At 34.3% G+C, this 41,763-nt stretch carries 45 protein-coding genes and 2 pseudogenes; 17 read left to right on the top strand and 30 right to left on the bottom strand.

Annotated features, from left to right (window positions below):
- Window positions 1–88, top strand: an 88-nt coding sequence (locus ACE38V_RS21995) for an IS3 family transposase (RefSeq protein WP_375839666.1), incomplete at its 5' end; no start/stop codon positions are given.
- Between the two features lie 60 nt (window positions 89–148).
- Here the strand turns inward: ACE38V_RS21995 and pdxR are convergent.
- Window positions 149–1,591 (bottom strand): MocR-like pyridoxine biosynthesis transcription factor PdxR, encoded by a 1,443-nt coding sequence (gene pdxR, locus ACE38V_RS22000; RefSeq protein ID WP_375844761.1) that lies wholly within the window; start codon window positions 1,589–1,591, stop codon window positions 149–151.
- Between the two features lie 120 nt (window positions 1,592–1,711).
- Between pdxR and ACE38V_RS22005 the strand changes: the two genes are divergently transcribed.
- The gene (locus ACE38V_RS22005) at window positions 1,712–2,332 is read left to right on the top strand and encodes a LysE/ArgO family amino acid transporter (protein WP_375844762.1); all 621 of its coding nucleotides are present in this window, start codon (window positions 1,712–1,714) and stop codon (window positions 2,330–2,332) included.
- 853 nt (window positions 2,333–3,185) lie between these two features.
- Here the strand turns inward: ACE38V_RS22005 and ACE38V_RS22010 are convergent.
- The 3 genes from ACE38V_RS22010 to ACE38V_RS22020 form a co-directional block, all read right to left on the bottom strand.
- A complete protein-coding gene (locus ACE38V_RS22010) occupies window positions 3,186–4,073 on the bottom strand; it encodes a hypothetical protein (protein ID WP_375844764.1) in 888 nt (295 codons plus the stop codon).
- Complete coding sequence (locus ACE38V_RS22015) at window positions 4,066–4,266, bottom strand: hypothetical protein (protein ID WP_375844765.1); 201 nt, start codon at window positions 4,264–4,266, stop codon at window positions 4,066–4,068. Before ACE38V_RS22015 ends, ACE38V_RS22010 begins: the two co-directional genes overlap by 8 nt.
- A 412-nt stretch (window positions 4,267–4,678) precedes the next feature.
- Entirely contained in the window at window positions 4,679–4,858 is a 180-nt protein-coding gene (locus tag ACE38V_RS22020; RefSeq protein ID WP_375844767.1) for a hypothetical protein, read from the bottom strand.
- 270 nt (window positions 4,859–5,128) lie between these two features.
- Between ACE38V_RS22020 and ACE38V_RS22025 the strand changes: the two genes are divergently transcribed.
- From ACE38V_RS22025 to ACE38V_RS22055, 7 genes are all read left to right on the top strand, one after another.
- The gene (locus ACE38V_RS22025) at window positions 5,129–6,319 is read left to right on the top strand and encodes a chromate transporter (RefSeq protein WP_375844768.1); all 1,191 of its coding nucleotides are present in this window, start codon (window positions 5,129–5,131) and stop codon (window positions 6,317–6,319) included.
- Between the two features lie 430 nt (window positions 6,320–6,749).
- Entirely contained in the window at window positions 6,750–7,070 is a 321-nt protein-coding gene (locus ACE38V_RS22030) for a PadR family transcriptional regulator (protein ID WP_375844770.1), read from the top strand.
- A 71-nt stretch (window positions 7,071–7,141) separates the two neighbouring features.
- Window positions 7,142–7,483 (top strand): DUF1048 domain-containing protein, encoded by a 342-nt coding sequence (locus ACE38V_RS22035; RefSeq protein WP_375844771.1) that lies wholly within the window; start codon window positions 7,142–7,144, stop codon window positions 7,481–7,483.
- Between the two features lie 320 nt (window positions 7,484–7,803).
- On the top strand, window positions 7,804–8,565 hold the full coding sequence (locus tag ACE38V_RS22040; protein WP_375844772.1) for an ABC transporter ATP-binding protein: 762 nt from the start codon (window positions 7,804–7,806) through the stop codon (window positions 8,563–8,565).
- On the top strand, window positions 8,566–9,315 hold the full coding sequence (locus ACE38V_RS22045; RefSeq protein ID WP_375844774.1) for an ABC transporter permease: 750 nt from the start codon (window positions 8,566–8,568) through the stop codon (window positions 9,313–9,315). It abuts the gene before it with no gap.
- 1,007 nt (window positions 9,316–10,322) lie between these two features.
- Window positions 10,323–11,690, top strand: coding sequence for a sensor histidine kinase (locus tag ACE38V_RS22050; RefSeq protein ID WP_375844776.1), 1,368 nt, complete (start codon window positions 10,323–10,325; stop codon window positions 11,688–11,690).
- A 2-nt stretch (window positions 11,691–11,692) separates the two neighbouring features.
- On the top strand, window positions 11,693–12,373 hold the full coding sequence (locus ACE38V_RS22055) for a response regulator transcription factor (protein WP_375844778.1): 681 nt from the start codon (window positions 11,693–11,695) through the stop codon (window positions 12,371–12,373).
- Between the two features lie 148 nt (window positions 12,374–12,521).
- Here the strand turns inward: ACE38V_RS22055 and ACE38V_RS22060 are convergent, their stop codons facing one another.
- The 5 genes from ACE38V_RS22060 to ACE38V_RS22080 form a co-directional block, all read right to left on the bottom strand.
- Window positions 12,522–13,226: a DUF421 domain-containing protein gene (locus ACE38V_RS22060; protein ID WP_375844780.1), complete on the bottom strand. Its 705-nt coding sequence runs from the start codon at window positions 13,224–13,226 to the stop codon at window positions 12,522–12,524.
- 296 nt (window positions 13,227–13,522) lie between these two features.
- Entirely contained in the window at window positions 13,523–14,524 is a 1,002-nt protein-coding gene (locus tag ACE38V_RS22065) for a multicopper oxidase domain-containing protein (RefSeq protein ID WP_375844782.1), read from the bottom strand.
- Between the two features lie 19 nt (window positions 14,525–14,543).
- Window positions 14,544–14,948: a hypothetical protein gene (locus ACE38V_RS22070; protein WP_375844784.1), complete on the bottom strand. Its 405-nt coding sequence runs from the start codon at window positions 14,946–14,948 to the stop codon at window positions 14,544–14,546.
- A gap of 1,059 nt (window positions 14,949–16,007) precedes the next feature.
- Window positions 16,008–17,372, bottom strand: a complete 1,365-nt coding sequence (locus ACE38V_RS22075) for a sensor histidine kinase (RefSeq protein WP_375844786.1) — start codon at window positions 17,370–17,372, stop codon at window positions 16,008–16,010.
- A complete protein-coding gene (locus ACE38V_RS22080; protein WP_375844788.1) occupies window positions 17,350–18,063 on the bottom strand; it encodes a response regulator in 714 nt (237 codons plus the stop codon). Before ACE38V_RS22080 ends, ACE38V_RS22075 begins: the two co-directional genes overlap by 23 nt.
- A gap of 135 nt (window positions 18,064–18,198) precedes the next feature.
- On the opposite strand from ACE38V_RS22080, the gene ACE38V_RS22085 reads away from it, so the two are divergent.
- Both ACE38V_RS22085 and ACE38V_RS22090 read left to right on the top strand, forming a co-directional pair.
- Window positions 18,199–18,456 carry a hypothetical protein gene (locus ACE38V_RS22085; protein WP_375844790.1) on the top strand — a complete coding sequence of 86 codons (258 nt, stop codon included), beginning with the start codon at window positions 18,199–18,201 and terminating at the stop codon, window positions 18,454–18,456.
- Between the two features lie 18 nt (window positions 18,457–18,474).
- The gene (locus ACE38V_RS22090; protein WP_375844792.1) at window positions 18,475–18,597 is read left to right on the top strand and encodes a hypothetical protein; all 123 of its coding nucleotides are present in this window, start codon (window positions 18,475–18,477) and stop codon (window positions 18,595–18,597) included.
- Between the two features lie 98 nt (window positions 18,598–18,695).
- Here ACE38V_RS22090 and ACE38V_RS22095 read toward each other — a convergent pair whose 3' ends face one another.
- From ACE38V_RS22095 to ACE38V_RS22130, 8 genes are all read right to left on the bottom strand, one after another.
- Window positions 18,696–18,842, bottom strand: coding sequence for a hypothetical protein (locus ACE38V_RS22095; RefSeq protein ID WP_375844793.1), 147 nt, complete (start codon window positions 18,840–18,842; stop codon window positions 18,696–18,698).
- 177 nt (window positions 18,843–19,019) lie between these two features.
- Window positions 19,020–19,643, bottom strand: a complete 624-nt coding sequence (locus ACE38V_RS22100; RefSeq protein ID WP_375844795.1) for a class I SAM-dependent methyltransferase — start codon at window positions 19,641–19,643, stop codon at window positions 19,020–19,022.
- 585 nt (window positions 19,644–20,228) lie between these two features.
- Entirely contained in the window at window positions 20,229–22,649 is a 2,421-nt protein-coding gene (locus ACE38V_RS22105) for a heavy metal translocating P-type ATPase (protein ID WP_375844796.1), read from the bottom strand.
- A gap of 169 nt (window positions 22,650–22,818) precedes the next feature.
- Window positions 22,819–23,025, bottom strand: a complete 207-nt coding sequence (gene copZ, locus ACE38V_RS22110) for a copper chaperone CopZ (protein WP_375844798.1) — start codon at window positions 23,023–23,025, stop codon at window positions 22,819–22,821.
- Between the two features lie 20 nt (window positions 23,026–23,045).
- On the bottom strand, window positions 23,046–23,387 hold the full coding sequence (locus tag ACE38V_RS22115; RefSeq protein ID WP_375844799.1) for a metal-sensitive transcriptional regulator: 342 nt from the start codon (window positions 23,385–23,387) through the stop codon (window positions 23,046–23,048).
- 158 nt (window positions 23,388–23,545) lie between these two features.
- Window positions 23,546–23,710: a YHS domain-containing protein gene (locus ACE38V_RS22120; protein ID WP_375844801.1), complete on the bottom strand. Its 165-nt coding sequence runs from the start codon at window positions 23,708–23,710 to the stop codon at window positions 23,546–23,548.
- 149 nt (window positions 23,711–23,859) lie between these two features.
- The gene (lgt, locus tag ACE38V_RS22125) at window positions 23,860–24,684 is read right to left on the bottom strand and encodes a prolipoprotein diacylglyceryl transferase (RefSeq protein WP_375844803.1); all 825 of its coding nucleotides are present in this window, start codon (window positions 24,682–24,684) and stop codon (window positions 23,860–23,862) included.
- A gap of 134 nt (window positions 24,685–24,818) precedes the next feature.
- The gene (locus ACE38V_RS22130; RefSeq protein WP_375844805.1) at window positions 24,819–24,980 is read right to left on the bottom strand and encodes a hypothetical protein; all 162 of its coding nucleotides are present in this window, start codon (window positions 24,978–24,980) and stop codon (window positions 24,819–24,821) included.
- 263 nt (window positions 24,981–25,243) lie between these two features.
- On the opposite strand from ACE38V_RS22130, the gene ACE38V_RS22135 reads away from it, so the two are divergent.
- From ACE38V_RS22135 to ACE38V_RS22145, 3 genes are all read left to right on the top strand, one after another.
- Window positions 25,244–25,963: a response regulator transcription factor gene (locus ACE38V_RS22135; protein WP_375844807.1), complete on the top strand. Its 720-nt coding sequence runs from the start codon at window positions 25,244–25,246 to the stop codon at window positions 25,961–25,963.
- The gene (locus ACE38V_RS22140; protein ID WP_375844809.1) at window positions 25,950–26,258 is read left to right on the top strand and encodes an AbrB/MazE/SpoVT family DNA-binding domain-containing protein; all 309 of its coding nucleotides are present in this window, start codon (window positions 25,950–25,952) and stop codon (window positions 26,256–26,258) included. The genes ACE38V_RS22135 and ACE38V_RS22140 overlap by 14 nt, the downstream gene beginning before the upstream one ends.
- Window positions 26,259–26,475: 217 nt before the next feature.
- Window positions 26,476–27,723: a hypothetical protein gene (locus ACE38V_RS22145; protein WP_375844811.1), complete on the top strand. Its 1,248-nt coding sequence runs from the start codon at window positions 26,476–26,478 to the stop codon at window positions 27,721–27,723.
- Window positions 27,724–27,804: 81 nt separating this feature from the next.
- Here the strand turns inward: ACE38V_RS22145 and ACE38V_RS22150 are convergent, their stop codons facing one another.
- Together ACE38V_RS22150 and ACE38V_RS22155 are read right to left on the bottom strand one after the other, a co-directional pair.
- Window positions 27,805–28,032, bottom strand: coding sequence for a DUF2933 domain-containing protein (locus tag ACE38V_RS22150; protein WP_375844813.1), 228 nt, complete (start codon window positions 28,030–28,032; stop codon window positions 27,805–27,807).
- Between the two features lie 83 nt (window positions 28,033–28,115).
- Window positions 28,116–28,379, bottom strand: a pseudogene (locus ACE38V_RS22155) (YncE family protein); the annotation flags it as partial.
- A 372-nt stretch (window positions 28,380–28,751) separates the two neighbouring features.
- On the opposite strand from ACE38V_RS22155, the gene ACE38V_RS22160 reads away from it, so the two are divergent.
- Complete coding sequence (locus ACE38V_RS22160) at window positions 28,752–30,314, top strand: multicopper oxidase family protein (protein ID WP_375844815.1); 1,563 nt, start codon at window positions 28,752–28,754, stop codon at window positions 30,312–30,314.
- 176 nt (window positions 30,315–30,490) lie between these two features.
- On the opposite strand, the gene ACE38V_RS22165 is transcribed toward ACE38V_RS22160, so the two are convergent.
- From ACE38V_RS22165 to ACE38V_RS22195, 7 genes are all read right to left on the bottom strand, one after another.
- A complete protein-coding gene (locus ACE38V_RS22165) occupies window positions 30,491–31,477 on the bottom strand; it encodes a YVTN family beta-propeller repeat protein (protein WP_375844817.1) in 987 nt (328 codons plus the stop codon).
- Between the two features lie 8 nt (window positions 31,478–31,485).
- Complete coding sequence (locus tag ACE38V_RS22170) at window positions 31,486–32,031, bottom strand: hypothetical protein (protein ID WP_375844819.1); 546 nt, start codon at window positions 32,029–32,031, stop codon at window positions 31,486–31,488.
- 309 nt (window positions 32,032–32,340) lie between these two features.
- Window positions 32,341–32,793 carry an OsmC family protein gene (locus ACE38V_RS22175; RefSeq protein WP_375844820.1) on the bottom strand — a complete coding sequence of 151 codons (453 nt, stop codon included), beginning with the start codon at window positions 32,791–32,793 and terminating at the stop codon, window positions 32,341–32,343.
- Window positions 32,794–33,164: 371 nt separating this feature from the next.
- A complete protein-coding gene (tnpB, locus tag ACE38V_RS22180; protein WP_375844822.1) occupies window positions 33,165–34,343 on the bottom strand; it encodes an IS200/IS605 family element RNA-guided endonuclease TnpB in 1,179 nt (392 codons plus the stop codon).
- A gap of 218 nt (window positions 34,344–34,561) precedes the next feature.
- Window positions 34,562–35,671 (bottom strand): acyltransferase, encoded by a 1,110-nt coding sequence (locus ACE38V_RS22185; RefSeq protein ID WP_375844824.1) that lies wholly within the window; start codon window positions 35,669–35,671, stop codon window positions 34,562–34,564.
- 320 nt (window positions 35,672–35,991) lie between these two features.
- Window positions 35,992–37,383, bottom strand: a complete 1,392-nt coding sequence (locus ACE38V_RS22190; RefSeq protein ID WP_375844826.1) for a 4Fe-4S binding protein — start codon at window positions 37,381–37,383, stop codon at window positions 35,992–35,994.
- Window positions 37,359–37,676, bottom strand: a complete 318-nt coding sequence (locus ACE38V_RS22195; RefSeq protein WP_375844828.1) for a hypothetical protein — start codon at window positions 37,674–37,676, stop codon at window positions 37,359–37,361. Before ACE38V_RS22195 ends, ACE38V_RS22190 begins: the two co-directional genes overlap by 25 nt.
- A gap of 744 nt (window positions 37,677–38,420) precedes the next feature.
- Here ACE38V_RS22195 and ACE38V_RS22200 point away from each other — a divergent pair.
- On the top strand, window positions 38,421–38,747 hold the full coding sequence (locus ACE38V_RS22200; protein WP_375844830.1) for a flavodoxin family protein: 327 nt from the start codon (window positions 38,421–38,423) through the stop codon (window positions 38,745–38,747).
- Window positions 38,748–39,001: 254 nt separating this feature from the next.
- Here the strand turns inward: ACE38V_RS22200 and ACE38V_RS22205 are convergent, their stop codons facing one another.
- The 3 genes and pseudogenes from ACE38V_RS22205 to ACE38V_RS22215 all read right to left on the bottom strand — a co-directional run bounded on the left by ACE38V_RS22205 (window position 39,002) and on the right by ACE38V_RS22215 (window position 40,974).
- Window positions 39,002–39,934, bottom strand: a complete 933-nt coding sequence (locus tag ACE38V_RS22205) for an alpha/beta fold hydrolase (protein ID WP_375844832.1) — start codon at window positions 39,932–39,934, stop codon at window positions 39,002–39,004.
- A 605-nt stretch (window positions 39,935–40,539) separates the two neighbouring features.
- Window positions 40,540–40,659, bottom strand: a pseudogene (locus ACE38V_RS22210) (Imm70 family immunity protein); the annotation flags it as partial.
- Between the two features lie 57 nt (window positions 40,660–40,716).
- On the bottom strand, window positions 40,717–40,974 hold the full coding sequence (locus tag ACE38V_RS22215) for an Imm70 family immunity protein (RefSeq protein ID WP_375844834.1): 258 nt from the start codon (window positions 40,972–40,974) through the stop codon (window positions 40,717–40,719).
- Window positions 40,975–41,200: 226 nt separating this feature from the next.
- Here ACE38V_RS22215 and ACE38V_RS22220 point away from each other — a divergent pair, with 226 nt between their 5' ends.
- Window positions 41,201–41,362 (top strand): hypothetical protein, encoded by a 162-nt coding sequence (locus ACE38V_RS22220; protein ID WP_375844835.1) that lies wholly within the window; start codon window positions 41,201–41,203, stop codon window positions 41,360–41,362.
- Window positions 41,363–41,473: 111 nt separating this feature from the next.
- Here ACE38V_RS22220 and ACE38V_RS22225 read toward each other — a convergent pair.
- A partial coding sequence (locus tag ACE38V_RS22225) for a transposase (RefSeq protein ID WP_375844836.1) occupies window positions 41,474–41,763 on the bottom strand: 290 nt, incomplete at its 5' end.

A 41,763-nucleotide genomic window follows, 5' to 3' on the forward strand; every position in this document is an offset into this window, starting at 1 on the left:
CCGACACTATAACCATACTAGATACCAATGGAACCTAAAAAAGATGACTCCTGTACAGTACAGGAATCATCTTTTACAGATAGCCTAGGCCTTTTTTTTAAATGTCCTTTACAAAGGGTACACTTTACTTGAAGGATGCCTTTTTTCCCTATCTTTTTATGAGCATAGATAATTTTTTTAATCCTCTTTCCAACTCCGCTAAGGATACATAGGAATACGATATTCGGAGATGCTGCTGATCATTTTGATCATAAAGACTTCCCGGATTAAGCAGGATTCCTTCAGAAAGCGCCACATCAAATAATTTTCGTGTAGAAATTTTGGTCTTTAATTGGAGCCAAATATAAAATCCGCCTTTAGGAATCTTCCAGCTGGCGATGTCAGAGAAATATTGCTTCAGAATTTGGATTGTATAATCTCGGCGAAATTTAAGTTCCCTTCTTACCTGACACAAATGCTCCTCATACAATCCACTATCCATCCACTTCTTCACCATCAATTGGGAAAGAGAACTGGAACCATAATCCGTTTGCATTTTAATATCCGCAAGGCGATTAATAACTGGTTCAGGACCAACAAGCCAGCCAATTCGTAATCCCGGACTTAATGTCTTGGATATACTTCCTATATAAAGCACATTGCCTTGTTGGTCCTGAGCCTTTATCGGTTGGGGAGGCGGGGTCTCAAGCCATAACTCACCATATACATCATCCTCAATAATCGGAAGGGACTCCTTTTGACTGATTGCTAATAATTCCTGCCGTTTCGCATCCGTCATTAACGTCCCCGTTGGATTATGAAAGGTGGGAATGGTATATAATAATACCCCATCATGCTGCCGCTTTAACCGACCAATGGAATCTGTCTTGATCCCGTCTTGATCAAGCGGAAGCCCAAACAAATTCATCCCTGCCGATTGAAAAACATGAACAGAATTTAAATAGGAAGGCGTTTCATGTAAAATGACCGATCCTCGCTTTAATAAACCAATGGAAATAAGCTGCAATGCTTGAATCGCTCCTGAAACAATTAAAATGGAATCAGGTGAAACTTTAATGCCTTTTCTATTTAAAAATAAACTAATCGTCTGCCGGAGATGAATGCTCCCCTTCGGTTCTTCGTACCCGAGTGTCAGATTCTCCATTGGCCCCAACTGTAACATTTTTTTCATTACTTTATTGGGCAGTAATTCCGGAGAAAGTTCTCCTGTGCCAAGGCGGATAATAGAAGGATTGGCCTCTGCTTGATTAATTTTTTGAATCATGGTTTTATTCGGCTCATGAATTCCCGAATGCACATAATCAATCCAATTAGGCGGTGGTGTGGAAGCAAGCTGACTCCATGTGTTATTCATCACTTTAGTTCCACTTCCCACCCTTGTTTGAATAAAACCATCTGCTGCTAATTCCTCAAGCGCGGTGACGATTGTACTTCGGTTGACGGCAAATTGTTTGGCTAGCTCCCTTTGTGAAGGAAGTTTCGTTCCAACGGTCCACTCCCCATTTAAAATCTTCCCCTTTAAATATTGATAGATTTGCAGATGGAGCGGAATGGATGAGTATTTTTGGGGCTTCCATTCATTTTCAAACATATACTTCCTCCACTTTTTCTTTTTATTGTAACAAATTGGTTGGTTCATTTTCCATCCAATTGGTTGGAGACATCAAGGAAAACCTTCGATATTCTAAATAGGTATTGGAGGGGAGAATTTGTGGAACCATTTTTACATGGATTTATGCTCGCATTCGGTTTAATTCTACCATTGGGCGTGCAAAATATTTTCATTTTTAATCAAGGGGCAACACATAAGAGGCTTTCTAATGCCCTACCTGCCATTTTAACTGCAGGAGTATGCGATACGATCCTGATTATTGTCGCAGTTGCTGGCATATCAATCATTTTTTATCAATTTAGCGATTTGAGAACTATTTTAATTTTGATTGGCTTCCTTTTCTTAAGCTACATGGGATGGCTGATGTGGAAGAATTCTTCGCAAGGAAAGGCCAATCAAGAATCACAATTCTTTTCTGCAAAACGGCAAATCTTATTTGCCGCATCCGTCTCCTTGCTTAATCCCCATGCAATATTGGATACAATCGGAGTCATTGGTACAAGTTCAATGGTCTATACGGGGATAGAAAAATGGATATTCACAGGTGCTTGTGTCCTTGTTTCATGGATTTGGTTTTTATCATTAGCGATTGTCGGAAAGAAAATTGGTCAAATTGATACCAATGGAAAGTTATTATTTTGGATGAATCGAGCTTCTGCCATGATTATATGGGGAATAGCGATTTATATGGGAATTCAATTTTTCCATATGGAGAACTAGATAGTATAATAGGTTTTTACTTTGATTAACTGAAGAATTCAAAAGAAGTATATCAATCTTTTCAAAAAAAGAGGACTCGCTAGATAACGGATTCCGTAACTATCGCAAAACGTCAATTTACACAGGAAATGCAAACCCAAATGTAATCCTTTTTGCACTAGAAAATGTAGGACAAATGGTAAGGTTAGAGAAATTAAAAAGCATTAGAAATAGCAAGGGTTTATACCCTTGCTATTTCTGCTTTCAATGGCTAATTTTTCGGATTGCGAATGACGAATTATGCTCATTAAGAAGTTTACAAACCATTTTCGTCTCCTCCTTATCGATTTCGTGCAGGTATGAGAATTCATAGGCGGAGAATTTCCTGCTAATGTATATAGAGGAAGCTTAAAAAGAAGATATAAGCGGAGATATTCCGATTAACTGCTCTAAATAAGACAAAATTCAAAGTTTTGGATAATATAAACGGAAAAACTCCCCTTATTTTTAAGGAAATATGGGTATTTCCCAATTTAAAAGGAATTTTACCGTTTATTTTTCATACACAGTAAAATCAACATTCAGTTATAACAGAGGCTAACCTTAAATTTAAAAAAAACAATATTTTTCTGTATATCAATTGGCAAGTAAAAATGTAGGGGTACACTGGATATTGTACCCTACATTTTAATATACAAATTGCCCTACAAATTCACCTAAAATAATGATCGAAATCCCCTTATATCAACAAAAATAGACCTACAAATTACCATACAATTTGTAGGTCATTTTGCATTACATTTTTAATGTTTGCGATAGTTAACGGAACCCGTTATTCGATAGGAGTCCTCTTTAAACTTTTATAGAATGTAGACTAATTAATGTAATCAATATCTGTAATCACAGACTTATTAAATACAAATTTACCATCTTGTTTTATGATTGAGTGAACAGCCGTAGAAATGTTGTTGGAGTAAACATAGCCTTCAGCAACATTTGTCGCCGTCGCTTTTGTTTTTACTTCAACAATGACCTCTTTATCCGTCATACTTATAAATTTAATATTTTGAATCTCATAGTTGAGGTCCACATTTTTAAATAATTCTTCCATCTCCGCAATTAATTGCGAATCATTTCTTCTCTCTTTGACAATGTCTTTCAAGTATTCATTCATATTTTCTTCTGCAGTATTTTTTGTATTCCTTTTTATTAATTCAGTAATAGCAAGTTCATCTGCTTTAATTTGACTTGGACTCTTCTTCTGAGCAAGCTGCATATCAATCTTACTGCCATCTTTCACTAATACAAGGCCAACACCAGGAGCAAAGTAATAAGTGCTTCCAGACTGTAATTCTTGGAGCTCGATACAATTTTTAAACGTTCCGGCTATTGTTTTAACCGTTTTTGTTAGAGAAATGATTTTCGTCGTTGCATTTGAGTAAGTTACCTTTTTTCCTACATATAATGGGTAATTTAACCATTCAAAGGTTTGTCCACCCTCTTTTTCTTCTAGAGCATAATTCGTTTCTCTTTCAGAAAGAACTTCTGTTTTTCCATCTCTCGTTTTCCATACATTCCAACCGGATTTTTGATAAGAATATTTGAGGCTGATAATTCCGTCCTGAGCAACTTCATAAGTATATATTTGCGATTTGTCCATTAAAAATGATATTTTTTTCGTGAGTTTTAAATGCTTTGTAGCAACATAGCTTTTCTTCTTGTTAAAATAGATTTCGGACCAACCACTTTTGGTTCTAAACATTTACGATGCTCCCTTTTTTTAGCGTTGCTACCGTTTTAGATTTTGAAGAAGCACTTGCTTTAATACTTGTACTACTCACCTTTACAATTCCAGAGTAAACGGTCGCAGCCTTTGTTTCCGTCACACTTGGTGATAGAATACTAGCGACAATGGCTAAGGCAATTAAGATTTTGAACAAATAAGACTTTTTCATAAGGTTTCCCCCAAATTATGTTTTGTTTTTCCTATAACCACTAATCAAATAAAGGAAATTAAGCCATATATTACCATACAAAAGTATTTTATAGTATTTGAACACTATTAATCAAGAAGATTCAAATAAATTTAGATTACTTATAGATTCATAGAAATGCTCGTTTCCTTATTGGTTTCTATTTGTTTAGTGTTTAACAAAATCACCTACTGAACTGAATTAGAAAAATATTCTTATTTATTGTATCTAGGATAATAAAAGCAAAATCTCCTCAAATTAATTTTGAAGGAGATTTTTTATTGGTTATAAATTTTCTCTTAGACCTTTACTTCTTATAATAGATATATACTTTTTTTCATACACTTAAGTTAGAAAAAACATGACAAATAATCGCGCATCAACTCAAACAAAATTACAAATCAAAAATTGCATTCAACACAAAAAGTAAGATCACTATAAAAACGCAAATGCTTACAATTATTGCTCCAATTCTGCTAACGTTTTCTTCTTCTTTTTTCTGTTGTTTAATCTTTCTATATAGGCTTTGCACCTTTTTTTGTTTCAAATTCTTATTTTGTTCATCCTCGCTCATTGAACTCTCACCCTTTTAGAATCAATGGTAAAATGATTATCTTCTATAAACAATTTTACCATAAAGAAATCATTTCCAGTTGAAGCAAACAGCTTTAGAATATCATAGCTAAGTGAAGCAGAGGAACGTCCCCTCGCTTCCTTTATATGATTATAAATTTTTCGTTAAATTATTTTTTCACAGTTCAAATAATGGAAATAAAGTTATACAATTTACAATATACACCATAATGAATTATATAAAGAATCCAAAGATGAAGGACGATATGAAATGAACAATACTTCTAAAAATCAGTTAAAAAGGTTAATAGAAATTTTATTGGTTTCAACCAAACTCGGATTAACTTCATTTGGTGGCCCCATTGCTCATTTAGGATACTTTCATCATGAATACATTCGGAAAAGAAAATGGTTAGATGAGCAAAGCTATGCGGATCTTATCGCCCTTTGTCAGTTCCTGCCTGGACCAGCTAGTAGTCAAGTCGGCATTGGTTTAGGAGTCATGCGTGCTGGAGTATTAGGTGGAATATTAGCATTTATTGGTTTCACCCTTCCCTCATGTTTAGCTCTTAGTTTGTTTGCTCTTATTCTAAAAGGGATGAACATAAATAACGCAGGATGGATACATGGACTTAAGATTGTCGCGGTTGTTGTAATAGCTCAAGCCATTATTGGAATGGCTCAACAATTAACTCCAGATTTAAAAAGAAAATTGATTGCTCTTTTGGCCCTTGTTGGAACTCTACTATGGCAAACAACCTATGCTCAAGTTGTTATCATTCTTATTTCTGCCCTTTTTGGCTATTTATTCTTCAAGAAATCTGAAACCGAGGAAACTATCTCCCTGCAGGTCCCTATTTCACGTCGATTTGCCCTATTTTGCTTAGCCCTTTTCTTTGGCTTACTTTTTGTGCTTCCTATTCTTAGAGAAATTACCTCCGATAAATGGCTTGCTCTTTTTGATCGTTTCTATCGTTCTGGCTCCCTTGTTTTTGGCGGCGGGCATGTTGTTCTTCCTTTACTTGAACGTGAATTTGTTCCAACAGGATGGATAACGAAAGAAAACTTCTTAGCTGGTTATGGTGCAGCCCAAGCAGTACCCGGTCCGCTTTTTACATTTGCATCTTATTTGGGCACCTTAATAAATGGATGGAAAGGCGGACTTTTAGCGACTATAGCTATTTTTCTGCCAGCTTTTCTGTTGATAATAGGTACCCTGCCATTTTGGGATTCTCTACGAAAGAAACCGAAAGTCAGAGGAGCCTTATTAGGAGTCAATGCGGCAGTAGTTGGAATCCTAATATCCTCCTTTTATTCACCAATCTGGATAAGCTCTATTATGTCACCTCTTGACTTTGCTTTAGGTTCCATTCTATTCACTTTACTTGTATATTGGAAACTTCCTCCGTGGATTATTGTACTTTTAGGAGCACTTGGCGGCTCACTTACAACTTTTCTATAATCGTTCTTCAGCAATTAATCCTTTTTCCTGAGTAAAAAAATAGTGGTTGGATATATAATAGGAAAAATTCGTATGAGCTAAACATTGAGAAAGAAGCATTGGAAGAAGTAAAAACCCCATAAAGGAAATCAGCTATTTCCAATGGGGATAGCTGGTTTTAAAAATAAATAAAAAATCCAGTTGATAGTCAGTCTACTTTGTGTTACGATATACCTGTAGTAAGTTACACTAGATACCAATATCACTGAATAGTGAGGTTGCAAAAATATTTTTAAGAAGAGTAGTTGACACTCCAACTACTCAGTGTTACAGTATACATGTAATAAGTAATACTAAATAGTGTGATTTTCCAAAAGCTACTCAGTAAAAATTTTCCTTAATACTAAGTTATACTGAATATAAGTCAGACAAAATAGAGGAGGCTCTGAACATGGAAAATTTAACTGAAATGCTGAAGGGTTCACTCGAAGGCTGCGTGCTGGAAATCATCAGCCGCCATGAAACCTATGGCTACGAGATTACCCGTCGCCTAAACGAACTTGGGTTTACCGAGGTCGTGGAAGGGACGGTATACACCATCCTTGTGCGACTTGAAAAGAAAAAATTGGTGAACATCGAAAAGAAACCGTCAGACATGGGGCCGCCCCGCAAGTTTTACTCACTTAATGAGGCTGGCCGCCAGGAACTTGAATTATTTTGGAAAAAATGGGATTTTCTATCATCAAAAATCAACGTCTTAAAGTCAATCTAGCTTCATAAAATATTCCGTCCGATATTTTTGGAGTGTCTTGTTCAGCTTTATAAAAAAGGAGGAAAAATAACATGATGGAAATGTTTAAAAAAATGATTGGTGATAAAAAAGAATACAAGATGATGATGGCACGGGTTGAAGCCCTGCCAGAGGACTACCGGTTTGTATTTAAGAAAATTCAAAACTACATGTGGAATTTCGCAGCGGGCAACGGGATGGATATGCTACACATGCAGTATGAATTAATCGAGTTGTTCGAAGTCGGTGCGGCGGAAGGCAGACAAGTGCTAGAAATCACTGGGGACGACGTGGCGTCCTTTGCCGACGAACTGGTGGCAAACGCTAAAACCTATGTTGCCAAGTATCGTGAAGATTTGAATCAGAGTATCATGAAACGATTGGGAAAAAAATAAATTCAATAGATAATACCGACTGAATAGCTGGTTACAAATGTGAATTGCCACCATTGTTATTCAGTTATATTTTCAACCTGGTAATAAGTTATACAGATTATCAGTAAGACTAAATAGATGGGTATAGGTAATCCAGCCCAGTATGATACTTTTTATACGGAATAAAATATATTTATTTACAAATTAATTTTTGTTAATAAAAAATAAAATTAAATAAATTTTATTGATTAGCATTTTAATATTATTGATTTATTATCAAATCAAACAAAAGGAAATAAGCTTGCACAGTATAAGGCAAATTGAAAGTAGGAGGAAAAAACATGAGCAATGCAGCGATTTCTGTAAAAGGATTAAAAAAATCCTTTAAAGACAAAGAAGTCTTAAAGGGGGTTGATTTTGAGGTGCGGCGTGGCGAAATTTTCGCATTGCTGGGTTCGAATGGAGCCGGAAAGACGACGACGGTCAACATCCTCTCGACGCTGATGAAGCCCGATGGCGGTGAAGCAGGTATTTGCGGCTTTGACGTCCAACGTCAACCGGATCATGTTCGCCAAAGCATCAGCCTAACAGGGCAGTTCGCAGCTTTAGACGGCATGCTCACCGGGCGGGAAAACCTGATAATGATTGCCAAGTTGTGGGGAGTTTCCAATCCCGCTCAAGTCGCCAACAATCTGCTGGCAAGATTCAGCCTGACCGATGCGGCCAACCGCCGGGCGGACCAGTATTCCGGTGGAATGAAGCGCCGGCTTGACATCGCCATGAGCCTGATTGGGACGCCAGCTGTTATTTTTCTCGACGAACCGACGACAGGTCTTGACCCCGAAGCGCGGCTTGAAGTCTGGAATACCATCAAGGAGCTTGCCGGCGGCGGCACGACCATCTTGCTAACGACCCAGCACCTGGAGGAAGCCGAACAACTGGCGGACCGTATCGCCATCCTGCATGGCGGAAAAATCATCACGACCGGTACCCTAACCGAACTAAAAAAGATGTTCCCGCCAGCGAAAGTGGAGTACATCGAGAAGCAGCCGACATTGGAGGAAATTTTTCTCGCGATCATCGGCAAAAAGGAGGAAATCTAAATGAAAAGCAAAACAGGGGTATTACTAGGGCGTTTAATGCGCAACATCATGCGCAGCCCGGATACGATTATCACGGTGGCAATTACGCCGATTATGATGATGTTGCTGTTTGTCTATGTATTTGGCGGCGCCATAGAGACAGGCACTGACAACTACGTCAATTATTTATTGCCGGGAATCTTGCTGATGGCTATCGCATCCGGCGTCGCTTACACTTCCGTGCGGCTGTTTACGGATGTAAAGAGCGGGCTGATGGCGCGTTTCATTACCATGCCCATCAAACGCTCGTCAATATTGTGGGCTCATGTGTTGACCTCGCTTGTTTCCAATGCACTTACTGTTGTCGTGGTTATCCTTGTCGCTCTCTTGATGGGCTTCCGTTCCAGCGCTGATATCCTGGATTGGCTCGCGGTAACTGGGATTCTCGGGCTGTTTACGCTGGCACTGACATGGCTTGCGATCATTCCCGGATTGACAGCAGGGTCTATGGAAGGGGCGACAGCCTACTCGTACCCGCTGATTTTCCTGCCGTTTATCAGTTCGGCCTTTGTTCCCACCGAAACCATGCCTAAAATTGTCCGTGTGTTCGCTGAGAACCAGCCCGTGACTTCAATCGTAAATGCGATTCGTGCTCTCTTGTATGAAGGGTCTGTTGGCAACGGTATCTGGACCGCGCTTGCTTGGTGCGTCGGCATCATGGTCATCGCTTACTTCTTCGCCAGTAAAGCATTTAAACGCCAGTTAGGGTAAGTACTGCACTATGGGATTAGCCATATCAATAGTCAGCCGTTGCGATGAATTCATTTGCTATCACATGGAAGGCTGCTTAAATACAGGGGCAACCATCGACGAAATGATGAAAACTCTCAAAATTAGTGTGATTGGTAACGGCTCGATCTCTTAACCCAACGCGCGGTTTGCCATGCATGCTTTAGAAGAATTAACAGCGGGTAGTGCTCTTTCGCAGGAGGAGAAATGAAAAGAATAAAGCCCATCGACATAATTGGCAGTAAAAGAGTCGATTCCGAAGCAAAACCGCTTTAGTAACCAACGTCATTAACTTAAGGAACTATGGATTACATTTCAGTTGGAATGTGATCCATAGTTTTTTACTAAGTATAATTACAAATTTGGATAGTGAAGGATCACATAGTTATGTCTGGAATAAGTATTCTGAAATAGACACGACAGAACTTGAAATTACTAGATTGACATATGACTTAATGTAACTTTGGGGATTTCAACGATTTTTCCAACACTGTTCTGATAACAATTTTGATAATATTTATTTGATTTAACTTAGTCTCAATTATATCCTTATCTTAGCTCTATTCTATACTTTCTGTAAGCGCAAATAATTTCTTAATATTTTCTTCCCTATAAGAATCCGCCTAATAATTTGTTTCATTGATAAGCATGGGTTTCGCCAATAACAAATCTTATTAGCAATATGGTCAAATTCCATTTTCTCCACTTCTATGAAGAATCGGTATTTTATTTTTACATCATTAACATTTTTCCACTAACCTTAATCCATGTTTCAAGCAAAGAGTTTATGGTATTAATTTTCTTAAAAAGCAGTAATGTCTATTGAAAGAAAAATCTTGTTCAAAGGATAACTTAACGTTTATTGGGCCTCAAGTTTTCTTAACTTAATTAATATTGACTCTATTTTTCCTTTGAAATATCTGCACAAATTCTTCAGATCTTTAGAGTAAAATAATTGTATATTAACTGATTGAAAATAGGTGAATCTTTTGAAGAAACTTTCCGTTAAGCTTGGAATATTGTTCTTTTTAATTATTTTTGGATTAATTACATTTATGTTTTTCTTTTTGCATGAAGGAATTGTGGAATCAAGGGTTGAAGAAGAGCTCTTTTCCCTCCAATCAAGAGGAAATTCACACAGAGCAATCCTCGAAAAGCATTTTAATAAAGATATAATCGATCATGTCGTTTTAATGGAATCAGAATCGAATACGGATGTTGTAATTACGGACAAGAATAGAAAGGTTTTGGCCTCTTCAGCTCCTAGCAGTACTTTTAATAATTATTTAAAATCACCTGTTTCAAATTTGCCTAGAGATGGAGAAATTGTTGAAGATAAATGGGATAAAGAACCTTTCATTTCTACAGTTAGCCCTATAGAAAAAAATGGCAAACTAGTTGGTTTAGTCTATATGTTTCAAGATACAGCTTCGGTTCATTCTTTAATAAATAGATTAAATGAACATTTTGTATTATCAGGTTGGATTTCTGTCATTCTAACCTTTATTATTATCATCTTTCTTTCAAAAGGAATAACAAAGCCTTTAATAAAGATGAAAGAGGCCACTTCACAAATTAGTAAAGGACATTTTGATGTAATTTTACCAAAAACATCTGATGATGAATTAGGTGATTTGGCAAAATCCATTGAATTACTGGCTTCCAACTTAAATTATTTAACAGAAGAACGAAATGAATTTCTTGCAAGTATTTCGCATGAACTTCGTACCCCTCTAACTTATATAAAGGGGTATGCAGATATCCTTCATAAACGAGAATTGCCGATTGAAGCACAAAAAAAATATTTAGAAATCATTGTGGACGAAACAAACAGACTCTCTGATTTAATTAAAGAACTATTTGAATTAGCTAAATATGATAAAAATTCCTTTGAGATACAAAAAGAACCAATTGATTTAAATCAATTTTTTAAAAAGATCGAGCAAAAGCTCTCTCCTGCTTTTATAGAAAAAAATATGAACCTCAGTGCATATTGCCCACCCAATCTTGTAATAAAAGCTGATTCTCATAGACTGGAACAAATTTTATTTAACTTATTAGACAATTCTATGAAATATTCCCAAAATGGAGCTCAAGTCTTTTTGAAAGCTTGGAAAAGCAAAGATTTAATCCATATTATTGTTCGAGATAACGGAAAAGGAATTCCGGATAAAGATCTCCCACATATATTTAATCGATTTTACCGTGTAGATAAATCTCGAACAAGAACTCTTGGGGGAACAGGTCTTGGTTTAGCTATAGTCAAAGAGTTAGTTCAAGCACATGGAGCAGAAATACTTGTTAAAAGCAAAGAAAATATTGGGACTGAATTTGAATTAATTTTTAGAGGTGACTGACTATGAAGAATATTTTACTAGTTGATGATGAAATAATGATGCTCGATTTATTAGCCATATATTTATCTCCATTAGGATATAACTGCATAAAAAAGGAATCAGCAAAAGATGCCATAAAATATTTGGAATCCCATACTGTTGACCTAATATTATTAGATATTATGATGCCCGAAATGAATGGATGGGAAGCATGTCAGACCATTAGAAAGAATTGGGATACTCCTATTATAATGCTCACTGCAATGAGTGACAAAACAGATATAGTCAAGGGTTTAAATTTTGGAGCAGACGACTATGTTTCAAAACCTTTTGATGAAGAAGAACTGATTGCTCGAATTGAAGCAGTGTTACGAAGACATAAAACTGAATCGGGAAAAATATCTTTTAAAGGTCTTCTTCTCGAACAAGACTCCTATCAATTACTGTATAATGGAAAAGAAATTTCGCTAACTCCTAAAGAATTTGGAATGATGAGTTTATTCTTAAATAATCAAAATAAAGTATTTACAAGAGAGCATTTAATCACTTCTATATGGGGATACGAGGTTTCAACCGAGGACAGAACCATTGATTCTCATGTTAGAAATTTACGTGAAAAGCTAAGAAAATCTGGCTTTCCTGCAGATGAATACTTACTTACAGTATGGGGCATTGGATATAAATGGGCTGGAACCATATCATAAGTAAATGTGGTTTTCCCTGATATTAATACTCTAAGATAAAATTAGGGTATCCTATTTTAAATAAGGAAGGGGTATAATCATTTTAAATCAAAAAATAGAGGCCTAAATTAGCCCTGTTTAATCAGGATGTTTATAGGCCTCGAAGTATTTATTTATATAAAAAAACCTTCAGGTTGCCTTTCCTATCAAGGGTGGCAAGTAAAACGTTTTTTACCTCAGTTTGATATAACCTTTCTAAACTGGAATCCACCCAGCCTTCGTCCTTATGTATTTGATTTAATTCCTTATAATCAATTTTACCTTCCTTAATAATGATCCTTGGCAAATCGAAAAGCTCTGTTTCCATTTGGAAGGATGATGGTGAAATTGGCACGTATTTTGGATCCAAAAAGACGGAAATTTTACCATCTGGTTCCCATAGTGCTAATGCTACTTTTTTTACATCTTCTACCTTTTCTTCACGTAATTCTTCTAATAAGACATCAATTGATATTTTTGCTTTTTTTAATCCTTTATTAATGATTTCTCCATCTTGAACCACTTTAATTGGTGCACTGTTTAATAGCCTTCTAACCCGAGGCCATTTTAGGATACTAAATATTCCAACCAGATATAGGATAACCAATACACTTGTTGTAATGACGGACCCTTTAAGCCCAAGATGTTCGTCAGACAATGGATGGGCAATAATGTTTCCAATTACTAAAGTAATAACAAAATCAAGGAGTCTTAATTGAGAGATGGCACGTTGTCCTAAGACCTTGGCAACAATCACCAAAAAGAAAAAAGCAACAATAGCCCTAAGAATCCAATCAATAGCGGTAAGTGATTCCTGGTTTTGAAAAAAATCCATGTAAAACACATCCTTTATCCCAAAAAGCTACCATATAGTTTAACTCTGATTTTATTTTAGTAACCAACATTCAATGCTAATTTTTAAATAAATGGAATAAAGCAGAAAAAATACTCTGTGAATTATCGGGGCTTAAGTTGAAGAAGCTGATAAATAATATTCCTTTAATGGACATTACAATAACCTCATTTAGATACGTTGCGGTGAACCTTATCATAAATAGAACGAAAACACAAAAAAGAAGGAGGTTAAAATGATAAATAAATTAACTTCCTTCTTATATTTAATCTAAGATCTTATTTGATTGCCTTTATTTTTGCTATCGCTCCTTTATCTGCATCATTAAATTGGTGTGTGACAATGGAATAGGTCCCTTCCTCTTTCAAAGTAAATTCAACGACAGCTCCTCCACTTGCAGGTAAAAGTACTGTTTGTAATCCCTTCATACGATTATAAGGATTACCATCGATATAAACATCATCGAATACAGTTCCTACGACATGAAATGAACTAGTATGATTGGGACCAACATTGTCTACATAAAGTCTAACTTTATCCCCTACTTTTGCGGTTAATGGTTTCTCCTTTAGAGTAAAGGTATCACCATTCGTATTTTGATCACCTTTTTTCAATGCCTTCGTTGAAAATACCACTTGGCTTGGTTCCCCATCTCTCATATTCTGAAAATCGCCTTCCTTATACCATTCATTTTGAATAATGACAAACTCTTTATCTACTTCAGAATCAGTTGGATAGCCATTTTTGGGTTTTACAATAATGACACCGCCCATACCATTTGCAATATGGCCTAAAGTAGGATGTGAACCACAATGATACATAAACACCCCTGGATTACTTGCCGTATAGGTATAGTTTCCTTCATGATTAGGATTAACCTCTGAAAACTTTTTATCAGGTGCAGCATGTACGGCATGAAAATCCATACTATGAGATCTGGTAGGGTCCATATTTTTTAATTTAAAGTGAATAGTATCCCCTTCGTTAACAACTACTAATGGTCCAGGCGCTTCTCCATTATACGTCCAAGCATTATAAGTTAATGTTTTAGTTATGTTGATATTCGTTACTTGGGCTGTCATTTCAACATACACATCAGTACCATTTTTCGTTAATTTTATAGGCGTAGGTTTTTGGTTAATTTTTTGCTTTGTTACTTTTTTTGCATCAGAAATAGCAACATGGTCCTGGTTATTCTTCCCTCCCACTGAACAACCAGCCAAAGCTAAAGAAATAATACTGGCCAAAATTAAATTTTTAGACAATTTATTGTTGAACATAACCAACTCTCCTAAACATTTAAATCTTTACCTTAGCATAGCCTTCTCTATATGGAGAAAGTTCAATTGTAGATTGCAGATTTAGGCATGGATAATTCATCATATTATGTGTCATGACAAATTTGATTTGTTTTTCATTTTGTAAAGCCACGACCACATTACAATGACTAAGCCCTTTACTGTCCGGGTCACAGTTATCATCAGTCAAAACCTTTGCTTTTACTGGAGATGATAAACTGCCACTCTTGATTTTTACTATATATGTTCCTTTCTTCCCATTTTCCTGCCAATTAAATTGTTCTGAGTTAAAGGTCTGTTTGGCTTCCTCTTTGCTATTGTTTTTACTATTATTGAGTAAAAGTACCCCTCCTGCCAAAATGATAAGAACGAATACTGTTGTATAAATTAATAGACCTTTTTTCATTTTGATCCCCCTCGTAAAATAATATTGTTTATATGGGAGTAGATAATTTAAATTAAAAATTACTGCTATTATCTTACTTTAAAAATATGCAGAATCTATAGAGATAGTGTTGCAAAATAATGAAGGAGAAAAAATAGAAAGTATAATCTGCGCTGTAACAAAAAATGAACCTTCAACCGAATGAAAAATATTTTTGAGGATGTTGCCAAGGTAGTAAAAAAAGGATAAAAGCATCTTAACGGGTTCCGTTAACTATCGCAAACATTAAAAATGTAATGCAAAATGACCTACAAATTGTAGGGTAATTTGTAGGTCTATTTTTGTTGATATAAGGGGATTTCGATCATTATTTTTGGAGAATTTGTATATTAAAATGTAGGAGTACAATATCCAGTGTACCCCAGCAAAATACACGACATTTTTACTTGCAAATGGATCTACAGAAAAATATTGTTTTTTTTAATTTAAGGTTAGCCTCTGTTATAACTGAATGTTGATTTTACTGTGTATGAAAAATAAACGGTAAAATTCCGTCTAAATTGGGAAATACCCATATTTTCTTAAAAATAAGGGGAGTTTTTCCGTTTACATTATCCAAATCTTTGTATTTTGTCTTATTTAGAGCAGTTAAGCGGAATATCTCCGCTTATATCTGCTTCTTTAGCTTCCTCTCTATACATTAGCAGGAAATTCTCCGCCTATGAATTCTCATACCTACACGAAATCGATAAGGAGAAGGCGAAAATGGTTTGTAAACTTCTTAATGAGCATAATTCGCAATCCGAAGAATTAGCCATTAAAAGCAGAAATAGCAAAGGTATAAACCCTTGCTTATTTCTAATGTTTTTTAATCTCTCTAACCTTACCAGTTGTCCTACATTTTCTAGTGCAAAAAGGATTACATTTTGGTTTGCATTTTCCTGTGTAAATTGACGTTTGGCGATAGTTACGGAACCCGTTAGAAGCATCTATCCTTTTTTTATAATAAGGGGACATTACATTTAATTGAAAGTTTTATAATTAATCCCCTGACTGTTAATATTAGTAACCCATTTTTCTTTATTTCTTCGGGAAAAACACTGTCACGTTCGTTCCAACATTTAATTCACTATTAATAATGATCTCTCCATTATGGGCATCAACCAGTGCTTTTACTATGGAAAGCCCGATTCCTATTCCACCTGTTTTTCTATCCCTCGATTTATCTCCTCGATAAAACCTTTCATATAGATATGGAAGATCCTCTTCACTAATTCCGATCCCCTGATCTCTTACAGTGAACCCGATATAATCAGCCTTTTCAATAACCTTAATCTCAACCTTTTTTTCTGCTGGTGTATATTTCAAGGCATTATTAATAATGTTTGTTAAAATCTGTATAACACGATCATGGTCTGCTCTAAACCAATATTTTTTGTCAGTATTTGCTATGATTAAATTTACATCTTTTTCACGAAAGGCAGATTCAAACTGTACTTTCATAAAAGAAATAATATTAGTAGCTTCGATTTCTGTTTTATGAAGTTTTATTTGCGGATTTTCTGCTGCAAGTAGTTTTTCCAATTCGTTCACAAGTCTTACAAGACGCATTAACTCATCATGACTTTGCTGTAATCTTTGTGAAGTTGGTTCCCAAATTCCGTCCTGATAGGCTTCAATTTGGCTTCTTAATGTTGAAAGTGGTGTTCTTAATTCATGAGCAAGATCAGCTGTAAACTGTGTTCTAAGTTCTTCCTCTTTCGCTAGAGATAAAGCAAGTTGGTTAAAAGACGTTCCAAGTGGTTTTAATTCTTCAGTCAATTCTTCAACAGGGATTCTTGTTTGCCATTTATGTGTCTGCAAATCATCAACAGATTTTGAAAGCTTACTAAAACCAGATGATAATCGTTTTGAAATTAACATACTAAAAATAAATGAGAGGATCAGTATCATAATCGCTACCAAAAATATATTTTGTTTGATTGTGCGAAGAAAGGAAAAATCCTCTCCAAGAAGATTGTTCGGATAATATACCTTCACTTGACCTATAAACTTTTTTTCAATAGTCAAATCATAAGTATGAGATTGATAGTCGCTCATTATATTTTCAGGTTCCCCACTCATACTTTCCATCATTCCAAACATCATGGTTGAATCTGCAACCAGCTTCCCATTTTCATTATAAATTTTATAAAACAATTTTTCCGTCATTGCTTGTTCATGCATTAACCCTAATATTTGGTTACTAATAAGATTTTTCGATTCTTTATATTCCCGCTTTGCATCTTCTTTAATCAGGCTTATATTTTTTTCTCTATTCTCTTGTAAATAATTAGTAAAATGATCCTCAAATCCCCACAGAATAGATACACTAGTAAGTAAGATTCCACAAAATGAAACTACTAGAAAATAAAATAAAATTCTAGAGCGCAACGTCTTCCGCATGTGGTTTTCCTCCAAATTTATATCCCATACCAAACACGGTCAAAATATATTCAGGGTGTCGAGTATCCGTTTCAATTTTTTTACGTAAATTTTTTATGTGGGTATCTATGCTTCTTTCATATCCTTCAAAATATACTCCATCTTCTTGACACTTTTCTAATAAATCTAAACGGCTATACACACGACCCGGAAAATTAGCCATTGTCAATAGAAGTTTATACTCTATAGGAGTTAACGATACCAACTGTCCCCTAATTTCAACTTCCTTTTTAAGAGGGTCAATCCTTAAATTTTCCTCATTAAATACAAATTGCTTTGAATGATTCATTTTTTTTACTCTTCTTAATATTGCTTTGGCTCTCACTACTACTTCTCTTGGACTAAATGGTTTAGTCACATAATCATCTGCACCAATCACCATTCCATTGATTAAATCATCCTCCGTTGATTTTGCAGTTAGCATGATGATTGGAACATCACTTTCCTTTCTAATAAGCCGGCAAACTTCTTCTCCTGATATATCCGGTAACATGAGATCTAAAATCATAATATCTGGTTTATTCTCTTTTTCCTTTTTTAAAGCGTCTATTCCATTCGAAGCTGTATGAATCTCCCATCCCTCTTTTTCGAAATAGGCTTTGAGGACTTCTAGAATTCCTTCTTCATCATCAACCATAAGAATTTTTATCATGGATTGATCACCCCTTAAAAGATATTTTATCATCTACAAAAAAGGAAAAAAGAATCTTCATAACTTCCACATAAGTTCCCCATAAATTCTTCATTCAATCACTATATTCTTTAATTAAGAAAGGAGATGCAAACAATGAAGAAAGTGGTAATTGGAATATTAAGCGCAACTTTTATTTTAGGAGCTGGCACTTTTGCTTTTGCTCAAACAAATAACGACGAAAAGGTACCTCAAACTTTTGAGCAAATGAAACCTTATATGGAGAAAATGCATCCTCAATTGTCTGAAAAAGAACAAAAAGACATGTTTAATGCATGTCATGGAAGTAACGATACAAAGCAAAATCAAAATACTAAAAATACAAGTTCAAAAAGTATGATGAGTAATTTATAGCAATGAGGTGGTATTATGATGGGTGGATTTGGATATAGTATGATGGGTTTTGGTTTACTAGCATGGTTATTTAATTTAGTGATAATTGGATTGGTTGTTTATTTCTCAGTAAAACTTGCTTTGAAAAATAATCAAAAGTGACCCATATATTTTTCAAATTTCCTACCTAATTGAAAAGAAAGAGTTAACTCTTTCTTTTCTCTGTTTAAGCATCAATATTTTTATAAATTCTCAGTTTTTTAATTTCCCTTTTTCCATTCCTTGCCGCCATCCTCACTAACTAAAAGGTTGTTCTCAAAGGCAACAACCGCCATTTTATCTGTTTTCTCAGGTTGGATAGAAAACTCCAGGCTGTTGCCAGTAATCCCAGTACAATGACTCCTCACTAGTCTTCATTTCTTTATTTTGGCTCCTAGTTAGACTTTTACTATTTTTTGATATTATAAAAGAAGATAAGATTCACCAAAATATAATTGAAAAAAGCGAAGAACTTGTGGACTTTTTATTGACTTTTATGTCTGAAAATAGGAGATTCAGATTATTTATATTAGTATTTTATAGTTTTATTCTTTGTCAGGGCCCATAGATATTTGTCTAAAAATTGAGCCCATTAACATGATATTTGTATCAATTTTCAGACCGGCACACTCTATATTCTTTATTGTTTCTCTATTGATATTAGCTCCCCAGAGCCTTACAGTTATTGGATTCAATATATCCATTACGACACCAACAACCTTATTCTCACTTCTCATATGTTCAAGCATATAAACTTTGCCTGATGGCTTACATACTCTTTTAAGCTCTTTTAATCCTTTGACAGGATCAGGTACGGAACAGAATACACATGTTGAGATAACTGAATCAAACGAGTGGTCTTCAAAAGGTAATTGCTGTATATCTGCTTCAATTAATTCAATAGGGAATGAATATTTTTCGCTCTGCACTTTATCTTTAGCGTGTTTGAGCATTCCTTGACTGAAATCAACCCCAGTCAAGGAATTAATTTCAGAAGGATAATAAGGAAGATTTGCCCCTGTTCCAATTCCCACTTCGAGTACTTTCCCGGATACCTTTGATAATAAATCTTTTCTCCATTGTTCTTTTATCATTCGATCCATAAGTTCATATATTCCAGATATACGATTATAGCGTCTTTTAATTTTTTCATTTAATAAATTATCCATGTCCATCACATTCCTATCTATATCCAAAAAATAGTATTAAACAGGATCAAAGAGCTTAATCCATTCAGGATTAGCTCTTTTAAATTATAAAATTTAGAATTTCTCAATTTTTATTTAACAGGGGATAATTCACTTTCTGTTACCCACTTATGATTTTTTACTTTCTCTCCATCTTTTCTGAAAAGTAGTATATCCAAAAAGTTTGCAGATTTTGTGCATAATACTTTATTTACCTTAAAAAGCTTAAAAATATTCATTTTAAAATTTATTTCATTTCTCTCTCGAAGCTAATAATAAAAAATGACTTCAGCCAAGGTTTACTGAAGTCACTTTTTATTATTTTGGCTGTTTTCGTATAGATTGTTGCTTTTATAACCGCAGCCTGAATACACTTCGCTTTCCGTGGGCGAGCGATGAGCCTCCTCGTCGCTACGTGCGGGGTCTCACCTTTCTCGCATTCCCACAGGAGTCTACGTGTATTCAGGCTGCTATGTCATTACTTTCTAATTAGTTAGCATAAATAACAACAAATTTTGAGAAAATAGCCATTATTTTTAATTATCCTATAGTCATCATCATTTCATTTTATCGCTCAGGTTGCCATTTTCGGAGGAATAATGTATTTCCTACAACAGATACTGAACTAAAGGCCATTGCACCTCCTGCAAGGATTGGATTTAGCAAGCCAATCGCTGCAACTGGTATAAGTACCACGTTATATGCAAAAGCCCAGAAAAGATTTTGACGAATCTTCCTCATAGTAGCTTTAGATAAACTGATGGTATCTGCTATTCCCATTAAATCTCCTCGCATTAAGGTAATGTCCGCTGCTTCCATTGCCACATCTGTACCGGTTCCAATCGCTATACCTACATCAGCTGCAGCCAGTGCAGGAGCATCATTAATACCATCTCCCACCATTGCAACTATTTTTCCTTCTTGCTTCAATTTTTCAACTTCAGCTGATTTATCCTCCGGAAGTACTTCAGCAAGAACTCGATCTACACCAACCTGATTAGCGATTGCTTCTGCTGTTAAACGATTGTCACCTGTAATCATTATAACTTCAATACCTTGTTTCTTAAGATTCTTAATTGCATCCGCGGATGATTCCTTAACAGTATCCGCAACCGCTATTATTCCTGCAAGCTGCTCATTAACAGCCATTAACATAGCAGTTTTTCCTTCACCTTCAAACTTTTCCATTTGGCTAATAACTGGATTTATTTCGATATTATGATTTAGCATTAACTTTTTATTTCCAATCAGCACTAATAGGTTGTTAATTTCAACTTGGATCCCATGTCCAGGAATTGCATTAAAGTTTTTCACTTCTAGAAGCTGGATTCCCTTATCCTTTGCCCCATTAACAATAGCCTCTCCGAGAGGATGCTCAGAACCTTTCTCAGCAGACGCCGCAAGTTGTAGTAATAGCCCTTCTGAATAATTACCTAAAGGAACGATGTCTGTAACATCCGGTTCACCTTTAGTAATCGTACCTGTTTTATCTAAAACGACAGTGGTTACTCGTTGTGTATTTTGTAGATGTTCTGCTCCTTTAATTAGGATACCATTCTCTGCCCCTTTTCCTGTACCTACCATAACAGCTGTTGGGGTGGCCAATCCTAGTGCACATGGACAAGCGATTACTAAAACGGCAATAGCACTTACTAATCCAGGAGTAAATCCTACAAGATAATAAGTTATCCCGAAAGTAAATAAAGCAATAACTATTACAATTGGAACAAAGACTCCTGAGATCCTATCAGCTAGGTGCTGGATCGGAGCTTTAGATCCTTGGGCTTCTTCGACAAGCTTAATAATTTGGGACAATGCCGTTTCTTTCCCAACCTTTGTTGCTTTGAATGTAAAAGAGCCTTGCTTATTCATTGTTGCCCCAATTACTGTGTCTCCAACCTTTTTCATAACAGGCATACTTTCACCTGTTAACATAGATTCATCCACTGATGTACTTCCTTCGACAATTTCTCCATCAACTGGAATCTTTTCTCCTGCACGTACAAAAATATAATCCCCAGATTGAACTTCTTCAAGTGGGATATCCATTTCAATACCTTCACGAATGACTCGTGCTGTTTTTGCTTGAAGACCCATAAGTTTCTTAATAGCTTCTGATGTTTGACCTTTTGCCCTTGTTTCAAGTAATTTCCCTAAAACAATTAATGTCATAACAATGGCACCAGCCTCAAAATATAAATAATGGCCTGTAGCCAAAATCGTATTGATCAAACTATACAAGTAAGCTGCCGTTGTTCCAAGTACGACAAGGACAGCCATATTAGCACTTCCTCCACGTACTGAATGATACGCATCACGATAATAATGACCACCAACGTAAAATTGGATAGGGGTAGCTAGTATAAATTGAATCCATGGATTCATCATGAAAAATCCGCCATTCCCGTATTCCATCAAAAAGTCAGATACCATCTGAATTAAAAATGGAATTGAAATAATAGCTCCTATCATAAATTTGATTGTTTGAGTTTTATATGCTTTTTCTCGAGCACTTCGTTCATAGTCTCCATCTGCTTCTCCCAATACTTTAGCATCGTACCCTGCCTTTTTTACAGCAGCAATTAGTTGTTCGACATTTGTCGCTCCAGGAATAAATTCTATACTTGCTTTTTCCGTCGCTAAATTTACCGATGCACTTGTTACACCCTTAACTTTATTAAGTCCTTTCTCAATGCGAGTTGCACATGCCGCACATGTCATTCCAAAAATATTAAGCTTAATTTTTTCTTCCTGAACCCCATATCCCGTTTTTTTTACTTTAGAAATGATATCTTCTACAGATGCTTCAGAGGGATTAAATACTACAGATGCTTTTTCCGTCGCAAGATTCACATTTGCTTTTTGAATGCCAGGAACCTTAGATATATTTTTTTCAATACGAGTTGCACAAGCTGCACATGTCATACCAGTGATATTCAAAGTTACGTTTTCACTTGGAACTACGTTAGAATATGATTGACCTTCCATTTTTTATTCACTCCTTTCCTAGGCTAACATGAAACAGTTTAAGAATAATGTCGAAAATATTGATCACGGTTGTTAGCTAAATAAAGTAAATTGGGATTTCTTAGTTTTCATACCCATACGGGGTATATGAGTTAGAAAAAGAAATCGTGCTATTAAAAGCACGATTTTATTATTTTACTTCATAGCCCTGATCATCAATAGTTTCTTTAATCTTTTCTAGAGTTACTTCATTAGAATTATATTCAACATCGACTGTCCCCTTTTCAAGGTATACTTTTACATTGGAGACACCACTTAGTTCTCCTACACTACCTTCAATAGATTTTACACAATGTCCACAAGACATTCCTTGTACATTAAGAGTTACTTTTTCCATTCCAATCAACTCCATTTGATTTATTTTTTCATTAATTTATGAATTGTCACAAGTACTTCATCTAAAACTTCCATGTCACCCTCTTGAATTCTTTCTACTACACAGTTTTTCATGTGACCTTCAAGAAGAATTTTTGCAACACTATTCAATGCTGATTGTGTAGCTGAAATCTGTGTTATAACATCATCACAATAAGTATCTTTCTCAATTAATCCTTTTATGCCCCGAATTTGACCTTCAATTCGGTTTAACCTGGTTATTAGGTTTTGTTTCACTTTATCTGAGTGATGACTCTTCCGTTCACTCTGTATAGAACAATGAGTATCTTCCATTGACGGATATTCATCAAATTCGGATGCCATTTTATATCCCTCCTTTTCTTCATGATACTATACCCCCCTATAGTATGTAAATGGTTATTTTTCCTGTTTTTTTAATACCAATTTGAGATTAAAGATTTCCTGATGTTTCTAAATTGTCATTTTACAACCATTTTTCCTGTTTTCAATTTTTAATATGTTCAAAAAGGCCAATTCTTATATTTACTTGGCTCCATATTAAACTTTTCAATACAATTTGGAGAGCAAAAGTAATACTCAGTCCCATTGTACTCCACCCTTAAGAAATTTTTTCCTTCTAGTGTCATTCCACATACTGGATCTGTGTTCTTTTTATTGAACATCATATTCTCCTCCTAAAGATATCTATTGTTAATATTCTATAGACAATTGCTTAACGTTACCTGAAAAAAGTTGAGAATAACTTAACTTCTATAAACTCATTAGACTCCAATTTTTAAATTATTTTTGGCGGAATCCTACTTACTCATCAACCTTATCCTTGTACCAAATAATAAATAACTAATGAAACAACCATTAATGCAACCACCATCGCGGCGGTTTTGATGTAATCGTTCTTATTTAAATTATTCTTACTAATATTTTTATATCTTTTTCTATATATAATTAAGATTATTCCAATGACAATCCCAATCACACTCATAACATGACTTACACTAAAGGGACCAAAAACCATTGGGTTAAGTCTAGTAAACTCTACAATTCCACGGATTACCATAAATCCTATGAGATAATGTATAAACACTTGACCTGAGTAAGAAGGCCTTTTTAATCTTAGCCAGAGATACCCAAATAACAAATAATCTAACAAAAATTCATAAGCTTGAGCAGGATGAAGATATTCTCCATTCACTTCCATTCCCCATGGTAAAGTATTTGAAATCGGCCCTCCAAATACATCGCAACCTATCCTACTTATTCCTTGAGCAATGATTAGTGAGGGTGCTACAATATCCAGTACTTCCCAGATAGGAATCTTGTAATGTTTCAAAAACAAATATCCAACAAGTAATCCTCCTAAAATCCCTCCATGAATAGATAGCCCACCTTCATGAATAAAAAAGATTTTCATTGGATTTGAAAAGTAATAAGCTGGGTCATATATTAATATATAAATAATTCGAGCTCCAATTACTCCACCTATTAAAGAATAAATTGCGCCATCAACCAATAATTTATGATCTAAGCCTCTTTGTTTGGCTTCTCTATTAAAAAGATAGAGCCCCACTGCTGCACCTATTGCAATCATTAATCCAAAAAAATAAATCGTTAGTGGTCCGATACTAAATATGGGTTTCATCTATTTTCCTCATTTCCTTTAAACATATAATTTGTTTTTCTTTCACCCCTTACTGGCTATGTCCTTATCATAAGAATAAATAGTGCATTTTCTATCAAGAAAAATTGAATGGAATTCAACTTTTCTAATAAAACTTATCCCACCTTATCAATAATCATAAATATTAATAAAGAGTAGATTATTAAATTAATAACTTCACCCATTTTCATTATTAATTTCCACGAACAAATCTTGTGAATGGAATAAATAAAAATGGTTAAACCAATTACTCCAACAATAAGCACAGCAAATTTCATGAAGACCCCCTTAAAATAAACTACAATTTCCAGTAAGTATAGACATTTTACTAATCATTTTTGGAGATTCAGTGCAGAAATCAGATTTTGCTTAATTCAAATTATGACATTATTTCGATTTTAATATTTCACAAAATCTGTTATCCCCTACACAGAATAATAACTGTTGTTGTTTCCTCAAATTTATGTTCTGCAATGTTTCTTGATATTTTCTATGTATATTAGACTACATAAAGTGTTAGTCAAAAGGAGATGTTTAAGGATTGAATAAATTATTACTGATCGGGAAGGAAAGAAAGATCACAAAGTTTTTTTCCTTCTTGAACACTCAGCCCTTTATCTGTTTTATGGCACAGACACAACATGAGGCTCTTTCTTTTATAAAAAAAGAATCCATAAATCTTATTATTATCTTTGAGACTTCCCCAACCTTTTCTTTTAAACCTACTCTTGACAAAATAAGAGACTTATCAAAAATACCTATTATTGTTATTTTAGAAAGTAAAGAAAAAACGGATTTAATTACCATATTAAATAATGGGGCAGATGGTTGTTTAATAGAGCCTGTGAACAATGATGAATTATTGGCGAGGATAAGATCTCTTCTAAGACGAACAAACGTTTTTAATCATAGTGTTGTCCGTTTTAAGGATTTAGTTTGGAATAAAAAGTCATTTGAATTAAAATACCTTGAACATCATGTCTCTCTTGCACCAAAAGAATTTATAGTCCTTGGATACTTTCTAAATTACCCAAATAAAACTATTACTCACCAAGAACTAGTTACTGCAGTCTGGGGAACAAAGGTTGCTATAAGTCAACGAACAGTTCATTCCTATATAAGGAATATAAGAGATAGCTTGAGGGAAGTCGGGTTTCCGATTGAATCTTATCTTATAACCGTCTTTGGGATTGGTTATCGATGGGATACTCATGGTAAAAAGAGTGAAGAATTGTTTGGTGAAGAAAATGCAATATTATAAAAAACCATTTAAATCCGGACAAATCACCATTCCTAAAAGAATTCAAACCTATCTTGACTTTAGCGAAGGGGAATATCTCTTTATTTATGTATTTAAAAATAGGATTGAAGTCGTTAAACAACATCACAATAAAACTTTAAATCAATGTGTTTTTGGACATGGAAAAATTTCTATCCCTATAGAGCTTCGGAGACTATTGGGAATTACTACAACAACATTATTAAAATTACAGATTAATAGAAACCAAGACAAACTTATCATCACAATTATGAATCAAGATCAGATATTAAAATAAAATAATATTTTCATAATAATTCATAATAAAATCCTTAGTTTCTGCAAACATTTTCTATATTATATGTCTATAGCATACTTCATTTCCCTTTAATATCTTTAATTGGAAAGAGCCAGATGGCATCTTTCCTTTTTTTTTATTAAATTTAATGCACAAAATCTGCATATTCTCCTTTTAAAATAAAGAAATGATCTTTTAATAAAGGGGGATTAAGTCAATGAAAAGTAGTGTTAATTTACTAATCCATGAGTATCGTTCTGATATGGAATCAGTTTATCAAACTTGGTTTATTAATAACACTGAGAGATTAAAGGCTTTTCGTTCTATTCGAAATGGTGTCAAACAAGTAGTAGAGGATATTGAAAAAGGCACATTTGGAAATGATTTTAAAGGTTCTTCACTAGAGGTAGTAGTTACGGTGATCGCTGAGCAAAAACAAGTTTTTGAAGGAGCAGCTCATGCATTTTACTGGAAACCCAAATTACGGATTCCCGATATTTATGAAAATGAAGAAAATAAAAAATATTTTGCTAGATTCCTTAAAAACTGTCTTCAGTATACGAATGAAAAACAACTCATTGAAGAAATATTAAGGCTAAACGAGAAAAAGATAAAAGGACTTGGACCAGCTGTAGCAAACATTTTGTACTTCCTACACCCCACTATTTTTCCTCCTTTCAATACAGCAATAGTAAATGGTTTTAACGCCCTTTTTAATGAAAAAATAAAACTTGGATCCTGGACAGAATATTTACGTATGCGTGATAGAATTTTGGACTTTAATATAAAATACAGTTCATTTCTTTCAAAAGACCTAGGAGCGATTGGAGGATTACTCTTTGAAATTGGAAGTGGGCGACTAGTAATTAATGAAAACCATGAATTAGTATTGAAGCAAATAGAAAAACGAGAAAAAACCAATCGCATAAGGCATTCAGAAGTTATTAATGACATAATCGAAAACAATGACCATTCTGAAATGCAATATCATTTATTAAAAGTAGGTCTTTCACTTGGTTATCGTGTTTGGGTAGCAAAGAATGATCACAACAGGGAATGGAATAATCAAAAACTTAACGATTTCCCACTTCATCAGCCAAAAATTTTCGATATCCCACAACAAGTGAAAGATACCATCTTATTAATTGATGTTCTTTGGATAGATCAAGATGATCAGATAATATGTGCCTTTGAAGTTGAGAAAAGCACTTCAATTTATTCCGGAATCTTAAGACTCTACGATCTTGCTCTTTCAATGAATAATCAAAATAGCAAGTTTTATTTGGTTGCTCCAAATAGACGAGAAAAAGAAATTAAAGCCCAACTACAAAGACCTTCCTTTCAGCATGAACAAATGTGTAGTATTTCTTATATATTATTTTCAGATCTTCGATGTAATTGTGATGCCATGTGTAAATTTGGATCAAATGCAAGTATCCTTGAAAAAATTTCTTTTACTATTTAGAATTTATAATTTAAATTATGAATCAGAATGATATAGAAAATGGAAAGTAAAAGCCGTTATCTTTGATAACGGCTTTACATATTATGATTCCTTTTTTATCATATTTGAGAGTGCATCTACTTCACTTCGTAATTTTTGGTTTTCTAATTCTAGATTTGATATCTTTATATTCAATTCATGAGAAGCGTGTGAGTCATGGGCTTGTTGCCCACTATCATGTCCACCGTGTCCACCATGTCCATGTCCCTTCATCATGAAAATCATCATTAGCGGACAAATTAACACTAACAAATAAGATAACCATTCCATTGATATCACTCCTTACTTTTTTTATATCATACAAAGAAAGAATGGAGTTTTTATGGAGATTTTAAAATTCTTTGCCTTACTTTTTATTTCATGATACTAATGCCGTTTGGAGTTTCGCCAACCTTTATTGTGTCAATTACTTTTATAGATTTCGTATCTATAACGGAAACTGTATTTTCAAACATATTGGTGACATAAAGGCGCTTCCCATTAGAACTTGTAACCACTCCATGTGATCCGCTACCAGTTTCGATCGTAGCAATTGCCGTATTTGATTTTAAATCTACCACGGTAACTGAATGAGAAGAGGCTTCTTCCGTACCCTGATTCGCTACATAAGCATACCTAAACTATGTATACTAATATTCTTTTTCATTTTATAACTCCTCACTTTAGAATTTTCCATAAAAAATATTCTGTTCCTTACCAATTTGACCAGATTATTTATCTCCTTTCAAACCCCACACTAAATACCATTATTAAGAAATCCTATAGTTAAATATAAGTAATTTAAGTGTAGAATTTGTTGATAAATAAAAAATAGATTAGATGCTATTTCATAATTTAAAAGCACTCTACTTATTTGTTTATCAAATATACAACTTTTTTATAGCGTTTGTGATATTTGACCTTGTAATTTTAATTTTTATATAAAAATCCTTAATTTCTGCAAAATTTTTTTCTAAAATCAAATTTGATTAAATAAAGGGGGTAAACAAATGAAAATTAAATTAACTTTTTTATTGGCTGCTATCATTTTAGTTCTTGCAGCCTGTTCTTCGGACAAAAGCGATAGTGCAAAAAAAGAAAAAACTGTAGCAACTGAGAATAACCAACAAGTAAAAGGTGTAAAAACAACTAAAGTTGAAACATTGACAGGAAATGAATTTACACTTGTTGCAAAAGAAGCAACTCTTCAATTAAATAATAAAGTGACAGTGAATGCATGGACTTTTAATGGTTCTGTTCCGGGATCTCAAATTCGTGTTAAACAAGGTGAAAAAGTAAAGATTCATGTTAAGAATAAGTTGCCGGATCCAATTTCCATTCACTGGCATGGACTTCCTGTTCCAAATACAATGGATGGAATACCGGGTGTCACACAGAATGCGATACAACCTGGTGAAACCTTCACTTATGAGTTTACTGCAACCGTGCCGGGTACCTATATGTACCATACGCACCAAGAAGCTGTGACCCAGCTTGATAAAGGGCTATACGGATCGTTTATTGTTGAACCAAAAGAAAAGACATATGATCGGGATTATACCCTTATGTTAGATGAATGGATGAGCAATCCAGATAGTATGTCTATGAGTAATATGGAAGGCATGGATCATAGCAATATGGAAGGTATGGACCACAGTTCAAATTCAAATGACCAAGATAGCAGTAATAGCAACAGCATGGGCCATAACATGAACAATTATGATGTCTTTACGATTAATGGAAAAAGTGGAGATTTGACCGAACCACTTAAAGTAAAAGAAGGAGAAAGGGTTCGTATTCGATTAGCCAATATTGGGTACTTATCTCACAACATCCACCTTCATGGCCATAAATTTCAAGTCGTTGCCATAGATGGGCAGGACTTAAATCAGCCTAAGGAAATCAAGGATCAGTTGATTTCAATTGCGCCAGGCGAACGATATGATATAGAGTTTACTGCAAACAATCCAGGCGAATGGTATCTCGAATGTCATGGTGATATGAAAGGTTCAGACGGAATGAAAACAAAGATTCAATATGAAGGTTCTAGTGATTCAAAGGATACATCTAATCAAGATAAAAGCCTACCAATATTTAGTTATATGAATTATGGAGGTACAAAGAACGGGGAGTTCACATTAAATCAGAATTATGACGTTGAATATACCATGGATCTGAATGGAAACAATACGGATAATATTTGGACTATAAATGGGAAATCCTTTCCTAATACCAAAAGCATCAATGTGAAAAAAGGAGATTTAGTAAAGGTCAAGTTAATCAATAACTCACCTGCTGGAGTGAATCATCCAATGCATTTACATGGGCATTCCTTTCAAGTATTAAGTAAAAATGGAAACCCAGTAAAAGGGTCTCCTATCGTGAAAGATACGATTAATTTAGAACCGGGAGATGAATACGTGGTTGCCTTTAAAGCTGATAATCCTGGTAACTGGCTTTTCCATTGCCATGATTTACACCACGCAACAGCAGGAATGATAGACGTTATTAAATATGATGGATACAAGCCTAGCTTTACTCCAGATTCAAATGCGAAAAACAAACCTGAGTAACTACCTATTTATAAAAAAGGGCTGTCCGAAAAGTAGTTTTTTAATCTTAAAATGTTAAATAATAAAACCCAAGAATACTGTTATTTCAGCATTCTTGGGTTTTTAGTTTGGGAAAAAATTTATCCTACCTGAACTATTTAGACAGCCCCCATTTATATTAAAAAAATGATTCAATATTATATATTCGCTTTGGCAAAACTAATTTCATGAGGAGTTTTTCCAAGTTTCACCTTTTTTATCACCTTAAAACTATCATCATCAATCACTGTGAGATCATTTGAATCTTTATTTGTTACGTATAGTTTTTTAGTATCCGGCACATATGAAACATGATTTGCCGTTTTGCCTGTAGTTACCTTTTGAGCGACATCATAGGTTTCTAAATCCATCTTAATAAGATCATTGGAACCACGATTTGAAGCATATAGAAACTTTCCATCGGGAGAAAGGGCTAAACCATGCGTTCCTTTCCCTACATTAATAGTTTTGATTTCTTTTTGTTTGAGAATATCGACAACAGATACTGTTCCATCTGTCACATTAGCCACATATAAATACTTATCATCTTTTGAAGGTTCAACTTCATTTGGAACAGTTCCGACTGGTATAGTTGCTATAATCTCCATCTTATTTGTATCTAATAAAGAAATTTCATTAGATAATATATTGGCGACATATGCTAGACTTCCATCCTTACTAAAATCAATATGTGAGGGGCTTTTCGAATTAGTCCTGATTTCTTTTATTATTTTTTGTTTCTTTGTGTCTACTATACTTATATAATTATATTGGTCTCCTTCTTTAAAGTCTCCACTTGCAAGATATAGATATTTTCCATCGGGTGTCATGTCTATACCATGAAGATTTTTCCCCGTTTTAATTTTATCTAACGTCTTTCCCGAATCTGCGTCTATTACGAATAACTCACCTTTAGAGTAATTACCTACATATATTTGCTTTCCATCCCTACTTGCTTCTATTCCATCAGATAGTTGGCTATCTACTTTAATTGTATTAATTACTTGATCTTTTTCAGTATCAATCACTGATATTGTACCTTCGTCAGCATTCGGAATATAAGCTAGCATTGTTTTTTTGGTAGAGATATATATGATGATTACAATTAGAAAAATACCAATCAATATAATACCAAACTTTTTCATAATGATATTTACTCCTCTCCATTTTCTAATTGAGTTATCCCTATCAAGTCCTTTTTCTCCCAAGTAAACAATCTGGTTGGAATGTTTTCAATATTTTTTAATTCCAAGTTAATATCATCTTCATCGATATTCCCTTTCCACATTAAGTACCCAGACATATGATGAGAATCCTTATTTGTGTATTTCCATTCGAAAGTGCCTGCCCTATTAATAGTTGTTCCAAATGACAATTGAGCTTGATCTCTAATATCATATTGAAGTAAATCACCAGAATGGGTATTCATAACAATTTCAAAAGTAAGGAGATTTGTATTGCTTTTCTCAGGAAGGAGAGTTGCTTGTATAGCGACTGATCCCTGTGAATCCACCCTTGTTAATGTTGACTCATTTTCTACCGTATTTTCTTTATTCACTTCTCCTTTATTTTCTACTTGTTCAGCCATGGTTTTAGTTGTTGAGCTTTTAGGAACTGATAGTTGTTCTATATAAAACCAACCAATAAATATAACAATAATAATTGCCCCTATACCCATAACATATTTTTTCTTATCCATTTAGCTCCCTCCATTTTTATTTTTCTATATTGATATAATCCCAAAAATATATGCAGATTTAGATGAGAAATGATAAAAGATAAAAGCACAATAATTTTTAAATGAAGGGAGTATAAAAAATACTTATTAATACCTAATAACTCGATGAAAGATGATGAAACTCAGATTGATTTTAACCTTATTTAAGATTTCAAAAAAAAACAGATACACGCATTATCTGTATCTGTTTAAATATTAAATATAGAATTTTCTATTACAATTTAATTTAGAATTTATTTAGTTATTATAAAAGGCTAAAATATTAATTCATTAGTTAACCGGATTCTCTACTATAACCTTTGTTGAGATAAGATTGACTGTATTTGCAATTGTATCCCCCACCGGGCAATGATTTTCAATATATTCAGTATATGCCTTTATCTTTTCCTCAGAAGCATTTGTTTCAATGTGGAAAGTATATCTTATTGTAGAAAAGCCTGGCCGAACATCTGATTTACCATAGAAACCATCCAGATCTATATCTCCTTCTAATTCAATCCAAAAATTTTGTAGATCTATGCCGAATTTTTTTGCATAAGTTTTAGCTACTATTGATTGACAAGCACCAAGCGCAGAAAGAAGAAGTTCTACAGGATTCATCCCCTTATCCGTACCTCCAATGCTAACCGGCTCATCCACAATAACCTTGTGTCCCCTTGTCTCTGCTTCTACAAGAACCTGATCCTTTAAAAATGTTGTTGCTTTAAATGTTGTTAATGCCATAAAAATCTCCCCTTTAAATTTAATAACTATAATACTGTGAAGGATAAAAACTAGCTACTATAAATCAAAGTATTTATATATGAATTATAAGGATAATATTAGCACAAATTTCTAAATAATCAAATAATTTTAGTTAGACCCTCACTATTAGTTGGAAAACACAAAGCATAAAAGCAGAAATAAAAAGGTCCGACCCTATTCAATTCCAGGTTCAGACCTCAAAGTTTTCTGTATATAAGGCATTCAACTTTTTCTCTGGCATGCAATGAGATTTAATAAAGCCTATTTTTTGAACTACTCACCACTTAACAACCTTACGGTCTGTTTGAAGCGGGAGATTCCTACGAACACCAAAGTATCCTTTAGTTATCTTAATAGGCGATCCCCGCAGTCCCTGCGGTTAGAAGTCTTATCGCTTCATTTTTTAGATTTTGCCCTGCGTTAATATCCCTTTGATGATGTGTGCCACAAGTAGGACATTCCCATTCACGCAATGTGAGATTTTTAACGTCTTTGTTTTGATAGCCACAACAGGAACAAAGCTGACTGGAAGGGAAGTTTTTCGCCACCGTTACGACTTGTTTTCCATACCATTTTGCTTTGTACTCCATTATGCTTTTGAATTGTGACCATGATACTTCACTAATGGCTTTGGCAAGCTTGTGATTTTTTAACATATTGCTTACTGACAAATATTTCATACCGATGATATCGTGTTTTTTGATGATCTCGGTAGAAATTTTGTGTAAGTAATCATTTCTTGCTTGAGTCATTTTTTCGTGAATACGAGCCATTTTCTTTTTGGCTTTGTACCAATTAGCCCCGCCTAATGTTCGTCGACTCATAATTCTTTGTGCTTTAGCCAATTTTTCTTCTAGCGTACGAAAGAATTTTGGATTATCGTAGGTCGTACCGTCAGAAAGTATGGCAAAGTATTTAAGACCAACATCTATCCCAATCACTGAATGGGTTTTCGGTAGTTCTGTGATTTCGACTTCTGTTCCTATTGAGATGAAGTATTTACCTGATGGGTTACGTCTAATCGTGGTATTTAGAATACGTCCTTCGACTTCTCGACTTTTGGCAAAACGGATAAGACCGAGTTTGGGCAGTTTAATGGAATGGTTTATGACCGCAATATTTCCATTCGTAAACTTGGTGGAATAAGACTGAAGAGGATTCTTTTTTGATTTAAAGCGTGGATATTTATTCTGCTTTCGATAATATCTGTTGTAAGAATCAGCTAAGCTTTCAACAGACTTCTGCAAGGCAATACTGTCCACTTCTTTCAAAAAGGGATAATTCTCTTTTAATTTTGGAATGGCTTTGACTGTTTCGTTTTTACTTAGGCATTTACCCTTCCAGTTATTTGCTGGGAGCTGGCCGTTTTGAACCATTTCTTCAACCATGTACCAATAGGCATCTTTGTTTTTCTGTTCTCCCAAAAAGAAGTTAAACACAAACCTAGAGCAACCTATTGTTTTATTGATCAGTTCTATTTGCTTTTTATTAGGATAGATACGAAACTTAAACGCTTTATTAACCAACACTGTATTTCACCTCCATTGAACGAACGTTTGTTCCAATTATATCACAGGAGGAAGATTTTGGCTATTGCCAACCGACATTCATCTCCCACCTACTTACTGGGCAGCAGCCCTTCACGTTCCTTGAGGTGGGAGTCTTCTGTCGGAAAAGGATAAAAATTCTTGCAAAACAAAGACCTTTCTATAACAAATACTGTAGTGCGATTGGCTTTTCTATAAAATTATGTGATTCTTTTTCCAAAGTAAGGAATTTTTCTAACAAAATATGTGACAATAAAGCTTATGATAAAAATAATTACAGTAATTATTGGAACAGAGAATATCTGATTAAATAACAAATTATCAATTCCAAATCTCATTAAAATTGTTCGTATCATATCATGTACTAAATACATTCCAAAGCTATATGAAGATAATATTGATATGACCTTCAAGCTTCTTTCACTAAACTGTATTTTCTGTAAAAATTCTTTACCAAATAAGAACACTGCCACCGACGTGAAAAAGACATTTGCTCTTAAATAATAATATAAAAAAGTATCAGGAGATCCATTTTCTAAGGATAGGATTCTCGTACCGATCATCGTAACAAATAATCCAAGGATTCCAAGAGTATAAAATAAATTCTTTATTTTTCTACTCAGGTTATAATTAGCTAAATAATAACCCATAACAAAATAAATGGTATAGCCTAATACTAAACTCACATTGAATTTTATAAAGAAAGGCGCAACAAAATTCAATGGTTCAAAACGATTTAATGTCGGCAATAAACTTGTAAAAATAAAGCTAAAGAGTAAAAAATACTCAATATCCTTTTTCATTGCACTTTTCATAAAAATTCTTAAGACAGGAGTGATGATGTATAAACCTATAATCATATATAAAAACCACAAATGATATTGGGTCTTTCCTTGAAAAATAATCTTGACGGTATCTATAAGAAGATATCTATCAATTGTATGTCCCAACAATCCCTTATAAATCTGATAAATAAATCCCCAGGCAAGTAATGCCAATACTACACGAAAAATACTTTTTGTATATAGTTTTTTCAGAGTCAAAGGCTTATTTATATTTAAAAAGAATATCCCACTTAACATGGCAAACATCGGCACAACCCACCTTGCCAACGAGTCATAAATATTCAGTATATTCCACTCATATGTAGTCGGATCTAAATGAGAATAATTAGTTGCACTAACATGAATGAGCATAACGAAAAATGTTGCAAGTACTCGTAATAAATCTATATAAATAATTCGATTTTCTAACTTCACCTGGTCATATTTACTCTTTGTCATTTTTGTTTGAAATGTTGATAATGCCAATAACAATCTCCCCTTTTATGGTCGCAAATAATAATATTACAGTCCCAATAAACCAATTAATCAACTATAATCTCTCCTTCTTTTATTAAAGCAACCAAAGTATGAACAAATAATGATTTCAATCTATCCTAAAGCTGTGCAAAATTTAACCAGATTTTATTGCAACTTTTCAACAAAAAAACTAAAGGAGATTGTAGTACTCAAAAAAACGACTATACCCTTTAGTTTAAAAAAAGAGAAATATTGAATTTTGCAATAAAAAGGGAACCAATATGGCTCCCTTTTAATTTATTGAACAAATAGCATTCTTCACATGTTTATTAAACTCTATGACTCATAGGAAGTGAGAAAAGATAGATGTTAACAACAGCTAATACAAACATGAGTGCATAATATGGCAGCATAGCTTTAAATGGGGATTTCTTACCCATTTTATAAACTACAAATGTCGTACCAAACCACCCAATTAGGATTATTAAATACTGTATTAATTGAACGGTTGAAGTTGAAGCAAGCCCCAAACTTACAGGATTTGAATCCACCCCAAATAAGGCAATAGAATTGAACCAAATAGCCTTGCCTTCTGTGAAGATATGAAATAGATTATGGCCAAGGTGACCAGCAAGATCTAATGGGATAATTGCATAACCAAAACGAGTAAAGTTCTTTTTCACTGTACCTTCCATTCCAAAGAATGATGCTAACTTTGCTGTACCCAATAATAACAGGATTGGAATCGCCATCGCAATAATAAAGGCCAGTGTAAAATTAACATTATAATTAGAGGTACCTGTAACTGTTCCAATTGCATTTAATATTTTTTGCCATGGTTCTAGCATCGTAATATTTTGAACGAAAACAATCCCCATAATAACTGCTGCAAGAGAAGCATGCTCAATTTTTGGATTTTTTAAGCCCCATAATTCTTTGGTTGGTACTCTTGTTGTAATTTTTACTGAATTATTCGGACAGTTTTTCACACAGTTTCCGCAAACATTACATTCTGCACTTGACTCCATTGTTCTGGGAAACTGAAACATTGGACATCCTTCCACTTTCTCAGTTCCTTTATAGCAAGATTGTACTTTACAAGTTCTACAAATTTCAGGTGTAGCTTTCACTTGAACAGCACCAGATCTTGAGTAATTCCCTGCCAAGCCACCTAAAAAACAGAGTGTTTTACAAAATGTTCTTCTTTCATAAAAAACAGAAGTTGCCACAACCATTGTGACTAACAAAAGTAATAAGTATCCTGAACCACGAGGTGATTCAACAATTCCCCATACATGATCGCTATACGTTATCGCAATAAAAAATAAATCAATAAGCCAAATGCCATACTTTCTTAAGAATTTCGGCATAGGTCGATTCGCTCCAATTGTTTTTCGAACGATGTCACTCAATTTGCCAAATGGACAAATCGCGCACCAAAAACGACCTGCAACCAAAAAGAGAATAGGAATAATGGGCCACCATAATACCCAGGTCATCGTGGTACCAAAGTTTTTACTTGGATTTACCTTTCCCATAACTAATTCAAAAACAATGATAGAAAACACAAAAATGACAATCCATTGAAATATTCCAGGATACCATCTACTTTTTACAAATTTTTTAATTATAGGTATAGATAAAAGATCAAAAGGTTCCTTCTCTGTATTCAAATTTTTCTCAGGCATCGCCATATCTATATCCCCTTCCTTCGAATCCATTTATTCCATACACCTATCAAAATAAAAGATAGATTAACTGCTCCATAAGTTCCTAACACTTTATAATTTGGCGGAGTTTCCTTGACTGGTTCATGATGATCTCCATGAACATCAGTATTCTCCTTATGTTCAGAATGCTCCCCAGACTTGAAATGATCCATATTTTGGTCCATGTCCATGTCCATATCCATTTCCATATTCGAATCATGTGAATGCCCTTCATCCGCAAAAGCTTTTATATTAAAAGAAAAAATTAAGGCTATAACGAATAAAGAAAATAACAGTTTCTTCACTTTTCCACCTCCTGAAATTTAGCGATAGTTATATAAAGAATTTAGAAGGAAAGTTTGAAGAAACTATGCATTTTTATTGGACAAAATATGGCGTTTAATCTCAGAGTTTACTTTGTTCATAAATTTGTGAAAAAATAATTATTATCCTGAATTATTCACATATTCCTCGAAATAAGCTAATAATGCCTATTTAATAAGCTTTTTAGTTAATCGTTTTACTGAAACCCAAATTCAGTTATAAAGGAAATATTACACATAACAGGTCGACACGATTATAGCGACTAGAACAAGAGATTTTTTCTGTTCATCAAACATTCACTATTAAGTAATTAACATAATATTTAAAAAATAAAAAAAATTAGGACTATAATATTGCTATAGATTAAATATAATCGGATACCAGAACAACAAAAGGTTTGAGAGTTAGGGGAGAGTATTATGAAAATAATATCTATAATTAGTAGCTTTCGTAAAAATGGAAATACGGCAAGATTAGTCAGATGTCTTGAAGAAGAGCTTACCCTAATTTCGAAGAAGGAGAACGTTTTGGTAGAACATGAGATACTTTTTATAGGACATATAGATCTTCAGCTCTACCGTGGCTGTCGCATTTGCTTCAATAAGGGTCAGGAATTATGTCCACTAAGAGATAAAGTACTTGATATCAGAAAAAATACAACATGCGGATGGAATCATACTTGGGAGTCCAGTTTATGTTGAGGACAATAATGGTATTATGAAAAATTGATTGACAGAATGGCTTTTAACAATCATCGCCCTGCTTTTGCGGGAAGGACAGCCATTATCGTCACAACTTCTGGTATAGGCTCTTCCAATCATGCACTAAAAACAATGAATATTGCTTTACACGTATGGGGATTTCATATGGCAGGCAAGGAGAAATTTCGCACAGGTGATTGGATGGAAGTTGAGGGAATGAAAAGACGTTATAGTCCCAGAATAAAAAATATTGTTGAAAAACTATTTTATGCAATCGTCAATCAAACAGCTAAAAACCCTTCATTTTACAAAAATATTGGCAAAAGACAAAGAGAAAGCAGGGCTCATTGATTATAGGTATTGGAAAAGTAGGGGCTGGCTCGAACCCCACTGCCAGTATTATTTAGGGCATAGGGCAAATTTTATGAGGGTTAAGTGTATGCACGTTTTGCAGGGAGTATTATAGCAAAATTTTTTGTATGAGAAATATGTTTGAAGATAAAAAACAAAAACGGCACGGAAACTTTATATATTTCCATGCCGTAATAGCTGTTTTTGCCAATTCTAATCCATCATTTATTATCGGATCTATTATTTCGATTCTATTATTGCTCAATAATACCATTCATAAATTCTAGCAATCCATCTTCGACTTCATCCCTAATATCTTGATAGTTATGGATTTCGTGTCTATATCCTGAATAAACTTTTGTTTTTACTTTATGCCCTGTTTCTGCTAACCAATTCGATACTGCATAAACACCTTCGCCATACTGCCCAACTGGGTCCTGATCTCCAGCAATGTTGTAAACCGGAATGGCTGCTGGCACTTTTTCTGCCCACTGCGTCCCAACAATCATTTCCATCATCATAGCAAAATAGTACAATGAACGGATATTAGGCGGTGATGTAAAGTTATTGAATGGATCGTTTGCATGGTCTGCAACCACGTCAGGGTCACCAGAAATCCAATCATTTGCCGTAGAAGGATTTTCAATGCGATCTGTCATCCATCCCATAAACTCCCCTAACCAAGTTGGATCAATCTCCTCCCCCTTACCTTCGTCAATAAGCTTTTTCAAGATAGGCAAAATTTTCCCTGCTGTTGGAAAGACACCTGAAGTTCCGCATAAAAGCAAACCGTCCATTCCTTCTCCATAAGCAGCGGCATAACATCTAGCAATCATGGAACCCATACTATGACCAAACATGAAGTAAGGTAGATCAGGGTATTTTTCCTGAACAATTTTCCGAAGTGTATGTTCATCTTCTGCCATTGTCATATACCCTTTATCACCCCAATCACTCCAGTTCCCTGAATCATAGGCTGTCTTTCCATGTCCCACATGATCATCTGCTGCAACCACAAAACCAGCATCATTCAGCTTCAATATCATGTGCAGATATCGACGCGAATGTTCACCAAAACCATGTACAAGCTGAACAATTCCACGTGGTCTACGAATCGGGGAGTATATCCAAGCCTTAATTGTATCCTTTTGATTAAATGATTCGAAACTTAATTCTTGAAATGACAAAATCAATCTCCTCCTTCTTGTTTAGTTTTTATCATAAATTTTACGGTAACACCCTTTTGAAATTACTTATTTAAGAAAACACAAAAAAGAGACACACTAAATAAATCTTTAAAAAGGAATTTAGTGTCTCTCCGCCTTCACCTCACAAGTTATTAACCCATAATTTAGTATAATCGTAATGTGTAAGCGTTGTCAATTAGAATTAATTTTTAAAAACGTATTGATTCTTCACCATTTTTTATGAAAGAAGCACCAAAATAGGAGAACCCTTTTTAGTTCCTGGTAAAAGGATATGCCATACCCATAGTTATATTTAGGTAAGCATCATATAGGCCACACCTATAATTTAGATGGGGCCTATTTGACGCTTACCACTTATATATTACTCCGATTCTTTATAAAATCTTAATAAATCCTTAATTCTATCTACTGTAAACTCACCTTGTGTTGTTATTTCAATATTATACCCTTCGGTTTGGCCTTTAATTGTAAACTTTCACTTTATTTCAGATTGTGATTTTCAAGATAAATCAGTATCCAGTTTCGTATAAACTTAATAGCACGGCTTTACATGGAGCGGTGGGCATCGTTCGACAAGTTCTACTATATAGTTCTTTCATTAAATGAGGGTACTTCATTCCCCATCCTTCTTTTTCTAAATGGTAGCTTATTGCCGAAAAGAATGAATGTACAAAATCTGATGTACCAAGTTGATACAAAAAAATTGACCCTAAACCTCTTTGTCATATTTCCCTAAACTCTAAAACATTGCCAAATAAAAATTATGATGTTTTATCAGCTATACTTTCCCGTATCACAATATCTATCTCTACTTCTTCGGCGTCATCGAACGCATGAGATAACAAGTCAAAGTAAGTAATTCCTCTAGATGTAGCAAAATACGTAGCTAAATCTGTCACTTGTGGTGGAAGTTCTTGACCATCCCATGGAGGTCCTTTTTCTAAATTTTCAATATCCCACACTACTTCTTCGGGTTGCTTTTTTTTGTAATATGCTTTGAATTTCCTTACCGCTCCCATAAACCTTATCGACCTCCGAATTTATCTGGGATAAAAGTTTATTGTCATCGATCACATTATAAGGTACAGGTTTTGAAACAGCTTGAACCCCAGCCAGTGCCAGCTCTGGATTATTATAAATATTCGGAATATATTTAGCAGACTTCGCCGCCAAATTACCCAGTTTAGAAATATTTCCAGCATTAAGACCACCTGCAAAAGCAGGTTGTAAACGTGGTGCAGTAATTTGGTTATTTTTGTGAAATTTGTACCTTTAGCAAGTTTAGAAAAAATCCCTCTGGAAACTAATGATATGGAGATTTATCCAGAAGCTGAATCAACTGGAGATATGGATCAACAAATATTAGAGTCTATCTTTAAGAATGCAAGAGAAAAGTATGGTAAATAAGAAGAAGAACTATATATAGGGCTTACATTGATTACCTCCTTCGTTTAAACAACAAGTGGTTTATTCGACACTCCACCACTAAAAAGGGGCTTGTCAACTAAAGTGTGTAAGTTATTCTAAGTACTTTAACACACGATCTTTAAGATGGTCATGAAGGAGTAGTTGATTCATCACCATAGCCCATTGTTGAATATGGCCACCATTCCATTTGTTTTCTAATTCTTTTATCCGCAAATATAAAACTTTTAATAGGGCATTCTCATGGGGGAATGCTCCTTTTTTTGTGACTTTCCTAAAGCTTGAATGAATGCTTTCAACGGCATTGGTGGTATACATGATTTTACGTATGTTACTTCCATAATCGTATAGTTGTTCCACATGAGAAAAGTTTCGTTTCCACA

This window comes from Cytobacillus sp. Hz8 (assembly GCF_042263505.1).
Classification (GTDB): Bacteria; Bacillota; Bacilli; order Bacillales; family Cytobacillaceae; genus Bacillus_BE.

Coding starts and splice junctions, on each gene's coding strand:
- ACE38V_RS22040 (WP_375844772.1), top strand. CDS start 7,804: ATGAGCAATGCAGCGATTTCTGTAAAAGGATTAAAAAAATCCTTTAAA.
- ACE38V_RS22175 (WP_375844820.1), bottom strand. CDS start 32,793: ATGGCATTAACAACATTTAAAGCAACAACATTTTTAAAGGATCAGGTT.
- ACE38V_RS22070 (WP_375844784.1), bottom strand. CDS start 14,948: ATGAAAAAAGGTCTATTAATTTATACAACAGTATTCGTTCTTATCATT.
- ACE38V_RS22145 (WP_375844811.1), top strand. CDS start 26,476: ATGAAAAGTAGTGTTAATTTACTAATCCATGAGTATCGTTCTGATATG.
- ACE38V_RS22055 (WP_375844778.1), top strand. CDS start 11,693: ATGAAGAATATTTTACTAGTTGATGATGAAATAATGATGCTCGATTTA.
- ACE38V_RS22090 (WP_375844792.1), top strand. CDS start 18,475: ATGGGTGGATTTGGATATAGTATGATGGGTTTTGGTTTACTAGCATGG.
- ACE38V_RS22160 (WP_375844815.1), top strand. CDS start 28,752: ATGAAAATTAAATTAACTTTTTTATTGGCTGCTATCATTTTAGTTCTT.
- ACE38V_RS22165 (WP_375844817.1), bottom strand. CDS start 31,477: ATGAAAAAGTTTGGTATTATATTGATTGGTATTTTTCTAATTGTAATC.
- ACE38V_RS22030 (WP_375844770.1), top strand. CDS start 6,750: ATGGAAAATTTAACTGAAATGCTGAAGGGTTCACTCGAAGGCTGCGTG.
- lgt (WP_375844803.1), bottom strand. CDS start 24,684: ATGAAACCCATATTTAGTATCGGACCACTAACGATTTATTTTTTTGGA.
- copZ (WP_375844798.1), bottom strand. CDS start 23,025: ATGGAAAAAGTAACTCTTAATGTACAAGGAATGTCTTGTGGACATTGT.
- pdxR (WP_375844761.1), bottom strand. CDS start 1,591: ATGTTTGAAAATGAATGGAAGCCCCAAAAATACTCATCCATTCCGCTC.
- ACE38V_RS22025 (WP_375844768.1), top strand. CDS start 5,129: ATGAACAATACTTCTAAAAATCAGTTAAAAAGGTTAATAGAAATTTTA.
- ACE38V_RS22115 (WP_375844799.1), bottom strand. CDS start 23,387: ATGGCATCCGAATTTGATGAATATCCGTCAATGGAAGATACTCATTGT.
- ACE38V_RS22170 (WP_375844819.1), bottom strand. CDS start 32,031: ATGGATAAGAAAAAATATGTTATGGGTATAGGGGCAATTATTATTGTT.
- ACE38V_RS22215 (WP_375844834.1), bottom strand. CDS start 40,974: ATGGGAGCGGTAAGGAAATTCAAAGCATATTACAAAAAAAAGCAACCC.
- ACE38V_RS22085 (WP_375844790.1), top strand. CDS start 18,199: ATGAAGAAAGTGGTAATTGGAATATTAAGCGCAACTTTTATTTTAGGA.
- ACE38V_RS22065 (WP_375844782.1), bottom strand. CDS start 14,524: ATGTTCAACAATAAATTGTCTAAAAATTTAATTTTGGCCAGTATTATT.
- ACE38V_RS22015 (WP_375844765.1), bottom strand. CDS start 4,266: ATGAAAAAGTCTTATTTGTTCAAAATCTTAATTGCCTTAGCCATTGTC.
- ACE38V_RS22060 (WP_375844780.1), bottom strand. CDS start 13,226: ATGGATTTTTTTCAAAACCAGGAATCACTTACCGCTATTGATTGGATT.
- ACE38V_RS22190 (WP_375844826.1), bottom strand. CDS start 37,383: ATGGATTCGAAGGAAGGGGATATAGATATGGCGATGCCTGAGAAAAAT.
- ACE38V_RS22120 (WP_375844801.1), bottom strand. CDS start 23,710: ATGATGTTCAATAAAAAGAACACAGATCCAGTATGTGGAATGACACTA.
- ACE38V_RS22140 (WP_375844809.1), top strand. CDS start 25,950: ATGCAATATTATAAAAAACCATTTAAATCCGGACAAATCACCATTCCT.
- ACE38V_RS22075 (WP_375844786.1), bottom strand. CDS start 17,372: ATGCGGAAGACGTTGCGCTCTAGAATTTTATTTTATTTTCTAGTAGTT.
- ACE38V_RS22080 (WP_375844788.1), bottom strand. CDS start 18,063: ATGATAAAAATTCTTATGGTTGATGATGAAGAAGGAATTCTAGAAGTC.
- ACE38V_RS22150 (WP_375844813.1), bottom strand. CDS start 28,032: ATGGAATGGTTATCTTATTTGTTAGTGTTAATTTGTCCGCTAATGATG.
- ACE38V_RS22020 (WP_375844767.1), bottom strand. CDS start 4,858: ATGAGCGAGGATGAACAAAATAAGAATTTGAAACAAAAAAAGGTGCAA.
- ACE38V_RS22100 (WP_375844795.1), bottom strand. CDS start 19,643: ATGGATAATTTATTAAATGAAAAAATTAAAAGACGCTATAATCGTATA.
- ACE38V_RS22105 (WP_375844796.1), bottom strand. CDS start 22,649: ATGGAAGGTCAATCATATTCTAACGTAGTTCCAAGTGAAAACGTAACT.
- ACE38V_RS22035 (WP_375844771.1), top strand. CDS start 7,142: ATGATGGAAATGTTTAAAAAAATGATTGGTGATAAAAAAGAATACAAG.
- ACE38V_RS22130 (WP_375844805.1), bottom strand. CDS start 24,980: ATGAAATTTGCTGTGCTTATTGTTGGAGTAATTGGTTTAACCATTTTT.
- ACE38V_RS22010 (WP_375844764.1), bottom strand. CDS start 4,073: ATGTTTAGAACCAAAAGTGGTTGGTCCGAAATCTATTTTAACAAGAAG.
- ACE38V_RS22045 (WP_375844774.1), top strand. CDS start 8,566: ATGAAAAGCAAAACAGGGGTATTACTAGGGCGTTTAATGCGCAACATC.